This is a genomic window from Kitasatospora purpeofusca (assembly GCF_042691725.1).
GTDB classification, from domain to species: domain Bacteria; phylum Actinomycetota; class Actinomycetes; order Streptomycetales; family Streptomycetaceae; genus Kitasatospora; species Kitasatospora purpeofusca_B.
The window spans coordinates 5,714,389-5,770,102 of sequence record NZ_CP170483.1; the positions used below are offsets into that span (position 1 = coordinate 5,714,389).

The window sequence follows — 55,714 nt, forward strand, 5'->3', positions numbered from 1 at the left end:
GTCGCCTCGGCGCGCAAGCGCCGCAAGGGCTGAGCCGCGACCGCACCTTTTGGGCCGGGCATCCGCTGCCCGGCCCGTGCGCGTCCCGGCCCGTGACCGCCGGCTGCCGGCCCCCGGCCCGGGTCCGGCCGCCCGCATGACCGGGCTGGCGTCACACGCCGCGCCGGGGAGCGGTACCTTCGGGTCGTGAGTACGAACGACGAACCGACCCAGCAGTCCCTCTCCGCCGAGGCCGACTTGCCGCGTCACGACCGGCTGGGCGAGAAGCTGCCGATCAAGATGCTGCACGACCGCGTGCTGGTCAAGACCGAGGCCGGCGAGGGCGAGCGCCGCTCGACCGGCGGCATCCTGATTCCGGCCACCGCGGAGATCTCCAAGCGCTGCGCCTGGGCCGAGGCGGTCGCCGTCGGCCAGAGCGTGCGCTCCGTGGAGCCCGGTGACCGGGTCCTCTACGACCCCGAGGACAAGCTGGAGGTCGAGGTCCGCGGCGCCACCTACGTCCTCCTGCGCGAGCGCGACCTGCACGCCGTGGCCGCGATGCGCTTCGGCGACACCGAGGGCTCGACGGGCCTCTACCTGTAGGCGAAACGGGATCCTCCGGCGGGCCGCCGTGCCGTGGGCGCGGCGGCCCGCCGGCGCTTCCGGGGGCCTGTCGTGGCACGGTGGTAGCGTCGCGGACGGGGACGGGACGGACAGAGCACGACGGGGGGACGGCATGGGTACTTCTCTGATCGACTTCGGTGGGACGGCCTCGGAGGTCCGGGGGCTGGACGTGCGGTGGATCCACGGGTCGGAGTCGGCGAAGCACAACACCGATCCGGACATCCAGGTCCATGAGTACGACGAGCACACCTTCGTGCTGCGGCAGAACATGGCGGTGAACTACGAGGCGCCGTTCCTGTTCCTGCTGTTCGGCAACGAGCGGGCGGTGCTGATCGACACCGGGGCCACCGCGTCGGCGCAGTACTTCCCGCTGCGGGAGACGGTGGACGGGCTCGTCGGGGGCTGGCTGGAGCGGAACCCGAGGGACGGGTACGAGCTGCTGGTGCTGCACACCCACGGGCACGGCGACCATGTCGCGGGGGACGGGCAGTTCGCCGCCCGGCCGGACACCCGGCTGGTGCCGGCGGACCGGGACGCGGCCTGGGCGTTCTTCGGGTTCGACGAGGATCCGGACGCGGTGGCGCGGGTCGATCTCGGGGGCCGGGTGCTGGAGTGCCTGGCCACGCCGGGGCACCACGCGGCGGCGGTCACCTTCCACGACCCGTGGACCGGCTTCCTGCTCACCGGGGACACGGTCTACCCGGGGCGGCTGTACATCCAGGACTGGGCGGCGTTCGCGCGTTCGATCGGGCGGCTGGTGGACTTCTGCGAGGGCCGGGCGGTCACCCATGTGCTCGGGTGCCACATCGAGATGAGCGTGAAGCCGGGGGTCGACTACCCGATCCGCTACACCTACCAGCCGCACGAGGTCCCGCTGCAGCTGACCGTCGACCACCTGCGGGAGATCCGCGCGGCGATGGCGGAGATGGGGGACGTGCCCCGGCGGCGGGTGTTCCCGCTCTTCATCCTGTCGCCCGACGTCTGACGGACCGGGCTCCCGGCGGGCACGGTCGGACACGCCCTAGGATCCGCCCATGGGGATCAACGGGGCGGTTTCGATCGACGACGGGCAGCGGCGGGCGCGACTGGGGCGGCGGTTGCTGCTGGCGGCCGACGGGCGGGCGGCGCGGGTGGAGGAGGTGGCCGACGCGGTCGTCGGGCTGCACGCCTCCGACCCCGCGACGGTGTACCTGTCGGCGTGCGCGCGGCTGGGCGACCCGTCGGCGGCCGAGGTGGAGCGGGCGCTGTACGACGAGGTCTCGCTGGTGAAGCTGCTGTCGATGCGGCGGACGATCTTCGCGGTGACCGAGGAGTTCGCGCCGTACGTGAGCGCGGCGGCGGCGCGGCAGATCGCGGCCAAGGAGCGGGCGACGCTGCTGAAGCACCTCGCGGAGTTCGCCGAGGGGTGGAGCGAGGCGCGGCTGGCAGAGACCGAGCGGGCGGTGCTGGCGGTGCGCGGCGAGGCGACCACGGCCGAGTTGGGCGCGGACGTGCCGGCGCTGCGCGAGACGATGCTGATGTCGGCGGGCAAGCCGTACGAGGCGAAGCAGAGCGTGGGGAGCCGGCTGCTGCGGCTGCTGGCCTCGGACGGGCACGTGCGGCGCTGCCGGCCGCGCGGGTCCTGGCTGAGCAGCAGCTATCCGTGGGCGCCGGTGGCGCCGTGGCCGGACGTGCCGGTGCGGGAGGCCAAGGCGGAGGTGGTGCGGCGCTGGCTGGCGCGGTACGGGCCGGGCACCGTCGAGGACGTGAAGTGGTGGACCGGCTGGACGCTGGGGGACGTCCGCCGGGCGCTGGCCGACGTTGGCGCGGTGGAGGTGGCGCTGGACGGCGGTGCGGCGGGTCTGGTGCTGCCGGGGGACGAGGGGCCGGTGGCGGAGCCGGAGCCGTGGGCGGCGCTGCTGCCGTCGCTGGATCCGGCGGTGATGGGCTGGCGGGGCCGGGACTGGTACCTGCGGCCCGAGGACGTGCCGGCGCTGTTCGACCGGGCGGGGAACGCGGGGCCGACGGTGTGGTGGTGCGGCCGGGTGGTCGGCGGCTGGGCGCAGCGGGCGGACGGCGAGGTGGTGTGGCGGCTGTTCGAGGACGCCGGGGCCGAGGCGGAGGCGGCGGTCGCGGCGGAGGCGCGGCGGTTGGCGCTCTGGCTGGGGGCGGTCCGGGTGACGCCGCGGTTCCGTACGCCGCTGGAGCGCGGGCTGGTGGCCTGAGGGGCGTACCGGCTCGGACACGCCTCAGGCCGGGGGCGGGGTGTCGGGCTGGGCGGTGGCCGGGGGGCGGGTGGCGGGCGGCAGGACCGGGGTGCGGGTCGGGTCCGGGGTCCTGCCCGGGGCGGTGGTCGCCGGTCCGGCGGTGGGTTTGCCGGTGGTGGGCCGGGTGCTGGGGGTGGGCTGCGGAGGTGCGGGTTCCTGCGGGGTGGGCGCCGCGGGGGTGGTCGGTTCGGGGGCGGTGGTGGGGCGGTCGGGCTCCGGTGCCGGGACGGTCGGCTGCCGGGGGGTGGCCGGGGCGGCGGGGGCGGCCGGTGCCGCCGGGGCCTGGACGGTGCCGCCGTGGCCGCCGGTGCCGTCCGGGGCGGGTGAGGGGGCGGTGGGGGTGGTGGTCGCGGAGGCCGGAGCGGTGGTGGCCGGGGTGCCGGTCGGGCCGTTGTCGGCGGGTCGGCCGTTGCCTTCGGCGGGTTCGAGGTCGAAGGGCTGGACGGCGGTGCCCGCCAGGGCGTCGCCCATGTAGGCGGTCCAGATCCGGGTGGGGAAGGCGCCGCCGTTGATCCGGGCGTAGCCGGCGGTGCCGGCCAGTGGTTCCTTGGCGTGGGTCTTCGGGTTCTCCCGGAAGAGGCCGACGGTGGTCGCGAGCTCGGGGGTGTAGCCGGCGAACCAGGCGGAGAGGTTGGCGTCGGTGGTGCCGGTCTTGCCGGCGGCGGGCCGGCCGAGGCCGAGGGCGGCGGCGCCGGTGCCGCGGGTGCTGATGACCTCGCGCAGGACGTCGGTGACGGCGTCGGCGGTGCCCCGGTCGAGGGCGGTGGCGGTCTCGTGGCCGGGCAGGTCCGGTGCGTCGACGGGGCCGGTGCCGGGGGTGATGCGTTCGAGTTCGGCCACCGACCAGGGCCGGTGGGCCTCGCCGTGGTTGGCGAGGGCGGCGTAGACGGCGGCGAGGTCGAGGGCGCTGGGGGTGGCGGTGCCGAGGGTCATCGAGGTGTTGGCCGGGTCCATGCCGGAGACGTCGGCGGGGATGCCGAGCCGGATGGCGGTCTCCCGGACGTGGTCGAGCCCGGCGTCGACGCCGAGTTGCGCGTACACCGAGTTGACGGACTTGACCATGGCCTGGCGCAGGGTGACGGAGCCGTAGTCGAGGTCGTCCTCGTTGGGCGGTGCGTACGGGGTGGGGCCGTCGGTGACGGGGCGTTCGCTGGTGCCGTCGTAGCGGGTCTCGGTGCTGATCGGGCGGCCGTCGCCGCTGCTGTGGTGGGAGGTGAGGCCGGCGGCGAGGTCGATGGGTTTGAAGGTGGAGCCGATCTGGTTGTCCTGGCGCAGCGCGTCGTTGTAGGGCTGGGTGGCGTAGTCGGGGCCGCCGTGGACGGCGACGACGCGGCCGGTGGCGGGTTCGACGGAGGCGCCGGCGACCCGGACGTCGGTGTCGGTGTCGGGCCGGGCGGCGGGGTCGAGTTCCTCGGTGAGCTCGTCGTGGACGGCGCGGCTGAAGGCCTCCTGCTTCTGCTGGTCGAAGGTGGTGGTGATGCGCCAGCCGCCGGCCTTGAGGGTGGCGCTGTCGAGGATGCCGCTGCCGACCAGGTAGTCGTCGGCGACGCCGACCAGGTAGCCGGCCTGTCCGGCCAGGCCGGTGGTGGGCTGCGGGTCGATCGGGTCGGGGAAGGCGAGGGTGGCGCGTTCGGTGGCGCTGAGGAAGCCGAGCTGGACCATGCCGTCGAGGGTGTAGTGCCAGCGGGCGAGGGCCCGTTCGCGGTTGGCGGGGGTGGCGGTCTTCACGTCGTAGGCGCTGGGGGCCTGGAGCAGGGCGGCGAGGTAGGCGCTCTGCGGGAGGGTCAGTTCGGCGACGTCGACGTCGTAGTAGGCGCGGGCGGCGCTCTGGATGCCGTAGGCGCCGCGGCCGAAGTAGCTGGTGTTGAGGTAGCCGGCGAGGATCTCGTCCTTGTCGCGCTGCTGGTCGACCTTGAGGGCGATGAGGAGTTCGCGGCCCTTGCGCTCGATGGTCCGGCTCTGGGTGAGGTAGTAGTTCTTGACGTACTGCTGGGTGATGGTGGAGCCGCCCTGCATGCCCTGGCCGGTCAGGGTGTTCCAGCCGGCCCGGGCCATGCCCTTCAGGTCGATGCCGCGGTTCTGGTAGAAGGTGCGGTCCTCGGCGGAGACGACGGCCTGCCGGGTGCTGACCGGAACCTTGTCGATGGTGACGTCGGTGCGGTTGACGGCGCCGGTGCGGGCGATCTCGGTGACGCCGTCGGCGTAGAGGTAGATGTTGTTCTGGGCGACCGCCTGGGCGTTGGGGTCGGGCAGCGGCACGACGACGTAGAGCACGGCGAAGGCGCCGACGGCGAGCAGCAGTGCGGTGAGGGCGGCGCCGAGGGTGATCCGCCAGGTGGGCAGCAGCCGTCGCAGGAGCGGCAGGGCGCGGCGTGCCTCGCGGCGGGCGGCCCGTCTGGCCTGGCGGCTGGTGCGCAGGGTCATGCGGAGATTATGTGCTATTTGACTGTCGATCAGGGTCGTGGTGGCTCCGATCGGGTGGTGGAAAACCGGGTGCGGGCGGGGTTTCGCCGCAGTACGGTGAAAGGTGCAAACCAGATAGCGCAGCCACTTCGGGTTCCGGCCCGGTTGAGCTCCGCCCGCCCGGCCCGGGACCCCCGGGGCGGGAGCGGTCGGGGCCGGTCCGGCGTGCGCGGTCGCGGACAGGGGTCTCCCTGTGCCGCCATTTGTCGATAAGGAGACAATATGCAGAAGCTTGAGCCATTGCAGGCCGGGCTCCGTCCTCCCGATCCCGGCGGCGCGCGCGCCGCCCTGGGCCTGTACGCCGCCGTCGTCCGCGGCGCCTTCCGCCGCTTCTCCACCTACCGGGCCGCCACCCTGGCCGGCGCCTTCACCAACACCGTCTTCGGCTTCATCCTCGCCTACACCTTCGTCGCCCTCTGGCAGGCCCGTCCCGGCCTGGGCGGCTACGACGAGAGCGCCGCCGTCACCTACATCTGGGTCAGCCAGGCCCTGCTGATGACGGTGGCCGTGATGGGCGGCGGCTTCCAGGACGACGTCCAGGAGCGGTTCCGCAGCGGCGACATCGCCATCGACCTCTACCGCCCGGTGGACTTCCAGGGCTGGTGGCTGGCCACCGATCTCGGCCGGGCCGCCTTCCACCTGCTCGCCCGGGGCGTGCCGCCGACGCTCGCCGGTGCCCTGGTCTTCCACACCCGGATGCCCGAACATCCGCTGACCTGGGTGTTCTTCCTGCTGACGGTGCTGCTCGCGGTGGTGGTCAGCTTCGGTCTGCGGTTCCTCGTCTCGCTCACCGGCTTCTGGCTGCACGACTCGGAGGGGGTGCAGTCGGTGATGCTGGTGGTGTCGTTGTTCTTCTCCGGGATGCTGCTGCCGATCGCGCTCTTCCCCGGCTGGCTCGGCACCCTCGCCCCGCTGCTGCCCTGGGCGGCCCTGGTGAAGGTGCCCACCGACGTCTTCCTGGAGCGCGCCACCGGCACCGGCCTGCTCGGCGCGCTCGGCTTCCAGCTCGCCTGGGCCGCGGTGCTGCTCGCGGCCGGCCGGCTGCTCCAGCTGCTGGCGACCCGCAAGGTGGTGGTCCAGGGTGGCTGACCACGCCGTCATGGCCCGTGAGCCGCTGACCGGCCCCGACCGTGAGCCGCCGACCGCCCGGGCGGCCTGGGCGGTGCGCTCCTGGTGGCTCGCCGCCGGCATGTGGACCAGGGCGATCATGTCCTACCGGGCGTCGTTCGTGATGATGCTCGGCGCCAACCTCGTCGTCACCTTCCTGGACTTCGTCGTGGTCATCCTGATGTTCCAGCACACCGACACCCTCGGCGGCTGGGCCCTGCCCGAACTCGGCTTCCTCTACGGCACCTCGGCCCTCGCCCTCGGCCTGGCCAACCTCTTCGTCGGCTCGATCGACGCCCTCGGCGAGCGGATCCGCACCGGCACCCTCGACGTCATGCTGGTCCGGCCCGCGCCCGCGCTCGCCCAGCTGTGCGCCGAGCGGTTCTCGCTGCGCCGGCTCGGCCGGCCGCTCCAGGCGGCGGCCGTGCTGGTCTGGGCGCTGGTCGCGCTGGACGCCCGCTGGACCTGGGACCGGGTGCTGCTGGTGCCCGTCCTGGTGGTCTGCGGCACCCTCATCTTCTGCGCGATCTTCATCGGCTTCGCCAGCCTCCAGTTCTGGTGGGGCGAGGCCAAGGAGCTGCAGAACTCCTTCACCTACGGCGGCGCCACCCTGCTGCACTACCCGCCGACCGTGTTCGCCAAGGAGCTGGTCGCCGGCACCGTCTTCGGCGTGCCGCTGGCCTTCGTCAACTGGCTGCCCGCCCTGCGCATCCTCGACAAGCCCGACCCGCTGGGCCTGCCCGCCGCCTTCCAGTTCGCCTCGCCGCTGGCCGCCGCCCTGAGCCTGGCCGCCGCCGGACTGGCCTGGCGGGCCGGCCTGCGCGCCTACCGCGGCGCCGGCAGCTGATTCCTCATCTCGTCCGTTCAAAGGAAGACCCATGGCACTGATCGAACTCGACGACGTCCGCCGCACCTTCACCGTCCGCGCCAAGGCCGGCCGGCTGAAGCGGGAGAAGCGCGAGGTGCGCGCCGTCGACGGACTGACCTTCACCGTTGGGGCCGGTGAGTGCGTCGGCTACATCGGCCCCAACGGCGCCGGCAAGTCCACCACCATCAAGATGCTCACCGGCATCCTCGTCCCCACCTCCGGACGGCTGCGCGTCGCCGGCGTCGACCCGGCCCGTGAACGGGTCGCGCTGGCCCGCCGGATCGGCGTCGTCTTCGGACAGCGCACCACCCTGTGGTGGGACCTCCCGCTGCGCGACTCCTACGAACTCGCCCGCCGGCTCTACCGGATCCCCGACCAGCGATATCGCGCCAACCTGGAACGCTGCGTCGAGCTGCTCGACCTCGGCGCACTGCTCGACACGCCCGTGCGCCAGCTCTCGCTCGGCCAGCGGATGCGCGGCGACCTCGCCGCCGCCCTGCTGCACGACCCGGCCGTGCTGTACCTGGACGAGCCGACCATCGGCCTGGACGTGGTCAGCAAGGCCAAGGTGCGCGACTTCCTGCGCGAGGTCAACCGCGACCGCGGCACCACCGTGCTGCTCACCACGCACGACCTCACCGACATCGAGCAGCTCTGCGGCCGGGTCATGGTGATCGACCACGGCCGGGTGGTCTACGACGGCGGCCTCGAAGGCCTGCACGCGGCCGGTGACAGCGAGCGGACCCTGGTGGTCGACCTGGCCGAGGCCTGCCCGCCGATCGAGGTGCCCGGTGCCCGGGTGGTCCGGGTCGAGGGCCCGCGCCAGTGGCTGGCCTTCCCCGCCCAGCAGAGCGCCGCGCCCGTGGTGGCCTCCGTGGCGGCCCGCTACCCGCTGGTCGACCTCTCGGTGCGCGAACCCGCCATCGAGGACGTGATCGCCAGGATGTACGCGGAGGTCGCCATCGGCTGAGCGTTCGACCGGCGCGCGGGTGTCCGGAGCCGCTCGCTCGTGCGGGTGGCGGACGTGACCCCGCGCCGCGCCGCCTAGTTGACCGTTGCATCGCCCGGCGCACGCCGCCCGCCCCGTTCCGCGGGCGGTGTGCGCCGGGCACCGTCCTGGCGGACCCGCGCACCGGAGGGCAGCGCCCGATGACCGTACCCGACGTGACCGTGGTGATCGCGGTCTACAACACCATGCCGTACCTGACCGCCTGCCTGGACTCGCTCGTCCGGCAGAGCATCGGGCACGCGCGCATGGAGGTGGTCGCGGTCGACGACGGCTCCATGGACGGCGGCGGCGCGCTGCTGGACACCTACGCGGCCCGCCACCCCGGGCTGTTCCAGGTGGTCCACCAGGCCAACTCCGGCGGTCCGGCCGCCCCGACCAACCGCGGCCTGGCACTGGCCCGCGGCCGGTTCGTGTTCTTCCTCGGCGCCGACGACTGGCTCGGCGACGAGGCGCTGGAGCGGATGGTGGCCTCCGCCGACGCCTGGGACTCGGACGTGCTGATCCCCAAGCAGGTCGGGGTGAACGGGCGGCTGGTCCCGCAGGGCATCTTCGACGCCACCGCCGCCTCGGTCGGCTTCGAGGACTCCGCGCTGGCCTGGGCGCTCGCCGACACCAAGCTGTTCCGGCTGGACCTCGTCCGGCGGCACAACCTGGCCCGCAAGGAGGAGCTGAAGGTCTACTCCGACCAGCCCTTCACCCTCGCGGCCTGCCTGCGGGCCCGCCGGATCTCCGTGCTCGCCGACTACGACCACTACTTCCTGGTGCTGCGCGAGGACCGCGGCAACGTCACCCAGCGGGCCGGGGCGCTGGACCGGATCCGGGGCGTCGCCGCGGTGCAGTGGGTGGCCGCCGAACTGGCCGCGCCCGGGCAGCTGGACGCGATCAAGGCGCGGCACTTCGGCTGGGAGGTGCCGCAACTGCTCCAGGCCGACCTCCTGGCGCTCGACGCGGGGCTGCGCGAGGAGGTCTGCGCCGGGGTCGGCGAACTCGTCCGGCGGTTCGCGGCCCACGAGGTGTACCACCGGCTCGCCGCGGCGGACCGGGTCCGGCTGGAGCTGGCGGCCACCGGGAAGTACGGCGCGCTGTGCGAGCTGATCGCCCACGAGGCGGAGCACGGCGCGCCGCCGGTGGTGACCGAGGACGGGGCGGACGGGGTGCGGCGGCGGTACGCGGGCTACCCGGCGTTCCGGGACGGCGCGGTGGGGCTGGCGGACGAGCTGTTCCTGCTGGGGGAGGAGGCGGTGGCGTCCTCGGGGGAACCGGGCGCGCCGCCGCCGACGCTGGTGCAGCAGCTGTGGCGCGGGGCGGTGCCCGTCCGGGTGCGCCGCCGGCTGCGCCGCTACCCGGCCTGGCGCCGGCTGGCGAACGCGGTGGCCGGCTCCGGCTCCGGCTCCGGTCCCGCCGCGAACGGGGGCCGCCGGTGAACCCGCTCGCCGTCCGGCCGCCCGCGGACCGCCCGCTCGACATCTGCGTGGTGGGCCTCGGCAAGCTCGGCCTGCCGCTCGCCGTCCAGTTCGCCGCCAAGGGCCACCGGGTGACCGGCGCCGACGTCGCCCCGCCGGTCGTCGAGACCGTCAACCGGGGCCGGCCGCCGTTCCCCCGGGAGGCGGGTCTGGACGAGGCGCTCAAGCGGGTGGTCGCCGACGGGCGGCTGCGCGCCACCACCGACACCGCGGCGGCCGTCGCCGGGGCCGAGGCCGTCGTGCTGGTCGTCCCGCTGGTCACCACCGCCGCCGGCGCGCCCGACTTCACCCTGCTCGACGCCGCCACCGACGCCGTCGCGGCCGGGCTGCGCCGGGGCGCGCTGGTCAGCTACGAGACCACCCTGCCGGTCGGGGTCACCCGGGGCCGCTGGGCGCCGCGGCTGGCGGCCGGCTCCGGGCTCGTCCCCGGGCGGGACTTCGCGCTGGTCTTCAGCCCCGAGCGGGTCCGCACCGGCCGGGTCTTCGCCGACCTGCGCCGCTACCCCAAGCTGGTCGGCGGGACCGACCCGGCGGCCACCCGGCGCGGCGCCGAGTTCTACCGGGCCGTGCTGGACTTCGACCCGCGCCCGGAGCTGGACGCGCTGGGCCGGCCCAACGGCGTCTGGGAGCTGGAGTCCGCCGAGGCCGCCGAGTTCGCCAAGCTCGCCGAGACCACCTACCGGGACGTCAACATCGCGCTGGCCAACCAGTTCGCCCGGTACGCGGACCGGATCGGGGTGGACTTCGCGGCCGTCGCGGACGCCTGCAACTCGCAGCCGTTCAGCCATCTGCACCGGCCGGGCATCGCGGTCGGCGGCCACTGCATCCCGGTCTACCCGCGGCTCTACCTGTGGAACGACCCCTCGGCGACGGTGGTCCGCGCGGCGCGGGCGGCCAACCTGGAGATGCCGGCGTACGCGGTCGGGGTGCTGGACGGCGCGCTGGACGGCGGGCTCGCCGGGCAGGGCGTGCTGGTGCTCGGGGCCGCGTACCGGGGCGGGGTCAAGGAGACCGCCTACTCGGGGGTGTTCCCGCTGGTCGAGGCGCTGCGGACGGCCGGGGCGCGGCCGTACGTGGCCGACCCGCTCTACCTGGCCGGGGAACTGACGGCCCTGGGCCTGCCCGGGTACGCCGGCGAGCCGGTGGCGGCGGCGGTGCTCCAGGCGGACCACCCGGAGTACCGGGAGCTGGCACCCGCCGACCTGCCGGGCGTCCGGGTGCTGCTGGACGGGCGGCGGTGCACCGACCCGGCCCGGTGGGCGGGCGTGGACGGGGTGCGCCGGATCGTGCTCGGGGGCGCGTGACATCGCGTCCGCGTGGGTTCCTCCGGTGCCGGGAGGCTTCGCGCGGGCAGGCGTGGCGGCCGCCCGGCGCGCGACAACCGGGCGCGCCGTCCGTTCGCGCCGGGCAGCGGGCAGACTGGCGGGGTGAGCGACGAAGCCTTCAGCGGGACCGGCCCCGGGATGCGGTTCACCGCGGCCGACGAGGAGAAGAGACGCGGCGTCCGCCGGATGAAGACCATCGCGACCGGCCTGCTGGCCTTCGCGACCCTGGTCTTCGCCCTGGCGACCTGGGCGAAGGCGGCCGGCGCCGGCGCCTGGGCGGGCTATCTGGCCGCCGCCGCCGAGGCGGGCATGGTCGGCGCGCTGGCCGACTGGTTCGCGGTGACCGCGCTGTTCCGCCGCCCCTTCGGCCTGCCCATCCCGCACACCGCGATCATCCCCACCAAGAAGGACGCCTTCGGCCGCTCGCTCGGCGACTTCGTCGGCGAGAACTTCCTCTCCGGCCAGGTGGTGCGCGGCCGGCTCGCCGCGCTCGGCATCGCCCGGCGGCTCGGCGAGTGGCTGGCCGCGCCCGGCAGCGCCGAGCGGGTCACCAAGGAGGCCTCGGCGGCGCTGCGCGGGGTGCTCGCCGTGCTGCGCGACGACGACGTGCAGGCGGTGGTCGCCGAGGCGGTCACCCGCCGGGCCGCCGCCACCTCGGTCGCCGAGCCGGCCGGCCGGATGCTCGGCAAGGTGGTCGCGGACGGCGGCCACCACGGGGTGGTCGACCTGATCACCGTCCGGGCGCACGACTGGCTCACCGAGAACCACGCCGAGGTGGTCCAGCGGGTCACCCAGAAAACCCCCGGCTGGACCCCGAAGTTCATCGACCACCAGGTCGGCGAGCGGGTCTACAAGGAGCTGATGCGGTTCGTCACCGACATACGGGACGACCGGCAGCACCCGGCGCGCGGCGCGATCGACAAGTTCCTCGCCGACTTCGCCACCGAGCTGCAGACCGATCCGGAGACCATCGCGCGGGTCGAGCGGGCCAAGGGCGAGCTGCTCGCCCGGCCCGAGGTGCAGGACCTCATCGCCTCCACCTGGGCCGCCGTCCGCTCGCTGGTGCTGAACGCCGCCGAGGACGAGGAGAGCGAGCTGCGCCGGCGCATCCGCGAGGGCGTGCGCAGCTTCGGTACGCGCCTGGCCACCGACGCCAAGCTCCAGGCCAAGGTGGACGGCTGGCTCCAGGACGCCGCCCAGTACCTGGTCGACACCTACCGGGCCGAGATCACCTCGCTGATCTCCGAGACGGTGGCGGGCTGGGACGCCGAGGACGCCTCGCGCAAGATCGAGGCCAACGTCGGCCGGGACCTCCAGTTCATCCGGATCAACGGCACGGTGGTCGGCGCGCTGGCCGGGCTGCTGATCCATACCGCGGCGGTCGCCCTCGGCGGCTGAGCCCGGTCTGCTTATCCTTGCCAGCACCGCTCAAACGCGCGTAGAACCCAGAGAAGGGCACCACCGTGGTCCAGCCGGACGGAAGTCGGAACGGAACCCCCAGCGCCAGCACCCCCGCGGCCCCCGCGGACCGCTCCATCGAGGCGTTCATCGCCGCGATGCCCAAGGCGGAACTGCACGTCCACCACGTCGGGTCGGCCTCGCCGCGCGTGGTGGCCGAGCTGGCCGCCCGCCACCGGGGCCGGGCCAAGGTGCCCGCCGACCCGCTGGCCCTCGCCGAGTACTTCACGTTCACCGACTTCGCGCACTTCATCGAGGTCTACCTGAGCGTCGTGGACCTGATCCGCGACGCCGAGGACGTCCGCGCCCTGACCTACGGCGTCGCCGAGGACATGGCCCGGCAGAACATCCGCTACGCCGAGCTGACCGTCACCCCGTACTCCTCGGTCAGCCGGGGCATCCCCGACGTGGCCTTCATGGAGGCCATCGAGGACGCCCGGGTGCGCGCCGAGAAGGACCTCGGGGTGGTGCTCCGCTGGTGCTTCGACATCCCCGGCGAGGCCGGTCTGGCGGCCGCCGAGGAGACCGCCCGGCTCGCCGTCGACCTCGCGCCCGAGGGCCTGGTCAGCTTCGGCCTCGGCGGACCGGAGATCGGCGTGCCGCGCCCGCAGTTCAAGCCCTACTTCGACCGGGCGCGGGCGGCGGGCCTGCGCAGCGTCCCGCACGCGGGCGAGACCACCGGGCCGCAGACGGTCTGGGACGCGCTGCGGGTGCTCGGCGCCGAGCGCATCGGCCACGGCACCCGGGCGGTCGACGACCCGGCGCTGCTCGACCACCTGGGCGAGCACCGGATCCCGCTGGAGGTCTGCCCGACCTCCAACATCGCCACCCGCGCGGTGGAGCGGATCGAGGACCACCCGATCAAGCGGATGGTCGACGCCGGGCTGCTGGTGACCGTCAACAGCGACGACCCGCCGATGTTCGGCACCGACCTCAACACCGAGTACGCGGTGGCGGCCCGGCTGCTCGGCCTGGACGAGGCCGGGGTGGCCGCGCTGGCGAAGAACGCGGTGGAGGCGTCCTTCCTCGACGCGCCGGGCAAGGCCCGGCTGGCGGGCGGGATCGACGCCCACCTGGCGCGGTGGCGCCAGGCCTGACCTGCGGATTACCGCTCTCCGGGGCCCCGTCGGCAACAGCCGGCGGGGCCCTTGGTCTCGATGGCGCCGCTCACTCGTTCGAGTGGCGCCATGAGGTGGCGCCAAAAAGGCTCGACATGGCGCCACTGGTGTGCCATTCTCTAGCCATGGATCTCACGCCGTACGTCGACAACCTCCGGCACGAGCTCGCGGTGGCCGCGGGCGCGGGCGGGGACGAAGCGCGCGCCCTGGCCGAGCGCCTGACCCTGCCGCTGGAATCGGCCGTCAGACTCATGCTGCTGAACGCGCTCTCCGACGCCATGGGGGAGGTGACGCGGGAGCTGGCGCCGGGTTCGGTGGACGTCCGGCTGCGCGGGTTGGACCCGGAGTTCGTGGTCGCGGCGCCGCCGGGCGGCGATGCGTTCCACGACAGCGAGCCGGCCGGCGCCGGGCTGGTGCCACCGGTGCCACCGCTGGCGCCATCCATGGCGCCCTCCGTCCCGGCCGGCGGTCCGGGCGAGGCGGCCGACGACGGCAACACCGCCCGGATCAACTTCCGGCTCCCCGCCCACCTCAAGGCCCGGGTCGAGGAGGCCGCCGGGCAGGAGGGGCTCTCCGTCAACGCCTGGCTGGTCCGGGCCGTCGCCGCCGCGCTGGACCCGGGCGCCCCCGTGCGGCCCGAGCCGCGGACCAGGCGTGCCGTCGGCCAGGGCTTCACCGGCTGGGTCCGCTGATCCGCCCACGCGTTTCCACCCGCCCACCCACTACTCCACCCTTTCCACCTGCGAAGACGCAGGGCAGAGCCACGAGGACGGGACAGTCATGCCTTCTTTCGACACCCCCAACCCGATCAGCGTCACCCTGGAGTTCGACATCGGCTCGGCGCGGATCACCGCGGCCAAGCGCACCGACACGGTTGTGGAGGTCCGCCCGGCCGACCCGGCCTCCGAGGTGGACGTCCGGATCGCCGAGCAGACCAAGGTCACCTGCGTCGACGGCGCGCTGGTCCTCAAGGCCCCGAAGAAGCGGTCGATCTTCGGCCGGGCGGGATCGATCGACGTCGAGATCGAGGTGCCGGCCGGCTCCGAGATCCGCGGCGACGTCCCGATGGGCGACTTCCTGTTGGAGGGCGTCTTCGGCGACTGCCGGCTGAAGACCTCGGTCGGCCGGATCCAGGTCGACGAGGCGGCCGCCGTCCACCTGCGCAGCGACCACGGGGAGGTCCGGCTGCGGCGGGCCGACGGGGACGCCGAGGTGCTGTCCTCCGGGCGGATCGAGCTCACCAGCGTCGCGGGTTCCCTGACGGTCAAGAACCTCAACGGCGAGACGGTCGTCGGGCAGGTCGGCGGCGAGCTGCGGGCCAACTCCTCCAACGGCGCCATCACCGTCGGCACCGCGCTGGCCGGGGTGGACGCCAAGTCCGCCCACGGCACCATCCGGATCGGCGAGGTGGTCCGCGGCCGCACCGTGCTGCAGACCTCCATCGGGGACTTGGAGATCGGCATCCGGGAGGGCACCGCGGCCTGGCTCGACGTGCACACCAAGGTCGGCGGCGTCCGCAACGAGCTGGAGTCCTCGGACACGCCGGGCGAGGCCCTGGAGACCCTCGAGGTGCGGGCCCGTACCCAGCTCGGCGACGTCGTCATCCGGCGCGCCTGACCGCCGCCGGCCGATCACAGAACAGGGGGAGTGACCGACATGACCATCACCAGCACGCTCGGGCCGGGCACGGCGATCTCCGCCGTCGGGCTGACCAAGGCCTACGACGGGCGGACCGTGCTCGACGGCATCGACCTGAGGGTCCCCGAGGGCACCGTGTTCGCGCTGCTCGGGCCGAACGGCGCGGGCAAGACCACCGCCGTGGAGATCCTTTCCACGCTCGTCCCGGCCGACGCGGGGGCCGTCCGGGTGGCCGGCCACGACGTGGTCCGCGAGGCCGACCGGGTGCGCGCCGCGATCGGCGTCACCGGGCAGTTCTCGGCGGTGGACGACCTGCTCACGGCCGAGGAGAACCTCCTGCTGATGGCGGACCTGCACCACCTCGCCCGCCGGGAGGGGCGGCGGCGGGCGGCGGAGCTGCTGCGGCGCTTCGACCTGACCGGGTTCGCCGCCAAGTCCGCGAGCACCTTCTCCGGCGGGATGCGGCGCAAGCTGGACCTCGCGATGACCCTGGTCGGCGACCCCCGGGTGATCTTCCTCGACGAGCCGACCACCGGGCTGGACCCGCGCAGCCGGCGCACCATGTGGGAGCTGATCGAGGGCCTGGTCCAGGAGCAGGGCGTCACCGTCTTCCTGACCACCCAGTACCTGGAGGAGGCCGACCACCTGGCCGACCGGATCGCCCTGCTGGACGGCGGCCGGATCGTCGCCGAGGGCACGGCCGAGGAGCTCAAGCGGCGCATCCCCGGCGGTCACCTCCGGCTCCGCTTCGCCCGCCCCGCCGACCTCGCCGCGGCCACCGCCCTGTTCGACTACGCCGGCGCGGACGCCGAGGCGCTCACCCTGTCGATCCCCGGCGACAACTCGATCGTCACGGTGAAGGCCGTCCTCGACGCCCTCGACAACGCGGCCGTCCGGGCCGAGTCGCTCACCGTCCACACACCCGACCTCGACGACGTCTTCCTGACCCTGACCGCGGAGGGGGCCGCCCGATGAGCACCGTGTCCTATGCCGTCACCGACTCGCTGACGATGCTGCGGCGCAACCTCAAGCACGCCCAGCGCTATCCGGCCATGACCTTCTCGGTCGTGCTGATGCCGGTGATGATCCTGCTGCTCTTCAACTACGCCTACGGCGACGCCCTGGGCGCGGGCATCGGGGGCGGCGACTACATCGACTACGTGACGCCCGGCATCGTGCTGATGGCGGCGACCGCCGGGTCGCTGGTGACGGCGGTCGGGGTCTGCGTCGACATGACCGAGGGCATCGTCAACCGGTTCCGGACCATGGCGATCGCGCGCTCGGCCTTCCTGGCGGGGCACGTGCTCGGCAGTGTCCTCCAGACCATGCTGGGCCTGCTGATCGTCGTCGCGGCCGCCTTCGCGATGGGCTTCCGCCCCGACGCCGGTCCGCTGGAGTGGTTGGCGGCGGCCGGGCTGCTGCTCTTCCTGACGCTCGCGCTGACCTGGGTGTCGGCCGGCATCGGCCTGGTCGCCAGGACGCCGGAGAGTGCGAGCAACCTGCCGCTGCCGCTGCAGTTCCTGCCCTTCGTCGGCAGTGCGATCGTGCCGCCGGAGTCGATGCCCACCGCTCTGCGCTGGTTCGCGGAGTACCAGCCGTTCACGCCGCTCATAGAAACCCTGCGGGGGCTGCTGATGGGCACGGCCATCGGGTCGAGCGCGCTCGTCTCCCTGGGCTGGTGCACCGCCCTCACCGTCGGCGGCTACCTCTGGGCCCGCGCCACCTTCCGCCGTCCGGCCAAGCGCTGACGGCAGGTGGGCGCGGGGTCCGCGGCCGCCGCAGGGACGGGCGGCGGCCGCGGGCCTGAACAACCGGACGGCGCGCCGGGCTACCCCTGGCGGGGGAGCCGGAGGGCCAGGCCGTCGAGGATGACGTTCAGGCCGTAGGCGAACTTGGCGTTCCGCAGGCCGGCCGGGTCCGTGACGGCGCCGGCCGCGGCCTCGGCGAAGGCCTCGGCCAGGAACTCGTGCCCGGCCACCGCCTCCTGGGCGGAGGGCATGAGGCGGGCGATGAACTCGACCTCGGTCTGGCCGCTCCGGATGACCGTGGTCAGGAAGGCGGCCTCGGTGGTGCTCATCCCGAGGACGTAGGAGAGCACGGTGTCGATGGCCCGTGACGGCTCCGGGAAGCCGGCGGCCGAGAACAGCGCGGCCATCCGCTCGGAGAGGGTGACCAGGTTGGGGCCCAGGTAGACGAGCCCGGCCTGGCCGATGACGGACCCCAGCCAGCGGTGGCGCAGCGTGGTGGCCCGGAAGGCCTCGCAGGTCGCGATGACATCGGCCCGCCAGTCGGAGGCGCGGGGGTCGGGGACGGGGATCTCGCCGAAGACCTCGTCCAGCGCGAGTTCGATCAGTTCGTCCTTGGTGGCGACGTGCCGGTAGAGGGAGGTCGCGCCGGCGTTGAGGCGGGCACCGAGCTTGCGCATCGAGAGCGCCTCGACCCCGTCGGCGTCGAGCATGGCGATCGCCTCGCGGACGATCACGCCCCGGCTGAGCGCGGGTGGTTCGGGCTCGCGCTGCCGGCGGGCCCACACGGACGGGATCGGGTTCGTCTCGGCGGCCATCGGCCGGTCCTCCCTTGCTGGAAGCAGTCTCAGAACAGAAGCAGTCTCAGAACATCCATGCGTACATCGTTCGCAGGAAGCGTACAGGAAACAGGATTGCGCACACTGTTCCTCACTGCGTACAGTGTGCGCATCAGCGGAACATCGTACGCACCGTCGTACTTCGGAGGGGAAGAAATCATGGAAGGCCGTAATCCGCGGCGCTGGTGGATCCTGGTCGTGCTGTGCCTCAGCACGCTCGTCCTGGTGGTCGACGGCATGGCGCTGACCGTGGCGGTGCCGTCGATGACCGAGGACCTGAAGGCCACCGCACAGGACACGCAGTGGATCCTCGACTCCTACATCCTGGTCTTCGCCGGCCTGCTGCTGACCTCCGGAAGCCTCGGCGACCGGTTCGGCCGACGGAAGATCATGATCATCGGCCTGCTGCTCTTCGGGGTGGCCTCACTGGCGGCGACGGTCTGCACCAACCCCGGTGAGGTCATCGCGAGCCGGGTGGCGATGGGCGTCGGCGGAGCGCTGATCATGCCCTCGACCCTGTCGATCCTCATCACCGTCTTCGAGGAGGACGAGCGGGGCAAGGCCATGGCGGCCTGGGGCTCGGTCTCGATGCTCGGCCTGGTCGGCAGCCCGGTGCTCGGCGGTGTGCTGATCGACCACTTCTCCTGGCACTCGATCTTCTTCATCAACGTGCCGGTGGTGGTGCTGGCGATCACCGCCGCGCTGGTCCTGATGCCCGAGTCCAGGGGGCCTTGGCAGAAGCCGGACCCGCTGGGCGCGGTCCTCTCGGCGGTCGGCATGACGGCGCTGATCTGGTGGATCATCGAGATCCCGAAGCACGGCGCGTTCGGCGGCAACTCGCTGATCTCCCTGACGGTGGCGGTCGTGGCCCTCGGCGGCTTCGTGGTCTGGCAGAACGTGGCGGCGGAGCCGATGGTGCCGCTGGCGCTGTTCAAGAAGCGCAACTTCAGCGGCGGTTCGCTCTCGCTGACCCTGGTCCAGATCGGCAACGGCGGCCTGCTGCTCGTGCTCACCCAGTACCTGCAGTTCGTGCTGGACTACTCGCCGGTCAAGGCGGGCCTGGCCTTCGTGCCGATGGCGGTCGCCGCGCTGATCGGCAACGGCGCCGGCGCGGGCCTGACGGCCAAGATCGGCTTCCGGCCGCTGGTCCTGGTCGGCATGGCGATGATGGCCGGCTCGTTCGTCCTGCTCAGCACGGTCGACGCGGACACCGGCTTCACCGTCCCGGCGGTGGCGCTGGCCCTGCTCGGCCTGGGCGCCGGCCTCGCGATGCCGGCCGCCGTCGGCGCGCTGATGGGGGAGATCCCGCCGGAGAAGGCGGGCGTCGGCTCGGCCCTGAACGACACCATCCAGCAGGCGGGCACCGCGCTCGGCATCGCGATCCTCGGCTCGCTGCTGGCCAGTGGCTACGCCGACAAGATGCCGGCGGGCTCCTCCGAGCAGGCCAGGCAGTCGATCCTCGGCGCGCTGACCGAGGCCGGGGCCCAGGGTGACGCGGGCCTGGCCCACGCGGCCCGGGAGGCGTTCACCTCGGCGATGTCCACCACCCTCACGGTGAGCGCGGCGGGCGTCCTGGCGGCGGCCCTGCTGGCGGCGGTGGTGCTGCGGAACAAGAAGGTGGGCGCCGCGGAGGCCCCGCAGGAGGACCTCGCCGAACTGGCGGTGTGACGCCGGCGGGCGAACGCGGCGAGGGCCGGCACCCCGGGGAGGGGGCCGGCCTTCGCCGCGTCGGCGCAGCCGGGGGCTACAGGACGATGTAGTCCGCCTTGTCGTTCCAGTTGCCGCCGTACGGGTAGCTCAGGCTCGTGAAGTCGTAGCAGTTGCCGTTCCACAGGTAGACCGAGGGGTCCGGCTGCAGGGTGCGGTCGTCGTAGACCGTCATGTCGCCGCTGGAGCGGAACACGCAGGCGGAGCTGGCCATGTCGCGGAACGACCAGTCGGAGAGGTACTTGGTGCCCGGCTGCGACCAGCGCAGCAGGGAGCCGGAGAAGTTGGAGTGCTCCCAGAGGCAGGCCCAGCCGGAGCCGCAGTCGGAGGTCGCCTGCGGCGACAGCACGATGCCGGCGGCTGCGGCCGGTGCGGCCTTCGTGGCCTGGGCGAGCGCCGGGTCGATGGTGGCGAGGGCCTTGTCGGCCTCGGCGACGCTGTCGTGGCAGTAGACGGCGCCGCCCGTCACCTCGGTGCAGACGCGGGCGCCGTCCCAGCCCTTGGCCAGGTCGATCTGCCGGCCCTTGTAGGTGGCGATCACCGGCTTGGACGGTGTTGCCTTCGTCGAACCGGCGGACTGCTGGGCGTCGGCGGACGGGGCCGCCGGCGCGGGTGTCGCCGTGGCCGCCGGGGCCGCCAGCGCGAGCGCGCCGGCGGCTGCGGTGACGACGGCGAGCATGCGGAAGGAACGCACGGTCAACTTCTCCCCTGATGAGTCGTGGCAGGACTGTGCTGCCACGACCCAACGCCGGATCCGCCGTTCGCACAATAGTTCCGACGAGGACCGGTCAATGGCTGGCCGAATTGGCTCAGTGGCTTGATTCCGCAGCCTCCACGCGAGTCGCCTGGCCGAGGGTGTTGACGATGCCCTGGGCGAGGACGGCGGTGGACTCCACCTCGTCCCCGGCCTTGCCCCACACGCTGTCCTGCACCAGGACGGTCCGGGTGCCGAGCAGCCGCAGGGTCGCCCGGTCGAAGATCCACTCGAAGCGCCGGCCGTCGTTCACCCGGGCCACCGCCACCCCGCGCCGCCCGGTGGCGTCGACCGCGTCGTCCACGGCCACCACCCCGGGGATGCGCGCGGCGGCGCGGTAGAGCGCCGAGCCCACCTGGGGAGGGAGGACCGAGTCGCGCAGGAGGTCGCCGATGGTGATGAAGGCCTCGTGGTCCGCTCCGGCGGTCGATGCCGAACCGGAGCCGTGGTTCGGCCGGGCGTCGGCGTAGACCAGCTTCAGCAGGGCGTCGGGGTCGGTCGGCAGGGTGGACAGCAGGCGGTAGGTCGGGGAGTACAGCGAGCCGTGGTCGACGGCGGGGAGCTTGGCATCGGCGCCGTCGCGGCGCTGGAGGCCGGCGCGGCTGCCGTCCACGGCGGTCCAGCGCTCGGTGGTGGCCGTGGTGGCGGTGGGCGCCATGGTGCCGTCGGGGGCCTCGGACAGCGTGGTGGTGTGGGCGACCGTCCTGAGGTAGGTGAACTGGTTGTCCTGGGCGGGGGACTGCGGCTGGCCGTAGGCGACCTTGGCGATCCGGTCGAGGAGTTCGACGGAGGCGGCGGTGGCGGGTGGGGCCGGGTCCTGCGAGGAGGAGGTGTCGGGGGCGAGGGTGACGGCGGTGATGGCGGCGGCGCTGGCGACGGCGGCCACGACGACCAGGCCGCGCCAGCGGGTGGTGAGGGCGGAGAAGGGGCGGGGCCGGTCGAACTCGGCGAGCAGCATGTCGCGGCGGGTGGCCAGTTGGGAGGGGGAGGGTTCCGGGTGGGGCGGCGGGGGGAGCAACCGGGCGAGTTCACGGCGCTCGCTGTGTTCGTTCCACTCGGAGTGGTCGGTGCGTGTGTTGCTCATGGCCGCCTTTCCTGGTGGTGGCCCACGGACTGATGGCTGATGGCGAGGCCGGCGGGAGCCGAGGAGGTGCAGGGGGCCCGGCGTGGTGCGGGCGGATCCTCGGCGTCGACGATCCGGCGGAGCTTGTCCCGGACGCGCGAGAGCCGGGAGCGGACGGTGCCGACGGGTATGCCGAGGGCCTGGGCGGCCTCGGCGTAGCCGAGCCCGGACCAGACGACGAGCGTGAACACCTCCCGCTCCGGGCCGCCGAGCTGGTCGAGCGCGCGGACGGCGGCCGCGGCCGTGCTGGCGTCGGTGATCCGGCTGACCACTTCGTCGGCGAAGTCGGGGATCGGATCGCGCCGGGGGAGCCGGGACATCGCGTCCCGGTGCCGGCGCGCGGTGCGAGCGGTGTTGCGGAGCACATTGGTGGCGATGGCCAGCAGCCAGGCGCGGGGGTGGAGGACCTCGTCGCGGAGCTTCCTGCGGAGCCGCCAGGCTTCGAGGAAGGTGAGGGAGACGATGTCGTCCGCGAGGTCGCGGTCCCCGGTGGATCTGTACGCGTGCGCGAAGACCGTGCGAGCGTGCTGATCGTAGAGCTCGGCGAAGAGCTGCCGCTCGCCGGCCTGCGTCTGCTTACTGGACAAGGAGGACTCCACGCAGAACTGGTGTCCGCAAGGCGGGGGTGGTTCCAAAGAAGTTTGAGGAGGTGCGGGAGAGGAAGAGGAGAAGGCCGACGTTGAGGGTGGGATGATATTCGGTCATAAGGTTTGCCCGATGCGGGGAGTTGGGGGTGGCGCGGGTGCGCCGGTGGATGTGGTGGACCGTGGCCGCGGTCTGCGCGGCGGCCGGGATCGGCCTGGCGGCGGTCGCGGTGCTGGGGGACCTGGAGAACGCGGACAAGATCGCGAGCGTGACCGGTGCCGTCGTCGCGCTGGCCGGTGTTCCGCTGACCCTGCTCGGACTGCGGCGGCCTGCCGGGCCTGCGGTCCCGGACGGGAACGTGCGGGAGGTGCGGGTGCAGGCCGCGCAGGGCGGCATCGCCGCGGCCGGCAGCATCACCGCCGCTGATGCCGCTCCCGGGGGCGGCGCCGCGGACGGGGTCGACAAGCGCGACGTGCGCGCCACCGGTCCCGGTTCGATCGCCGCCGGCGGCGACATCGTCGGCATCGACCTGAACGGGCGGCGCTCGTGACCCGTGGCCTGCCTTGGAAGAAACCGCGCACGGGGCAGTCGGTCGCCGAACTGGCGGTGCCGAGGCCGTCCTCCTCGCGGGAGGTCGCGGCCTCCGGCGAGGGCGCGGTCGGTGCCGGAGGTGACATAGCCCATGCCGCACTCGGTGAGCAGAGCAGTGTCGAGCACACCGAGATGCGGGCCGACAGCACCGGCAGCCGCGGAAGGATCCACCAGGCCGGCAGGGACATCCACCACCACGAGCACCACCACGCGCCGCCGCCCGCCGCCGCGCAGTCGTCGCTGGCGGCGTTGGCTCCTCCTCCGGCTGTCCCGGCGGGTTTCACCGGCCGGACCGAGGAGATGGACGACCTACTCGACCTGCTGCATCCCGCTGCCGGCTCCGAGGGCGCGTCGGCGGAGCCCGTGGTGGTGGCGTCGGTGCTGGGGATGGGTGGGATGGGCAAGACCACCTTGGCCCTCGCCGTCGCCCACGAGGCGATCGGGCGGGGCCTGTTCACCGGCGTGCTGTTCCTGGACCTGCACGGCTACGACGACACCACCCTCGACGCTGACCAGGCGCTCGATACCGCCCTGCGCGCCGTGGGAACCGATCCCGAGCGGATTCCGCCGGGGGCCGACCAGCGTGCCGCCCTCTACCGCGCCCAACTGGCCGTGCGGGCGCAGTCCGGGGAACGCGTCCTCGTCCTCGCCGACAACGCGAACGCCGCCGAACAGGTCCAGCACCTCGTCCCTGGTAGCGGTCCCCACCGGCTGCTGGTGACCTCCCGCGACGACTTTGCCGCCGCCCTCGGCGCCCGGCTGGTGGATCTGGATGTCCTCGATCCCGAGCAGTCCGTCGCTCTCATGACCACCGCCCTGCGCCGCACCCTGCCCAAGGACCGGCGGATCGCCGACGACCCCGACGGAGTCGCCCGGGTCGCCCAGCTGTGCGGCTACCTGCCCCTCGCCTTGCAGATCGCTGCCGCTCAGTTGGTCGCCGAGCGGGGGCTGAAGCCGAGTCGGCTTGCCGAATACCTGCAGGACCTGGGCGAGCGCCTCGACGTACTGGAGGACGGGCCGCGGGCCGTACGCACCGTGCTGGAACGCTCCTACCAGCGGCTGGCCCTGCCCCACGCCGAGTTGTTCCGCCTCCTCGCGGTCAACCCGGGACCTGACCTGTCCACCGAGACCGCCGCCGCGGTCACCAACATCTCCAAGCTCAGGGACGTCCGGGCCCGGCTCGTTGCACTCTCCAAAGCCAGCCTGATCCGCCAGGACCCCGACACCGAGCGCTGGCACATGCACGACCTGGTGCGCGCCTACGCCGGCGAACAAGCAGCTCGACACTCCGCCCACACCGCCTCAGCTCTGAAACGCCTCCTGGACCACTACGCCCTCGTCGCCCACGAGGCGGAGGCCAGTATTAATCCGGTGGAGCACAGAATCGGCATGGGACAGCAGTTCAGCGGCCGGGCAGAGGCACTGGCATGGTTGGACGCCGAGCGGGCCAATCTCGTCGCCACCGTCCACGCTGCCCACGCCACAGGTCACTACAAAACCGCCCGGCACCTCACTTCCCACCTCGGCTCCTATCTCAACCTGCGCCGCCGCCTCGAAGACCACCTGGACATCGCCAGAATCGCCCTGGCCGCAGCACGCGACAACCACAATCCTCACGGGGAAGCCGGCGCCTGGAACGAGATCGGCGGCGCGCTGCAGGCTTTGCGGAGGTTCGAAGAAGCCGAAGCAGCCCACCGCACCGCCCTCACTCAGTACCAGATTCTTGGCGATCACCATCGGGAAGCCACCGTGCGGAGCAACCTTGGCAACGTACTTCTGGCCTTGCGGCGGTTCGACGAATCTGAAGTAGCCCACCGCTCCGCCCTCACCCAATACCAGGAGCTCGGCGACCGCCATGGCGAAGCTACGGCCTGGAACGACCTTGGCAACGTGCTGCAGGCCTTGCGGCGGTTCGACGAATCTGAAGTAGCCCACCGCTCCGCCCTCACCCAATACCAGGAGCTCGGCGACCACCGCGGCGAAGCCATGGCCTGGAACAACCTTGGCAACGTGCTGCAGGCTTTGCGGCGGTTCGAAGAAGCCGAAGCAGCCCACCGCTCCGCCCTCACCCGGCACCAGGAGCTCGGCGACCACCACAGCGAAGCCATCGCCTGGAACAACCTCGGCACCACACTGCGAAGTCGGGGGGAGACGGTGGAGGCGGTGGACGCTGGTGAGCGGGCCATCGGCTTGTTCGAGAGTCTGGACGACCGACACCGGCTGGGGGCGGCATCTGACGAGCTCGCCGACACCCTGCTCGCCGCCCACCGACCCGCCGCCGAGGTGCGGGCCATGCGAGAGGCCTCGGCAGCGGCATATCGGGCATGCGGCGCCGTGGAGGAAGCCGAGGAGGCGCTGAGCAAGGTGGACAAGTAATCGCCCCGGTCCGAGCAGTTCAAGGGGCTGGGCCGAATCGGCGCACACCGGAGGTCGAGAGGCGTCGGTGACGGGAGCGAGGACCACCGCGACCGCTCAGCAGCGGCGGCCAGAGCATGCTGACTGAATCTGGCCCGCGCCCTTCGCTGTCCAGCGAAGGGCGCGGCTGAAGGAATCGCGTCAGGCGTTGAATTCGCCGTTCTGGATGCCGGCCGCGAGGTCGCGCCATTCCGTGATGGTCAGCCGGGCTATGGACGAGGGCTGGAGGCTGCTCCGGATGTAGACGGCGTCATCGGTGACGGCCACCTCCGGGCAGTTGTTGGCGTTCGCGCACGACGATGGTCGTGCCCACGAGAGTTCCTCCATCAGAGCTCCTTCTTGATCTTTGAAATCAGGTCGCGAGAACCGTCCACGGAGAGCGACCGCTCTGTCATCACCTTCATGAGTCCGCGGTACCTCTCCAGATGTTCGGTCGTGTGCAGGAACGTCGGACCTTCGACAGTGTCGTACTGGACGGTGTCGAGGCGCGGAACCGGGCCGTTCATGTAGATCAGGGCTTGCCCGGATCCCTTGAAGCCCCCGGCGTCGAAGCTGATGACGCGAAGCGTGATGTGCGAACGTTCCGACAGTTCCAGCATCCAGTTCAGCTGTTCCCGTAGTACCTCGCGTCCGCCGAACTGCATGCGGAGCGCAGCCTCGTGCACGATCGCGGCGTAGGGCGCCGCGCCTTCCGACATCAGGATCTCGGCCCGGCGCATGCGATGCTCAACGCGCGTTTCGACTATGCGCGGAGTCAGCGGTGGCTGGGCATCCCGGAAGATTGCTCTGCTGTACCGCTCGGATTGCATGGGGCCCGGCGGATGACAGATCTGATAGGACTGCGTCGCCTTTGCGTAGTACTCGTGCTCGGCAAGATCGAGGAATCCGAGTGGTACGGCTCCCCGGTATTCCTCCCACCACCCCTTGGAGCGATCACCCGCCATCGTCGCGAGTGCCGAGACGAACGCATCGTCGGTCTCGCCGTACTTGCGGGCAAGCGCGGCGACTCTATCCGGTGTCACCGCATAGAGGGCCTGCTCGATCAGCGTGATCTTCGTGCGGTCCACGCCGAGGACCGTGGAGGCCTCGGCGGTGGTCGTGCCGGCGGCATCTCGCATCTTCCGTAGCTCGATGCCGACCCGCTGCCTTCGTGCACTTGGGGTAGGTGGCATGCGCCCAAGCATCCACCGTGAGCGTTGCACGAGTCCAGCCGCGATTGGCGGTACAGATATCGACATCGGTGGTATATGTACCGCTCGATGCTCTACAGTCTGTGATGCACCGCTCACCGGACGGATTGTCATCAACGTCCCTCAGTCGGGCAGTTGGCACCCTCATGCCTCCATCCGGTGCGCCCCATCTACACCGCTGGGAGCCCCCATGTGTAACCGCAACACCCCCTCCCTCACCGTCGCCCGCGAGACTCTCCGCTCCTCCATGGACCTCGCCGGCTTCCTCCCCGACGCCATCGCGGACGCCGAACTCGCCCTCGTCGAGCTCATCGTCAACGCGTGGCACCACGGCCGAACGGCCGCGCCCGTCGTCGTCGTCCTCATCCTCGACCGGACGCTCCGCGTCTCGGTCGGCGACAACTCCTCCGCCCTCCCCGCCCCCTGCACCCCGGCCGAACTCGCCGAGTCCGGCCGGGGCCTCCAGCTCGTCCAGGGCCTCACCCACCGCTGGGGCGCCGACCCCCAGAAGCGCGGCAAGCTGGTCTGGTTCGAACTCGACGCCGCCGCGTGACCACGCTCGGTCTCCTGGCCCTCGTCATCACGGCGGCCGTCGTCGGCGCCGTCTGCCGGCTCCGCTCGGACTCCCTCCACGATCGCCACCGCGACCGTGACCACCGCATACCCGAGTAGCCCCCGCCCGGGAGTGTGCGCGCCCGACCTGGCCGGCTGCCCGGTCGGCCAGGTCGGACGCCGATGCCGTGGACGTTGCCCCGCCATCGTCGCCGCAGGGGTGGGCAGGGATGGCGACGACCCCGGCCCGATCATCGTCCCGGTGGCGAACTGCCCACGTCCATCTGCCGATCGGCGGGTCGTCGCTCCTCCTGTGAGCGCAGCGAATGGCCCCGAGAATCACCGCCACGCTGCTACCGTCCCGCTGTGGAGAAAGCCGCCAAGTATGCGATCCCGGCCGTCGCCCTGTCGTTCCTCCTGGTACTCGCGGCCTTCCTCGTACTCCCGCCCCTCCTCACCTCCGACCCGCCGCCGAGCGTGGCCGGTCAGTGGGTGGCGAGCGAGGGGCCGGCCGGTACCCGCCTGGAACTGGTGGACGGCGGACGACTCGGGCCGTCCGTCGTACCGGCCTTCGCCTGTCGGGAGACTTCGACCTCCCCGGTGACCGACGAGGTGTGGGAGCTCGCGGACGGAATCTGGGAGGCCTCCTGGGAGACGGACGCCGGATACCAGGTGCACATCGACTTCACCGGTCCGAAGAAGTGTCATCTCACGCTGGGGAACCAGGTGGTGAAGGGCGGAGCACACACCCTCTCGCGCGGCTGGTCCGCCACCGAGTGGACCCTAGTGCGCCCCTGACCCACCGTCCGGCACCCAGTTGCCGTGCAGGCCGAGCGGCACCCGGGCCGGCAGGTGGATGCGGGCGATGGGTTCGCCGGTGAAGTCCTGGGCGGCGAGGATCACCAGGTCGGCGGCGCCGCGCTCCGGATTGTGGACGTAGGCCATCACATAGCCGTCGTCCTCCGCGACCGGGTTCTCGGCGGCCACGAACACCCCCTCGCCGACGGCCCCGTAGCGCCCGAACTCGTGCGCCTCGGTGGTGCCGCGCAGCAGGTCGTGCTTCAGCAGCGCACTGCTGAAGCCCTCGTCGGGCCGGTGGTCGTCGGGCCCGGCGGGCGGCGCGTACAGCTCGACGGCGGCGGCGTAGCCGTACCGGTACGGCCGTCCGGTGTGCCGGGGGTTGAGCCGGGGGAACTCCTGGATGCGGTCGTCCAGGCGCTCCTCCCGCACCCGGCCGGCCGCGAGGTCGACCGTCCAGCGGTCGAGGGTGGGGCGGCTGGTGCCGAAGTCCCGGATCGCGAAGCCCTCGGGGTGGCGGACGAGGTCGACGACGATCTCCGTGCCGCTCTGGTGGGCGTTGAGCGTGTGGCCGACGAGGCTCGGCGCGACCTCGAACCAGCGCACCTCGCCGCCCTCCCGGGGCATCACGCCCACCCGGGCCTGGTGGCTGTCGTCCCACACGAACGGCACGCCGGTGCCGAGGTGGGCGGCGCTGAAGACCACGGGCGCGTCGTAGAGGACGACGTAGTCGTCGGTCAGCGCGAAGTCGTGCATGTACGGGCTGCCCGGCGTGGGGACGGTCGTGACGCGCCGGACAGCACCGGTCTCGTCCATCACGATGTGCTGGACGGCCTCGGCGCCGTAGCGGAAGGCCACCGAGTGCAGTTCGCGGCTTCGCGGGTCGAACACGGAGTGCGCGTTGGCGGTGCAGCCCTCGGGCGTCCCGCCGAGGTCGCAGGGGCCCAGCGTGTCCAGCTCGTACGTCAGCTCGTACGGCTTCAGTCCGCCCTCGATGAGTGCGAAGGTGCGGCCGTCCAACCCGGCGACCTGCACGTTCGGCGCGAAGTCCATGCGTTCGTCGACCGGCCCGCCACGGCGCGGTTCGCCGAGCCGGTCGGTGACGGAGGCGGAGCGGACCCAGCGGTTGCGGTACCACTCGGCGCGGCCGTCGCGGATGCGGACGCCGTGCACCATGCCCTCGCCGAGGGTCCAGATGTGCGCGGCCGGGTCCTCGACGCCGAGCGGGTTGGGGCCGATGCGCAGGTAGCGGCCGTTGAGGTGGGCGGGTATCCGGCCGGTGACGGGGAGGTCGTGGGCGGTGACCTCCTCGGTGACGGGGGCGAAGCTGCCCGCCAGGTAGCGGTTGGTGCGTGCGGGGGCGGTCATGCGGTCGGTCCTCCGTCCGGCTGGTGATCATCGGCGAGGAAGGCCTGGCCGACCGCCGCCATCAGCGCCGCGAAGCGACGGGCCGCCGTGTCGGGAGGGAAGTGACCGGCGAGTTCGAGGCTGACCGCGCCGTGCGCGGCGGCCCAGAGCAGCTTGGAGATCTCGTGCGGATCGCCGGGACGGAAGACGCCGGTGGCGATGCACGTTTCGACGGCGGCCACGGACGCGTCGAAGGCGGTCTCGGCGGAGGCGAGGGATTCGGCGTTCGGCCGGTAGCCGGGGATGGCCTGTTCGAACATGACGCGGTAGTAGGCGGGTTCGGCCAGGGCGTGCTGCCGGTAGGCGGCGCCGAGGTCGTTGAGGCGGGCCAGCGGGTCGGTGGTGAACGGGGTGCGTTCCTGGGCGCGGCGCAGTCGGGCGAACCCCTCCCGGTACAGGGCGTCGGCGAGCCCTTCCTTGGCACCGAACATGGTGTAGAGCACCTTCGTCGACGCGCCGATCTCGGTGGCGACCCGCCGCATGGTCAGTGCGGCGGGGCCGTCGGCGATGAGCAGGCCGATCGCGCAGTCGAGGACGGCCGCGCGGGCCGACTCCTGGCCGCGTTGTAACGCGTCCTGGTAGATCGTATTCATGGGTAACAGCGTAACCCGATGGAAACGCTGTTACCACCTGTCCGTGAAAAGGGAACTGACGCACAGTCGGCCGGAGGGCCGGGGTCGGCGCGAGTCCGGCGCCGACCCCGGTGGTGATCAGTGCGTGGCGCCCGCCGCGCTCGCACCCCGCAGGGTCGACAGTCCGGCCGCCGCGTCCGCGACCGCCCCCGCCGGGGCCGCCGCGCCGCCGCACAGGGTCTTGATCGCCACGTTGACGACCGCCGCGTCGAGGCCCGACTGGTCGGTGCCCTCGTACGGGTTGTACGACAGCGCCACCTGCCGCTTCCCGTCCGCCGTGCCGAACAGCAGGGTGCCCCAGCCCGGCAGGCCGCCGTCGTGGCCCCACAGTGGGCCGCAGCCGAAGTCGGCCTGGGCGACGCCGAGTCCGTAGGACGAGTGGCCCGAGCCGGTCGGCACCGTCCGCGTCAGCTCCGCCTGCTCGGCCGGCCGCAGCAGCTTGCCGCCGAACAGGGCGGCGTGGAAGCGGTTGAGGTCGGCAGGGGTGGAGATGCCGTTGCCCGCCGCGTCGGCGACGGTCATGTTGAGCCGGGTGATGTCCGCCGGGCCCTCCTGCAGCTTGGCGTACGCGTGGGCGTGCGGGCCGCGCACGCCGGTCTCGGAGCGCGGGAACACCGTGTCGTCGAGGTGCAGCGGCTTGACGATCCGCCGCTCGACCTCGCGCTGCCAGCTGTTCCCGGTCAGCTTCCCGATCAGCATCCCGGCGAGGACGTAGTTGGTGTTCGAGTACTTCCAGCCCTGGCCCGGCGCGAAGTACGGCGCGTGCGCGACGCCGATCGCGACCAGCTGCTCGGGCCGGTAGTCCTGCCGGCGACTCGGCCCGTAGACGTACTCGCGCAGGCTCGCCTCGTCCCGGTAGAAGAACCGCGGGTCCTCCAGATAGTCGTACAACCCGCTGGTGTGGTTGAGCAGTTGCCGCACGCTGATCGCGCCGCCGTTCGGCACGACGCCCGGCAGATACCGCTCCACCGGCTCGTCCAGTCGCAGCTTGCCCTCGGCGACCAGCTGGAGCGCGACCGTGGACACGAAGGTCTTGGTGACGCTGCCGATCCGGAACCGGCCGTCCGGCCTGACCGGCTGCCCGGTGGTCAGGTCGGACGTGCCGGCCGCGCCCCGCCAGATCCGCCGGCCGTTCTGCCGGACCTCGGCGAACGCGGCCGTCGAGGAGCCGTCGGCGATGAACGCCTGCAGTTCCGCCTGGGCGTCGACGCCGCCCGCGCGGGCCTCGGCCCCTGATGTCCCTGATATCCCGGAGGCCCCGGCAGTCCCGGCGGGCGCGGCGGCCATCGCCGCCGCCGGGGCGAGCGTGACGACCGTCGCCCCGGCCAACGCGACGGCGGCCAGCCGGATCCCCAACCGGCCGCGCCCGCGCAGTGCGTGAGTCTGAGTGAACGTCATGGTGGATTACCCTCCCCGGCCCGGACCTCGGGCCCTCCTCGCTCAGACTCGCACCCGTTCCACCCGCCCCGCGTCGTCCTCCGGATCGGCCTCGGCGGCCCCCGGCGGTCCATCGGCGGTATCTCGGGACCCGGCCGAACGGCGGGGGTGGCGCTGCGGCCGATCGGCATCAGCGGGCTTGACACCGTGCCCTCCCCGGCCGTCCGGCCGGTCGCTCAACGCAGCAGCCTGAAGGGCGAGTTCGTCGCAGCTTCCTTGGCAGCGGCCGTGCCGGGACCGCACGACGCCTTCTCGATGAAGGCGTTCAGCGTGGTGAAGGTGTCCTCGGTCTCGGCGCCCTCCGAGAGGTTGAAGGAGAGCGAGAACTGCCGCGCACCGTCCTTCGATCCGAGCCACACCGTGTTGTACCCCGGTATCCCGCCGGTGTGGCCCCAGACCTCGCCGCAGGGCAGGTCGTACCGGATCAGGCCCAGCCCGTAGTGCGCGCCGATCATCGGCGCCGGGACGGCCGTCGTCATCTCCGCGAGCCGGGCGGCCGACAGCAGCCGACCGCCGAAGAGGGCGGCGTGGAAGCGGTTGAGGTCGGCGGTGGTGGAGATGCCGTTGCCGGCCGCGTCGCCGAAACTCGGATTGATCAGCGTGACGTCCGCCGGGCCCTCCGGCAGCTGGACGTACCCGTGCGCGTGCGGCCCGGGGATGCCCGGCCGGGCACCCGGGAACGTGGTCTCGTCCAGGTGCAGCGGCCTGACGATCCGCCGGTCCACCTCGCTCTGCCAGTTGCGTCCGGTGACCTTGCGGATCACCTCGCCGATGAGGATGTAGTTGGTGTTCGAGTAGTGCCAGCCCTGCCCGGGCGGGAAGTACGGGGTCCCCTTGACGCCCGCATCGATCAGCTCGGCCGGGCTCCAGGTGGTCCAGCGGCCCTGGGCGAGGAACGCGCGCAGGCTCGCCTCGTCCTGGTAGAGGAAGCGCGGGTCCTGCAGGTAGTCGTACAAGCCGCTGGTGTGGTTGAGCAGCTGCCGCAGGGTGATCGCACCGCCGTTCGGCACGACACCCGGCAGGTAGCGCTCCACCGGTTCGTCCAGCCGGAGCTTGCCCTCGTCGACGAGTTGCAGCACGACGGTGGACACGAAGGTCTTGGTGACGCTGCCGATCCGGAACCGGCCGTCGGCGCGTGCGGGGCGCCGCGAGTCGAGGTCGGTGACGCCGGCGGCGTCGCGCCAGACCCGGCGCCCGTTCTCGCGCGCCTCGCCGAGCGCGGCCGTCGACGAGCCGCGCTCGACGATGGCCCGCAGCTCGGGGCCCAGGTCGGCCCGCGCGGCGGCGTCGGCCGACACGGAGGCGGGGCCGCCCCGCCGTCGGCCGCCACGGCCGCCGTCGGGGCGAGCGCGACGACGGTGGCGCCGGCCAGCGCGACGGCGGCCAGCCGCACGGCGGGCCGGCCGGAACGGCCGCCGGAAGTGGTGCGAACGACGTTCATGGTGATCCCTCCCCGGGCCCGAACTCCGGGCCCCTGGAGCCACGTTCGCATTCGCTCCGCCCCGCCCGCGTCAGCCTCCGGACCGGCCCGGGTGGCCTCCCGCGGTATGGCGCGACCCGGCCGAACGGCGGGGGTGGGCCGCCGGTGAAATCGGCGTCAGCGGGGTTGACGCCGGGCGCTCCCGCTGTTCGCCGGTGTGATCAACGCTTCGGCTCCGCAGACGAGTTCGCCCCGCTCTCCGCGGCCTCGGTACCGGCGTTCTCGGCGCGCTCCACGCCGTTGCAGGAGAGCGCGAAACGATGGGAGCCTCCTACGACCCGAACCACACCGTGGTGTGTCCCGGGATGCACCGGTGTGGCCCCAGACCTCGCCGCACGACACCGCGGGGCGGTCGACGGCGCGCCGCCCCGCAGGTCGGCGCGCCGTCCGGCGAGGCCCGGCGTCAGGCGGGCGCCCGCTCAGCGCAGCCGCGAGGAGGACAGGATCGACGCCAGGTGCGCGACCACCATCCCCCAGGTGATCACGGTGATCGCGGCGACCGTCGCCTGCGTCGGGTCGGTGGTGCCGACCGCCGCGTCCACGACCGCCGCCGCCAGCAGCACCAGCGAGGCCTCGATCCCGTTGGTCACCCGGTGGATCTTGAACACGGACGCCAGCCGTCGCGCCGTCGCGATGCCCTGCGACCGCGGCTGTGTCGACTCCTCGTCCGCCGGCGCCATCCCGCTGCGCGCCCGCGCCACGTCCACCAGGTCGGTCGACGCCTTCAGCAGCACCACGCCCAGCGCGGCCGCCAGGCCCACCGACACCCACAGCTCCGAGCCGCCCCGGGCCGCCCGGACACCCGCGCCGATCATCAGCGCGGCGTCCGCCAGGTACGCGCCGAGCCGGTCGACGTACACCCCGGCCATGCTGAACTGCCGCTTCCAGCGGGCCACCTCGCCGTCCACGCAGTCGAACAGCAGGAAGCCCTGCATCAGCACCACCGCCAGCAGCGCGCCCGGCAGCCCCGGGATCAGCAGCGCCGCCCCGGCGCCCACCCCGCAGACCACCATCACCCAGGTCAGCGTGTTGGGCGACACCGAGGTGCGCACCAGCTGCCGGGTGACCCGCAGCGACACCGCGCGCATGTAGAGCCGACCCGCCCAATGCTCCCCGTTGCGGCTCGCCAGCTTCGCCTGCGGCTGGCAGACCTCCCGCAACTCGGCCAACGCCGGAGCAGCGACCGCCATGATCCGACCCTTCCCTTCACCTGTGTGGTCTCACCTGTGTGAGCGTCCGGCCGACCGGCCCAAACGATCACACAGGCTAGAGGAGGCCCGCGACTTCCTCCGCGCCGGGCGTCACACCAGCGCCACCCCCGCCGGCTCCGGGGCGCCGTCCCGGTACAGCCAGGCCCGCTCGACGGCGGTCCAGGTGGTGGTGGTCAGCAGGTAGACCCCGGCCGCGAGCGGCACGAGGGCGGCGAACAGCACCGTGCCGAAGGACAGGTACGGCAGGAACGCCGACCCCGGCTGAGGCGGGGTGCCGCCCGGGGTCGCCTGCGCGGCCTGCGCGCGTCGGGCCCGCCGGAACCCGGCGTACGCCACCGCCGCCAGGCCCGCGTACAGCACGGCGAACACCGCCCACTGCCCCGCGCCCTGGGCCTGGCCCACGTGCAGGCCGAGCGGGGCGCCGAACAGGGTGTGGCCGAGCAGGTCGTTCGGCGTGGTGAACAGCCGGTACATCACCGAGAAGAACGGGATCTGCACCAGCATCGGCAGGCACCCCGCGAACGGCGAGGCCTTCTCCTCCCGGTACAGCTCGGCGAGCGCGGCCCGGAGCTTCTCCGGACGGCCCCGGTGGGTGCGGTTCAGCTCGGCGACCCGTGGCGCCAGCCGGGCGCGCGACTTCTCGCCGCGCGCCGCCGCCCGTGCCAGCGGGTGCAGCGCCAGCCGGACGCAGACGGTGAACAGGACGATCGCGAGTGCGGTCGGGACGAGGTGCGCGAGCGCGGCGACGACGTCGTGGGCCAGGCCGACGGCCGGGTCGAGGACAGCGAAAACGGACATGACGGGGCGAGCCCTCCGGGGTCTCGGGGTACGAGTGGTCGGCGGAGGACGGCCGCGCCGGGCGGCGTTCCGGGAAGGGACCGCTGCCGGGACTACGCGGCCGCCGGGGCCGCTCCCGGGGCCCTCGGACGTCGGCGGCCCCGGGCGTCGGGGTCACGCTGCGGCAGGAACGCCGTCCGGAACGCGCGCCTGCGCAGCATCCCGTCCCGCACGTTCGCGGGGGCCCGCGCCCCCAGCAGCCGCGCGACGACCAGCGCCCCCGCGACCGCCCCGGCCACCAGCAGTACGGCGGCCGCAGCCGCCACGGACGTCAGCGACCCGCCGCCCTCGGCGAGCCACTCCCCGCTCAGCACCCGGAGCACCCCGAGCAGCATCGCGACCACCGCCACGTCCCTGCCCTCCCGCCGTGCTCCGGATCCGTGCGTCAGCCCTGTCAGGGCGGAAGACGACCGGGCCCCGGCAGAGGTTCCCGCGTCAGGGGGTGTGCATGGCGCTGATCCACAGTTGGTTCGTCCCGTCCGCCTGCCCGGCGAAGCACACCGAGGTGCCGATCCGCTTGGCGGGGCCCGGCGAGTAGAAGCTCCCGCAGGCCAGGGGGAAGACGTGCGAAGGGTCGGGTGCGCCGGCGTGGAGGAAGCCGCTGAGGACGCCGTTGTCGCTGTACTTTCGCTCCGCCCACCCGGTGACCGGGAGGCTCCCCCGGAAATCGTCCAGCTCGGCCTGGGGCAGCCGGAACGCGAGGACGGCGAAGTCGTCCTGGAAGCCGTTCCGGTAGGCCCACCGGACGTCGGCCGCCGCCGTCGGCACCGCCACGTGCGCGAACCGGGACACCTCCTCCGAACCGACGGTCATCCACGCCCCCGGCCGCCCGCTGTCGGGCTTCGGATGGCGGAACTCGTAGTCCAGCCGGTAGAGCCCGGCCACCCCGGCGGCCGACAGCACGAAGAACGCCGCGAGCACACCGATGAGCAGCCGTCGGCGGGAACGCGGGGCCGTCGACGACGGGCGGGTCGTGGTGGTCACCGGGCCTCCCTCCCGAGGTCGGTACGTCCGCCCTCCTGGTCGCTGGACCGCTCACCCGTGCCCGCCGGTACGAGGGGCTCACCCTCACCGACCGTCCGGTTCGAGGGAGTGCTACTGCCGCCCAGGTCGTACTCCCGGGCCAGGCCCGTCTGGTGGAGTCCCTGCATGTCCGAGTCCGCGACGTTCACGCCGGCGATGTTCGTGCTCTTGCCGGTGTCCCAGTTGTACCGGTCCCACACATTGACCTGGTACTGCATCGATACGACAGGGTCGCCGCCGGGCCCGGGCCGCACCGTGACCACACCCGACACCACGCAGGCCTGACTGCCCACGGCGGTGAACCAGTTCGGCTGGCCGCCGGCCGGAAACGAGTAGTCGTTGTCGTCGTCGCGCGGAGTCTCCACCGGGACGGCGACCGGAGCGCCTCCCGACGTCCGGTAGGCGGCCAGGGCCGTCTCCCGCCACCGGGCGTCGTTCGCGGCGAGCAGGGTGTCCACGTGGCCGCGGAACCCCGGGTCGTCGCGCAGCATGCGGTCCACGTCCACGGCCAGCGGCTCACCGGTCGCGTCGAGGAAGTGCTGCAGATGACGGACCGCGTCCGTGTGGCCCGCGACGGTGCCACCGGCGAGGAGCAGGCCGGCGAACGCGCGGAACGATCGTTCGCCGGCCCCGGGCTCGCGGGTGTGGAACGGGCCCGCGCCGCTGTCCGGCGCCGACCACCGATAGGTCGGGTCCAGGACTCCGGCCTCGACGAGGCGGCCCGGTGCCAGCTCCATCAGCTGCGCGCGGACGGCGGGGTCCACCGTCGCCCACCAGGCCGGGACGTCCTCGCGGTCCTTCGGCATGCCGACCGCACCCATGACATCGGCCCTGGCGTTGTCCACGGCCCCCGGCCGGGTCGCCGGGTCGGCCTCGGCGGGGTCGAGGGCGCGGAGGGCGGCCGCGGCGGCGGTGTCGGCCTCGGTGGCGGCGGACACCGCTTTGCCGATGGCCTCGACGTACTGCTGGAGTTCGTCCCACCTCCGCCGCCGGTACGCCGTCGCATCGGGGTCGTTGCGGTCCTCGGGCGGCAGCGGCGGCAGCGTCACGGTGCCGTCGGCGGACACGGTGGCGCCGAGGGCCTCGGCGTCGCCGACGGCACGCAGCAGGTTCCGCCGGGCCCGCGCGAACGCCGATCCGGCGCGGCGCAGGGCGGCGGTGACGGCGAGCGCCTCGTAGTGGAAGACAGTGAGCCCGTCGGCGAGCAGGCCGATCTCACGGGTGGCCTCGTCGGCCGCGGCGCCGGTCCAGGCGCGGCTCCCGCCGGGGGCGAGGGAGCCGGGCGCGGCCCCGGTGAGCGGTTGCAGGACGCCGGAGCGTACCTGGCCGGCGATCTGCGCGGCGTGTCCGGCGACGCCGTTCCAGGTGTCGCCGGCCTTGTCCAAGGACTCGAACGAGGCGTGACGGAGCTGCGCGAAGGTCACCATGGCTCACGGCGCCCTGAACGCGACGGCGGAGGACGCGTCGGTCGACCGGTAGGCGGCGGCGGTGGCCTCCAGTCGGTCCGCGGTCATGCCGAGGCGGTCGTCGAGACTGCTCCACCGCGCCTTCCACCGGGCGAGCACCTGGGTGAGCGCGGCGCCGGAGTCGAAACCGTCGGCGGCCAGGGCCCGGGCGGCCGCGGCGGTGTCCGGTTCGGCGCGGCCGACGGCGGACCGCAACTCGCCCTGGAGACGGCGCGACGCCCCGGCCGCCCGGCGGAGCGCGGACGGCTCGACCCGGACCGGGACGCCGGCCGAGGGACCGTTCGCCCAGGGACCGGGGCCGCCGGCGGGACGCGGTACCCCGGCGGGCGGGCCGTCCCGGCCGCCGTACAGCCACGGATTCCGCTGTGCCTCGGTGGTGTCGGTCAAGATCAGAACCCCCAGCGTGATTGGCCGTGTTCGTACGGTAACCAAGGGGGCGGCTCCCGCGCGACCGATTTAAGGGGATCGGCGAGGGTGTAGCCGCCGGTGCTACACGGGGCTACCTTGGGAGGATGAAGACGATTACCCAGCGGGAGTTCCGGAACAACTCCGCCGCGGTGATGGACGCCGTGGAGGCGGGGGAGACCTTCCACATCACCAGGAACGGGGTCGAGGTCGCCGAGCTGCGGCCGGTCGCGGGGCGGCGCCGGCTCACGGCGGAGGAACTGGTGGCGCGGCACGTGAAGCTGCCGCGGGTGGACTACCAGCAGCTGCGCAAGGAGGCCGAGGAGTACTTCGGGCCGGAGGAGCTGGTCGGGGACGAGGACGGCGACCCGTTCGAGCGGCCGCGTGGCTGAGCGGCGACGGGCCTCCCGGCGGCGGCCGGCCGGGGTGCTGGACACCTGCGTCTACATCGACCTCGCCCTGCTCAGCCCGGCCGACCTGCCGGCCGTGCCGGAGCTGACCGCGATCACCTTCGCCGAGTTGCAGCAGGGCGTCTCGATGGCGCGCGACCCGGTCAGCCGGGCGGCCCGGATGGAGGTGCTGGGCGCGGCGATGGCGGACTTCGAACCGCTGCCGTTCGACGCGGCCGCCGCCGCCCGCTACGGCACCCTGGTGACCCTGACCATCGCCGCCGGCCGCCAGCCGCGCCCGCGCCGGATCGACCTGATGATCGCCGCGATCGCCTCCGCGCACGGCCTGCCGCTGTACACGCGCAACGTCGCGGACTTCAAGGGGCTGGGCTCGGCCGTCGAGGTCATCGGCGTCTGACCGGGTCAGGCTCCGCCCGTTCCTTCGAGGCCCGCCGCGCCGTCGCGTTCGATGCGGTCGGCGAGGGCGGCCGCGGCGAACGCGGCGGGCGGCTCGTCGCGCTCGCGCAGCACGACCACGTGCTTCCCGCCCGGCCCCACGGCGGCGACGACGGCCCAGCGAGGTCCGTCGGAGAGCCGGAGGAGCAGGCGACGGACGACGTGGTGGAGCCCCAGCACGAGGGCGACGGCGGCGACGATCACGAAGCCCAGCCCGTCGCTGACCGACCCGTGGGTGATGCTCCCGCGAAACGCTCTGCGCACGGCCCGGTACCTGCCGAGCCAGACCACCGCGATCCGCACCGGCTCCCCGCCGTCCGGGCCGACGACCTCCACGAACGTGTGCCGCTCACCCCGCTCGCCGCGCGCCCAGCACGCCCGCAGGGCCGCCGCCGACTCGGCCCGCGCGCGCTCCGCCCGCGCCGCGTCGGTCGCCGCCGCCCGCCGCTCGAACTCGGCTGTCCACTCCCGCTCCCGGCGCCGTTGCTCCTCCCGGGCGGCGCGCTCGTCGATGGCGTCGGTCATCGGCTGCTCCCCGGGGTGGTGAGGGCGGCGGTGCCGTCGCGTTCGATGCGGTCGGCGAGGGTGGCCGCGGCGATCAGGGCCTGCTTGCGGCGCCGGGTGCGTTGGACGGCGGGGACGCCGTCGGCGGTGGCCAGGACGGCGTAGTGCGGGCGGCCGGTCAGCTCGATGAACAGCCAGCGGCCGGTGACGAGCAGCAGAAAGCCGAGCCCGACGGCCATCGCGAGTACGGCGCCGAGCCCCGAGGCGTCGGAGGCGAGGGCCGAGGCGTCGGGGCCCGGCCTGCGGCGGCGCTTCGGCTCGGCCGTGGGCCGCGCGGGCTTCGGTTTCGGGACGGCGCCGGGGACGTCGAGCCGGACGACGGAGAGGTGGACGGCCGTGCGGTCCGGCCCGGCCACCTCGACGTAGCCGGTGTAGGGGACGTTCTCGCCCCGGGCCCAGCTGCGGCGTTGCAGGGTCATCATGCGGGACCCGGGACGCCCGGCCTGCCCGGCACCGCCGGTCATCGCTTGCTCGCGGTGGCCGGTGCTGGGATGTAGAGGGCGGCGGTGCCGTCGCGTTCGATGCGGTCGGCGAGGGCGGCCGCGGCGATCAGGGCCTGCTTGCGCCGCCGGGTGCGTTGGACGGCGACGGGGACGCCGTCGGCGGTGGCCAGGACGGCGTAGTGCGGGCGGCCGGTCAGCTCGATGAACAGCCAGCGGAGGGCGAGGGCCAGGAGCAGCAGGGCGCCGCCGATCTCCGACAGCACGGTGAGGAGCCCGAGGAGGCCGACGACGAAGCGATTGCGGGACTCGCGCTTGTCGAGCTCCCCGTCGGCGGGCAGGCCGGCGCCGACCCAGACGACCCGCAGGCCCACCGGCCGGCCGTCCGGGGTGGTCACCGTGACGGGGGTCCAGTGGATGTTCTCGCCCCGGGCCCAGCTGCGGCGCTGCCGGGCGACGGCGCCGGCCCGGGCCCGCCGCTCGTGCTCCGCACTGTCCGTCAGGCCCTGCTGGTACCGCTCCCCCCAGGTCTGCATGGGGTGCAGCGTAGACGAACGGGGGCGCGGGGCGGCAGGGCGGCGGGCCGAGTTCAGCGGAGTTCAGCGGCGGGCCGGGCCGGCGGGCCGGGGTCGGCCGGGGGTCAGCCGAGGCGGACGGTCGTGCCGGTGGCGGCGGAGGCGCGGGCGGCCTCCAGGACGTCGAGGGTGGCGACGGCGTCGCGCGGGTCGACCGGGGGCGGGGTGCCGGGGGCGGCCAGGGCGGCGGCGACTCCGGCGTAGAAGGCGGGGTAGTCGCCGGGGTCGGTGGGCACGGTGACCGTCGACTCGTCGGTGCCGAGCACGCCGTCGCGGGCCGGGTCCTCGGCGCCCCAGGGGGTCGCGGCGTCGGGGCGCAGGCCGGACCGCAGGGCGGCCTCCTGCGGGTCCATGCCGGACTTGACGTACCCGGCGGTGTCGCCGAGGACCCGCAGGTGCGGGCCGACGAGCGGGGCGAGGGCACTGGTCCACAGGTGGGAGCGGGTGCCGTTGGCGTGGGTGAGGGCGAGGAAGGCGTCGTCGTCGACCACCGCGCCGTCGCGCCGGACGTCGATCTCGGCGTACACCGTCTCGACCGGCCCGAAGAGCGTGAGCGCCTGGTCGACGAGGTGGCTGCCCAGGTCGTAGAGGGTGCCGCCGACCTCGGCCGGGTCGGCGAGCTCGCGCCAGCCGGGCTTGGGCTTGGGGCGGAAGCGCTCGAAGCGGGACTCGAAGCGGTGCACCCGGCCGAGCGCGCCCTCGCGGACCAGCCGGGCGGCGGTGAGGAAGTCGCCGTCCCAGCGGCGGTTCTGGAAGACCGTGAGCAGGGTGCCGCTCGCCTCGGCGAGCGCGCAGAGCGCGGCCGCCTCGGCGGCGGTGCCGGCCAGCGGCTTGTCGACCACGGTGGCCAGCCCGGCGGCCAGCGCGGCGCGGGTGAGCGGGGCGTGGGTGCGGTTGGGGGAGGCGATGACGACCAGGTCGAGCGCCTCCGGGTCGGCGAGCAGCTGCTCGGGCGTGTCGACGGCGCGCGCCCCGGGGTGCTCGCGCCGCAGCTGCTCCCGGCGCTCCGGGTTGGCGGTGACCACGGCGTCCAGCCGGAGTCCGGGGGTGGTGGCGATGAGCGGGGCGTGGAAGGCGGAACCGGCCAGGCCGTAGCCGATCAGACCGACGCGGAACGGCGGGCGGGTACCGGAGGGGGTGGCCGGCGGGACGGGGCGCGCGGAGGTCGTCATGCGCCCTACTCAACCACGGCGCGCCCGCTCTGCCCCGGTTTCGGCGCCGCCGCGGGGGCGGGTCCTCGGCCGGGGCGCGCGGGGCCGGATGCGTGCCGCCGCCGCGGTGGGGGACGCGGCGGCGTGGCGTTCACGGTAGCCGGGCCGGGCGGTGCTGCCGAGGGGCGGCACCGCTGTTAGGGGCGCCTTAAGGAGCCCTTGAGGAGGCCATGACGACCGGCTGCGTCGGGCCCGGGGGTTCCTCCCCGCACGGAGGACCCCCGGTGCGCTCAGACCAGGTCGACCAGGTCGGCGATCGACTCGACGACCCGGGTCGGCCGGTAGGGGAAGCGCTCCACGTCCTCCGCCTGGGTCAGACCGGTGAGGACGAGGAAGGTCGACATGCCCGCCTCCATGCCGGAGACGATGTCGGTATCCATGCGGTCGCCGATCATCGCGCTGTTCTCGGAGTGGGCGCCGATGGCGTTCAGCCCGGCCCGCATCATCAGCGGGTTGGGCTTGCCGACGAAGTACGGCTCCACCCCGGTGGCCTTGGTGATGAGGGCGGCCACCGCCCCGGTGGCCGGGAGCGCGCCCTCGGCGGACGGCCCGGTCTCGTCGGGGTTGGTGGCGATGAAGCGGGCGCCCGCGTCGATGAGCCGGACGGCCTTGGTCATCGCCTCGAAGGAGTAGGTCCGCGTCTCGCCGAGGATCACGAAGTCGGGGTCCGTGTCGGTGAGGACGTAGCCGACGTCGTGGAGCGCCGTGGTCAGGCCGGCCTCGCCGATGACGTAGGCGGTGCCGCCGGGCCGCTGGTCCTCCAGGAACTTGGCGGTCGCCAGCGCCGAGGTCCAGATGTGCTCGACGGGGACGTCGAGACCCATCCGGGCCAGCCGGGCGTGCAGGTCGCGCTGGGTGTAGATCGAGTTGTTCGTGAGGACCAGGAACGGCTTGCCGGAGTCGCGCAGCCGCTTCAGGAAGGTGTCGGCCCCGGGGATCGGCACGCCCTCGTGGATGAGGACGCCGTCCATGTCGGTCAGCCAGGAATCGATCGGCTTGCGCTCTCGCTCTGCCACGTGGGTGTCTCCTACGTCTTGCGATGGTTCTGAACGATCTCGTGCATCGCTCCGGACCGGACACCGGTGGCCGGCCGGGCGCCGCTCGGCTGCCCCAACGTGGACCAGCGTAGTCGTCCCTCCCCGCGCCTCCCAGAGCCCGCCCACAGCGCGGACCGGCCCGGCCCGGGGCCGGGGCGCCGGCGTCGCCGGTGGCCCGTCAGGGACCGGTCGGGTGGTGGCCCGGCGCCGGCGCGACCATGCCGGCGGGGGCGGCCGCCGGGTCGTCGACGCCGAAGTCGGAGGCCGGGTCGGCCGGGGTCCCGTCGCCCCCGGAGCTCCCGCTTCTGCTCGGCGTAGGGAGATCGTCGCGGGCCCCGTCCGGTTGCTCTAGCCTCGGGGCTGCTGTTGCGGGCCCTTTCCTGGCCGTCGGCCGGGAACAGGGCCCGTTCGCTGTGGGCGTCGGGGAGGACGGATGGGCAGCGCGGGGGAGTCGGCGGGGGAGCCGGGGGAGAAGCGGGTCACCTGGGCGGAGTTGTACTTCGACCTGGTGTTCGTGTTCGCGATCACGCAGGTGTCGGGACTGCTGCACCACCACCACGACTGGGCGGGGATCGGCCGGGCGCTGGTGGTGTTCGTGCCGGTGTACTGGTGCTGGGTGGGGACGACCGTGCAGGCGAACATCCGGGACGTGGACACCGCGCGGGACCGGCTCGGGATCCTCGCGGTCGGGCTGACCGGGCTGGTCATGGCGCTCGCCGTGCCCGGGGCGTACGAGGGGCGTGGGGTGCTGCTCGGGGCCGGGTACTGGGCGGCCAGGATCGTGCTGCTGCTCCTGCTGGTGCGGATCCCGGGGGTGTGGCGCGGGCCGTACGGGGTGGGGGTGCTGGTCAGCGGGCCGCTGCTGGTGGCGGGCGGGCTGCTGCCGGAGGGGGCGCGAGTGTGGCTCTGGGCGCTGGCGGCGCTCTGTGACCTGTCCGCGCCGGTGGTGTTCCGCCGCAAGCTGGCGAACGTCGCGTACCACCCGGCGCACATGCCGGAACGGTTCGCCCTGTTCCTGCTGGTCGCGCTCGGCGAGTCGATCGTCGGGATCGGCGCCACCGCGGCGGCGGCCCGCCTCGACGCGGCCGAACTCATCGCCGTCACCGCCGCGTTCACCATCTCGGCGGGGCTCTGGTGGCAGTACTTCGTCTACGCGGCCGACGCCATGAGCTACGCCGTCGCCGTCGCCGACTCGCGCCGGGACGTCGTGCGCCGGGTGTTCCAGTACGGGCACCTGGCGCTGGCCGCAGCCGTGATCGCGGTGGCGGTCGGCTTCGGCGAGACGGTGGCGGATCCGCGCCGGGCGCTCGGCGCGGGCTCGGTGGCGCTGCTGTACGGGGGCTGCGGACTGTACCTGCTGACCTTCGGCTACACCCGCTGGATGATGTTCCGCTCGGTGGCGACGACCCGGATCGGGGCGGCGGCGGTGGTGCTGGCGCTCGCGCCGCTGATGGTGCGGTGGCCGGCGATCACCGCGCTGGTCTCGCTCGCGGTGGTGCTGGTCGCGCTGAACGTGGTCGAGCACCTGCGGGTGGCGCGGACGGCGGCCCGCGAGGTGGTCGGGGAGCCGGTTGTCGGTGGGTCTGTGTAGCGTTCGGGATGAAAGAGGGCGTACGGCGCGAGGGGCGCGATACGTCCGCGGGTCGGGGCGGTGCCGCGGTGAGCGGCCGCCCGGTGGGAGGTAGAGGTCGTCGTGACGGACACGGTCGAGGCGGGGACGGTCGAGGCGAACGTGGGCGAGGTGGAAGCGGGCGCCGGCCTGGAACTGCCGGAGTCCTGGCGGGAGGTGCTGGGCGCCGAGACGGAGAAGCCGTACTTCGCCGAGCTGGCGGCCTTCGTGGCGGCCCAGCGCGCGGAGCACCAGGTCTTCCCGCCGAGCGGGCAGGAGTTCTCCGCGCTGGAGGCGACGCCGTACGAGAAGGTCCGGGTGCTCGTCCTCGGGCAGGACCCGTACCACGACGACGGCCAGGCGCACGGCATGAGCTTCTCGGTGCTGCCGGGCACCAAGACGCCGCCGTCGCTGCGCAACATCTTCAAGGAGCTGGACGCCGACCTCGGTGTCCCGGCGCCGGACAACGGCTACCTGATGCACTGGGCCGAGCAGGGCGTGCTGCTGCTCAACGCGGTGCTCACGGTGCGCGCGCACGAGGCCAACTCGCACAAGGCCAAGGGCTGGGAGAAGTTCACCGACGCGGTGATCAAGGCGGTGAGCGCGCGCGAGGAGCCGGTGGTCTTCGTGCTCTGGGGCAACTACGCCAAGAAGAAGCTGCCGCTGATCGACACCGGGAAGCACGTGGTGGTCCAGGGCGCGCACCCGTCGCCGCTGTCCGCCAAGCTGTTCTTCGGCAGCCGGCCGTTCTCGCAGATCAACACCGCGCTGGACGGCTTCGGCGTCGACCCGATCGACTGGCGGATCCCGGACCTCAAGCAGGCCTGAGCCGCGTCGTCCCCCCACCCGGCCTGACGGAGCGTCTGCCGGGCTGCGAGCGCCCGCCGTTCACTCGGAGATGGACGGCGGGCGGTGCTCCGGTGTGCCAAGCTGGGGGCCGGACCGGGTCGGGGGAGGGGCGTAGGTGCGCCGAGTAGGGCGAGGGGCGGGGTTCCGGCTGGCCGTGGGGGCGGCTCTGCTGGGACTGGTGGCGGGTGTCACGGGGTGCTCGGGGGGAAGCTCCGGGGGGAACACCGGCGGCGCCCAGGGTGCGTCCGGCGGCGGGAGTCCGACGGGGGCGTCGACCGCGCCGGCAGCGCCGGCCGGGGCGGGTGACGGCATGCTGCCGCAGCTCCCCGGCCAGGCCTTCTACGTCTCCGATCAGACCTCCGTCGCCCGCCAGGCGGCCGCCCTGCGCGGCCAGGGCCGTACGGCCGAGGCCGACACCCTGCTGCGGATCGCCGCCCAGCCGTCCTCGCAGTGGCTCGGCGACCAGGAGGCCCGGGGCATCGCCGACCAGGTGAGCCGCCGGGCCGCCGGGGCCGACCGCACGCCGGTCTTCGTCGCCTACAACATCCCGCACCGGGACTGCGGCCTCTACTCGGCCGGCGGCGCGTCCGACGCCGCCGCGTACCGAGCCTGGATCACGGGCGTGGCGGAGGCGATCGGCGACCGCCGGGCCTGGGTGGTGCTGGAGCCGGACGCGATCGCGCACACCCTGGACACCTGCGGGGTCAAGGGCGATGCCGCCGCCGAGCGGTACGGCCTGCTGGCCTTCGCCGTCCAGGAGTTGAAGAAGCGCCCGCAGGTGCGGGTCTACCTGGACGCGGGCAACCCCGGGTGGACGCCGGACCCGTCCACGCTGGCCGAGGCGCTGCGCAGGTCGGGGATCGCGGCGGCCGACGGCTTCGCGGTGAACGTCTCCAACTTCTTCACCACCGAACGCAACGCGACGTACGGGGCGCAGCTGTCCGCGCTGCTGGACGGCAAGCACTTCGTCGTCGACACCAGCCGCAACGGCAACGGCCCGCTGGACGCCGAGGCGTGGTGCAACCCGCCCGGCCGCGCGCTCGGGGCGCCGCCCACGACCGAGACCGGGCGGCCCGGCGTCGACGCCTACCTGTGGATCAAGAACCCGGGCGAGTCGGACGGCGAGTGCGGCCGCGGCGAGCCGCGGGCCGGCGAGTTCTGGCTCCCGTACGCGCTGGGGCTGGCGACGGCCGGCGGCACCGGTACCGCGGGCTGACGGGCTTCGCCGCTCAGGTGCTCAGGGGGTGACCTGGATCCAGCGGGCCTCCGAAGGGGTGCCGGCGGTGTCCGTGACGAAGAGCAGGTACCAGCCCGGCGGCAGCAGGTTCGCATTGGCGGGCAGGGTGAGCGCGAGGCCGTCCGCCGTGCGCGCGGTGATGTCCAGGGCCACCGAGCGCTGCTCGACGTCGGTGGCGTGGGTGACCGAACTCGGCCGGACCAGTTTGGCGGTGGCGATGCCGTCCGGGGCCGGAGCGGTCACCTGGACGGTGCTGCCGAGCTTGGCGGCGGCCGGGGCGCCGGTCAGCCGCGGCCGCTCGCCGTGGAACAGGTAGGGCGGGCTGTAGATCTCGATCCGCTGCTCGAAGGTGCCCGGTTCGGTGCCCGCCTTGTCGTTGAAGAGCGGGTCGGAGCCGAGCACCGCCACCCGGCCGTCGGGCAGCAGCAGGGCCTCGGAGTGGTAGTTCCGGCCGACGGTCGGCTCGGCGGCGGTGGTGAAGGTGTTGGTGTCCGGGTGATAGGTCTGCGCCTTGAGCAGGTCGCTGCGGTGCTTGCCCCGGTAGTCGCGTGAGCCGCCGGTGGTGAAGACGGTGTCGTCGGGCAGGATCACGCTGTTGAGGTACCGGGTGCCGCCGGCCGGCAGGTCGGGGCCGGGGGTGAACGCGGGCTGCGCGGCGGTGAGGTCGGCGATGTCCGTGCGGGCCGTGGAGAGCGGGGACTCGCCGACGCCCCCGCCGCCGAGCACCATCACCTTCTGCGCCTGCGCGGGCGGCAGCAGGACGGAGGAGGACGTCTCGGTGAGCTCCGGGTCGCGCAGGCCGGGGACGGGGTGGAAGCTGTTGTCGGCGAGGTCCCAGAGCCCGGGCTCGCGGCCCTTGTCGGCGGGGCCGTAGCCGGCGTTCGAGCCGGAGTAGAAGAGCCTGCCGGACGCGGTGAGGAAGATCGACGGGTAGGTCGGGAAGTAGCGGTCGGGCGCCTTGGACCAGGTCTTGCGCGCCGGGTCGTAGATCTCGTTGTCGTTGCCGCTGAGGATCTGGCCGGTGTCGTCCAGCCCGGAGACGGTGACCACCCGGCCGTCGCCCAGGCCGGTCAGCGTCGGGTACCAGCGGGCGTAGGCCATGTCGGTGACCTGCTCGTACAGCTCGGTGTCCGGGTTGAACTCGAAGGCGGCGCGGATGCCCTGGTAGTCCTGCTTCTCCAGGGTCATCCGGTCGGCCATGCCGTAGACGTTCCGGGCGTCGGCGCCGGTCAGGCCCTTGATCGTGTACTGGGCGGGGGAGTCCAGCACCGAGTCCGGGCCGGGGGCCACCGCCTCGGCGAACACCCTCGTCTCGCCGGCCTTGACGACGGTCGCGGTGCCCGCGCCGGTCTTGGTCGCGGCGGGGACGGTGACATCGGCGGTGGAGACGTACTCGCGGCCGTCGGGCGCGCGGAAGACGGTGCCCCGGGGGAGGCTGCGGGCGGCGTCCGGGTCCTCGTTGCGGATCCGCATGGTGCCGGCGGCCTTCTTCACCGCGCCGTCCAGCGCCTCGTAGCGGCGGGTGCCGCCGGCCACCAGCATCCGGCCGTCGGGCAGCGCGGTGTGGCCGCCGCAGAACATGTCGGCGGGGGTGGGGACGTTCTTGTAGGTGTTGGCGACCGGGTCCCAGAGCAGGCTCCTGAAGGTGCCGGCGTCGAAGTTCTTCTGGTTGTTGCCGGAGCCGGCGATGATCAGGACCTTGCCGGTGCGCAGCAGGGCGGCGTGGATGGCGTTGATCCGGAACTCGGCGGGGAGGACCAGGGTCTGCCAGTGGCCGTACTCCGCCTTGTAGGCGGGGCGGTTGATCGCGTAGTGGTGGTACTGGTCGGTGGCGAAGCCGAGGACGGCGGGTGCGTTCATCCCGGCCACGGTGAGGGCGACGGTGCTGCCGAGGGCGAAGCGCCGGGTGCGGCCGGTGTGGCGGATCTTCACGTGGTTCGTCATCCCCTCGTGGCGGGTGTGGCTTCGGGCTCGGATGCGGAGGTGGCCCCGGGCTCGGCCCCTGGCTCGGATGCGGGCTCGGACGTGGGAGCCGGGGTGGCGGTCGCTCCGGCCGGGGTGAGGGTGAGGGTGGAGACGGGCCGGGCCCGGCGGCGGCGCACGGCGTCCGCGGCGAGCAGCAGCATCGGCAGCAGGCTGAGGAAGAGGGCCAGACAGGCCCAGGTACGCATGGCGACGTGGTCGTGGCCGGTGCGGAAGGAAGCCGCGACGGCGCCGCCGAACACCAGCGCCCAGAACAGGTGCAGCCGGAAGGTGGCCGGCCCGTCGGGACTCGTCGACGCGCCCTTCGGTGTCACCACGAACCGGCTGGGGATGCGCAGGAGGGTCTGCAGAAACGATGCTGCGTAGATCGGACCGCACAGCGCCGACATCACCATGCCCGCCACACCCGAGGAACCCGCCGGCTCGTGCGGGCTCACGTTGTGCTTGCGGTTCCAGGTGTAGAGCAGCATCTGCAGCGCGGCCGCGTCGCTGTAGAGCGCCATCCAGAGCTCCGACGACACATGGACGCCCGATGCGCCGAACCCCAGGTAGAGCACGCTGGACACCCCGCCGAGCAGCCAGGTCAGCGCCGCCATCGGGTAGAAGGAGACCAGCAGCGTGTAGTTCAGCAGCCGCCCCGGCGACAGCCCCCATGCCACCCGCCAGTACTGGGTCAGCAGGGTCTCGTAGGTGCCCCGGCTCCAGCGCAGCTGCTGGGAGAAGAAGTCCGTCCAGGAGGACGGCCCCTCGCCGATGGCCAGCACGTCCGGCGTGTAGACCGACTTCCACCGCGCGCCGGTGGCCGGGTTGCGGCGCCGGTGGAACTCCAGGCCGGTGGCCATGTCCTCGGTGACCGAGTCGTACAGCCCGCCGATCGAGCGCAGCGCCTCCAGCCGGACGGCGTTGTTGGTGCCGACGAACATCGGTGCGCCGTAGCGGTTGCCGGCCCGCTGGACCAGGGCGTGGAAGAGGTACTGCTGGCTCTCCGAGAACTTGGTGACCACCGAGCCCGAGCTGCGGTAGTTCCCGTACACCTGCGGGCCGACCACGAAGGCCACATCGGGGTCGCGGAAGTAGCCGAGCATGCGCTCGCAGAACTCGGGCAGCGGCACGTGGTCGGTGTCCACCGAGATCCAGAAGTCGTAGTCGGCGCCGTACGCCTGGAGCCAGCTGTTGTAGTTGCCGTGCTTGGTCCGGGCGCGGAACCGGCCCTTGGGCGTGTTCCACTGCGGGATGTCGTCCCGGCTGAAGTGGCGCACGCCCAGCTGATCGCAGAGCTCGCGCATGTCGGGATCGTTCCCCTCGTCCAACAGCCAGACCTGGTAGGGGCCGTCGTGCCGGACGGCCAGCGCGGCGGTGAGCGTGGCGCGCACCATCTCGGGCGGTTCCTTGCCCGGAACGAAGGTGGTGAGGAACGCGACCCGGGTGCCGCGTTCGGGCGTCACCGGGACAGGGTCACGGGCGGTGAGCGTCGCATGGGCGTTGGAGACGACGTTGACCAGCCGGAACGCCTCGACCACGGCGATGATCCCGATCATCACCTTGTCGCCGACCAGCAGCCAGGTGTCGGTCTCGCCGGGCCGGGCCGGCCAGTGGCCCGGTTGGAGCAGCCAGACCAGCAGGACGCCCTCGACCAGCGGCGCGGCCAGTAGGAGCAGCGCGGCCCGGATCCGGTGCGGTTCGCGGCTCAGCAGGCTTCGGTACCGCACCCGGTACGGCTCGTCCGGCGCGGGGTCCTCGACCTCGCGGCCGGCGAGGCGGCTGAAGTAGGCGTAGTCGTAGGGGGCTTCGGGAACGGCGATCGGTTCCTGCGCGGCGCCCGGAGCGGGTGGTTCCGCGTCCTTCGCCCGACGCGAGAACGGCCCGGCCATGTGCGCTCCCCCCGTGGCCGGCCGCGCGGACCCGCCTTTCGTGCGTGCTCCGACCAGGGGTGTGCGACCTGGTGCGCCGCACAGGTGCACGGCGGCGGACCGGTCCCCCGGAGCCCTGCCTCCGATGCCGGGCCGCTGTCCGGCGAACCGCTCCGATTCCGGTACTTCGGCGCGTCCGGTGATGTCGGACCGTCAATCGTCGGAATGTGCACGATCGATGGTGGTGCGTGGTGGTGGAACGGCGTCGAAAGCGGGATCCCCGTAGCAGCCCCGGACTCCCTTCCGGGGCGCCGGGATCCCCGGGCTTCCCCCACTGTCGCGGAGGGGCCGCCCGATTGCAACCGGTCCGAAGGGCGATCGGTGTGGAGGCCGGTGAATCCGGTGAATCCCGGCCAATCGCGGGCGTGTCGGTGCTATAGGGGGTGAATCGCGTTTCGGCGCCTCCGGATTGTTCGAATGTGCGTGTGGTTCAACGGGCGGACCGAGCCGGCGGCAGCAGGGCGGCCCCGGTTGCCGCCCGCACCTCGTCGACGGTGACTCCGGGTGCCGTCTCGACCAGCCGCAACCCCTCCGGCGTCACGTCGATCACCGCGAGGTCGGTGACGATCCGGTCCACAACGCCCCGGCCGGTGGCGGGAAGTGAGAGCCGCTCGACGATCTTCGGCGAACCGTCCCGCGCCGTGTGCTCCATCACGACGATCAGCCGCCGGGCGCCGTGCACCAGGTCCATGGCGCCGCCCATGCCCTTGACGGTCTTGCCCGGGATCATCCAGTTGGCGAGGTCCCCGGTGGCCGAGACCTGCATCGCGCCGAGAACCGAGACGTCGATCCGACCGGCCCGGACCATGCCGAAGGAGAACGCGGAGTCGAAGGACGAGGCCCCGGCCGCGAGTGTCACGGTCTCCTTCCCGGCGTTGATCAGGTCGGGGTGCTCGTCCCCGTCCGCCGGGTACGGGCCGACGCCCAGGAGACCGTTCTCGGAGTGCAGCACCACGTGGACGCCGGAAGGGAGGTGATCGGGGATCAGCGTGGGCAGGCCGATGCCCAGGTTGACGTACTGGCCGTCGCGCAGTTCGCGCGCCGCCCGGGCCGCGAGTGCGTTGCGCGCGTCGAGCGCGCGGGTGTCCGCGGGTCCGTAGGTGGCTGCGGCGCGGTCGGAGCGGTCGGCGTGGTCGGCGCGGCGGGTGTGGACGGTGCGGACGGTGCGCCGCTCGATCCGCCGGTCCCGCGGGTCGGCGGAGACGACCCGGTCGACGTACACCCCCGGCAGGTGGACGGCGTCCGGGTCCAACGTGCCAGGCTCGACGATCCGGTCCGCCTCGACCACGGTGATCCGCCCGGCCGTCGCGCAGAGCGGATTGAAGTTCCGGGCCGCGGTGTGGAACACGCAGTTGCCGTGCCGGTCCGCGACCTCCGCGCGGACCAGCGCGAAGTCCGCGGTGATGGCCTCCTCCAGCAGATAGCGCCGGCCGCCGAACTCCCGGACCGCCTTCGGCGGCGAAGCCACCGCGACCGATCCGTCCGCCGCGTACCGCCACGGCAGTCCGCCCTCCTCGACCTGGGTGCCGATCCCGGCGGGAGTGAAGAACGCGGGGATCCCCGCGCCACCGGCCCGCAGCCGCTCGGCGAGCGTGCCCTGCGGCGTCAGCTCCACCTCCAGCTCGCCGGAGAGGTACTGCCGTGCGAACTCCTTGTTCTCGCCGACGTAGGAGGAGGTCATCCGGGCGATCCGCCCGGCCCGCAGGAGCAGCCCCAGCCCCCAGTCGTCCACCCCGCAGTTGTTCGACACCACCCGCAGCCCGGTGGTGTCGGTGGCCGCGAGCGCGCCGATCAGCGTGCTGGGGATGCCGCAGAGGCCGAAGCCGCCGACCGCGAGCACCGCGCCGTCGGGGATGTCGCCGACCGCGTCGGCGGCGGAGTCCAGGACCTTGTCCAAGGTGTCACCTCGTGAGGGAGATCGGGAGTGGGAGAGGGAGGGCGGCGGTGGGGAGCGGTGGGGAGAGGCGCGGTGGGGGACGGCCTGCGCCGGACCGGGCTCCGCCGCACCAACCGTCACGTCGGGCGGCCGTGCGCGACCATGGCGGCCGCCGCCACGCCCCGCCGGGGGCTCATGGCGCGCGACCACACCGGGGCGCCGCCGGGCCGTCGTCCGGCGGGCGGTATGGAGCCGACCGCCACAGCTACGCGGGCTGATGCGTCGGCCGGGCACATGTCGCTGCCCGTACGCCCCACCTACGGTTCCGGCAACCACCCCCGCAGCACCCCCAGGAGCCGGTCATCATGCGCAGCTCGACAGTCCCCACCACGACCCGCTCCGGCGTCCGCTCAGGAGCCCGTCCCGCGCGAGGGCTCGCCGCGGCCGCGGCCTGCGTCCTCCTCGCGGCCGGCTGCGCCAAGGCCGGCACCGCGGGCACCGGCGCGGCCGACGGCGGTGGCAAGAGCCCGGTCAAGGTCGGCCTGGTGTACTCCAAGACCGGCCCGCTCGCCGCGTACGGCAAGCAGTACCTCGAGGGCTTCAAGGCGGGGCTGAACTACGCGACCAAGGGCACCGGCGCCGTCGACGGCCACCGCATCGAGTTCGAGGAGCAGGACGACGCGGGTGACCCGGCCAAGGCGGTGTCGGCCGCCAAGGACCTCATCGGCAAGGGGCACAAGATCCTGGCCGGCTCCACCGCCTCCGGTGTCGCCCTGCAGGTCGGCCCGATCGCCGCCCAGAACAAGGTGCTCTTCATCAGCGGCCCGGCCGCCGCCGACAAGGTCACCGGACTCAACACCTACACCTTCCGTTCCGGCCGCCAGTCCTACCAGGACATCCGGACAGCGGCCTCGTTCATCGGTGACGCCAAGGGCAGGAAGGTCACCGTGCTCGCCCAGGACAACGCCTTCGGCCAGGCCAACGTGGCCGCCGTCAAGGGTGTGCTGGGCGCCCAGGGCGCCACGGTCGACGCCGTGCTCGCCCCGCCGAGCGCGACCGATCTGACCCCCTTCGCCACCCAGGCCAAGAGCGCCAAGCCGGACCTGCTGTTCGTGGCCTGGGCCGGCGACACCTCGGCGGCCCTCTGGACGGCGCTCAACCAGCAGGACGCCTTCGCCGACACCAAGGTCGTCACCGGGCTCGACCTCGCCGCCTCCTACCCGCTCTTCGGTCCGGCCGGCGAGAAGATCTCCTTTCTGAACCACTACTTCGGCGGGGCCGCCGGCACCCCGGTGGAGAAGGCCATGGACGAGGCCGTGACCGCGGCCGGCGGCAAGTCCGACATCTTCACCCCGGACGGCTTCACCGCCGCCCAGATGATCGTGCACGCCGTCGAGGCCAACCACGGCTCGGCCGACGACACCTCCGCCCTGGTGAAGGCCCTCGAAGGCTGGAGCTTCGACGGGGTCAAGGGCAGGACCACGGTGCGGGCCGAGGACCACGCCCTCCTCCAGCCGATGTTCCAGGTCCGGCTCACCGGCACCGGCACGGCCGCCAAGCCCTCGGTCGAGAAGACGCTGACCGCCGACGAGGCGGCGCCCCCGGTCACCCCGATGGCGGGCTGATCGCCGTGTCCCGACCCTCCTTCTCTCCTGCCGTGTCCACCCGGGCCCCTGAGGGCGGCTCCTCGGCCGCCGGGACCGCCCCGGTGCTGCGGGCGACCGGCCTGGGCTGGTCCGTGCGCGGTGTACCGATCGTCGAGGACGTCTCCTTCGCTGTCACGGAGGGCGAGTTCATCGCCTTCATCGGCCCCAACGGAGCGGGCAAGACCTCCCTGTTCAACCTGATCTCCGGCCTCTGCCCGGCGAGCCACGGCCGACTCGAACTCGACGGCGCCGACATCACCGCCGAACCCGTCCACGCCCGTGCGCGCCGCGGCCTCGGCCGGACCTTCCAGACCTCCTCCCTGTGGCCCGGGATGACGGTGGCGGACCACGTCCGGCTCGCCGCGCAGGCCGCCGCCGGCCCCCGGGCCTCGTACCGGCTCTGGCGTCGCGCCGGCCGCTACCCGGAGCAGGTGGCCGAGACCCTGGAGCGCACCGAACTCGCCCACCGTGCCGACACCCTGGCCAGCGCGCTCTCCCACGGTGAGAAGCGCAAACTCGAACTCGCCGTCCTGCTGGTCTCCGACCCGCGGCTCATCCTGCTGGACGAACCGATGGCCGGGGTCAGCGCGGAGGAGGTGCCGGCCCTCACCGCCCTGATCCGCTCCGTCCACCGCGACCTCGGCCGCACCGTACTGATGGTGGAGCACCACATGGACGTCCTGCTCGACCTGGCCGACCGGCTGGCCGTGATGCACCACGGCACGCTGCTCGCCCTGGACGCGCCGGACGCGGTGATGGCCGACGCCACCGTGCAACAGGCCTACCTGGGGGAGGCATTGTGACCGGGTCCGACTCCTCTGCTGCCGACCGCTCCCTCCTTTCCGTCCGCGATCTCCGGGTGGTCATCGACGGGCTGCACATCCTGCACGGCGTCGACTTCGACGTCGCGCCGACCGGCGTGACGGCTCTGCTGGGCCGCAACGGCGCCGGCAAGACCACCACGGTCAAGGCCGTGATGGGCCTGGTGCCGCGCACCGGCAGCATCCGCTTCGCCGGCTCCGAACTCGCCTCCCTTCCCACTCATCTGGTGGTCCGCCAGGGCATCGGCTACGCCCCGGAGGACCGCGGGATCTTCGCAGGCCTGACGGTCGCCGAGAACCTCCGCCTCGCCGAACGGGGCGGGGACGGTGAGCCCGACTACCGGCTGGTCCACGAGCTGTTCCCCGAACTCGAGCGACGATCCGGCCAGTTGGCCGGGACGCTCTCCGGCGGGCAGCAGCAGATGGTGGCCATCGGCCGGACCCTGCTCAACCGGAACCGGCTGATCATCGCCGACGAGCCCACCAAGGGCCTGGCACCGAAGATCGTCGCCGAGGTGGCCGACGTCCTGGCCCGCGCGGCGCAGGCCGTGCCGGTCCTGCTCGTCGAGCAGAACCTCGCCCTGGTCCGACGGCTGGCCGGGACGTGTGCCGTCCTGGCCGACGGCCGCACCGCCCACCGGGGCGACACCGCCGAACTGTTGGCCGACGAGGACGCCGCCCGCCGGCTGCTCGGCGTCGGCGGCCGACGCCCCGGCGCCGCCGCCCCCGCAATCACGGAGGTGAACCTCTGATGGACACCGTCGTCCTCCTCTCCTGTACCGGATTGGGCCTGGGAGCGCTGTACTTCCTGGTCGCCTCCGGCCTGTCGCTGATCTTCGGTCTGATGGACGTGCTCAACTTCGCCCACGGCGCCCTGCTCTCGATCGGCGCCTACGCCACCTGGTGGGCCGGGGCCGAGGCCGGTCTCTCCTTCTGGCTCGCGGTGCCCTTCGGCACCCTGGTCGGAACGGTCGCCGCCGTCCTGCTGGAACTCGCTCTGATCCGGCCGCTCTACAGCCGCCCGCGCGACCAGATCCTCGCCACCGTCGGCGTCGGGCTGGCCGTACCCGCGCTGCTGATGGGGATCTGGGGCGCCGACGCCCGCCCCTTCCCACAGCCGGCGCTGCTCTCCGGCACGTGGCACGTGCTCGGTGCGACCGTCCCGGTGAACCGCTTCGTGCTCGTGGCCGCGGCCGTGCTGCTCCTGCTCGCTCTGAAGGTGTTCCTCGCCCGGACCCGCTACGGGCTGATCGTCCGGGCCGGCGTCGAGGACCGGGCGATGGTCGCCGCGCTCGGCATCGACGTCCGCAAGGCGTTCACTCTCGTCTTCGCCATCGGGGGAGCCGCCGCCTCGCTCGGCGGCGCCCTCGGCGGCCTCTACTTCGGTTCGGTCAATCCCGGCCAGGGCACCGGCCTGCTCGTCTTCGCCTTCGTCGTCGTCGTGATGGGCGGCATGGGCTCCGTCACCGGAGCCGCCGTCGCCTCGGTGTGCGTGGGCCTGGTGCAGCAGTTCGCCAACTACTACACCGCCGCCGGCCTCGGCGACCTCTCGGTCGTCGTCCTGCTGGCCGTCCTGCTCCTGGTCCGGCCCCGCGGACTCACCGGGAGGCTCGCGT

54 protein-coding genes (2 of these 54 running past the window's edge) are annotated in these 55,714 nt (G+C 73.2%); 29 read left to right on the plus strand and 25 right to left on the minus strand.

Features of this window, described 5'->3' with window-relative positions; genetic code table 11:
* The 4 genes from ACFCLZ_RS24680 to ACFCLZ_RS24695 form a co-directional block, all read left to right on the plus strand.
* Positions 1–33 carry the 3' end of a DUF3618 domain-containing protein gene (locus ACFCLZ_RS24680; RefSeq protein ID WP_380279337.1) on the plus strand. Its footprint begins 318 nt before the window's first position, so the window shows 33 of its 351 coding nt (coding positions 319–351); its start codon lies beyond the left edge, outside the window; the stop codon is at positions 31–33.
* Between the two features lie 246 nt (positions 34–279).
* A complete protein-coding gene (locus tag ACFCLZ_RS24685; RefSeq protein ID WP_078881937.1) occupies positions 280–582 on the plus strand; it encodes a co-chaperone GroES in 303 nt (100 codons plus the stop codon).
* A 133-nt stretch (positions 583–715) separates the two neighbouring features.
* On the plus strand, positions 716–1,588 hold the full coding sequence (locus ACFCLZ_RS24690) for an MBL fold metallo-hydrolase (RefSeq protein WP_380279339.1): 873 nt from the start codon (positions 716–718) through the stop codon (positions 1,586–1,588).
* A 49-nt stretch (positions 1,589–1,637) separates the two neighbouring features.
* Positions 1,638–2,807, plus strand: coding sequence for a winged helix DNA-binding domain-containing protein (locus ACFCLZ_RS24695; RefSeq protein ID WP_380279340.1), 1,170 nt, complete (start codon positions 1,638–1,640; stop codon positions 2,805–2,807).
* A 24-nt stretch (positions 2,808–2,831) separates the two neighbouring features.
* Here ACFCLZ_RS24695 and ACFCLZ_RS24700 read toward each other — a convergent pair whose 3' ends face one another.
* A complete protein-coding gene (locus tag ACFCLZ_RS24700; RefSeq protein ID WP_380279342.1) occupies positions 2,832–5,273 on the minus strand; it encodes a transglycosylase domain-containing protein in 2,442 nt (813 codons plus the stop codon).
* A gap of 327 nt (positions 5,274–5,600) precedes the next feature.
* Here ACFCLZ_RS24700 and ACFCLZ_RS24705 point away from each other — a divergent pair, with 327 nt between their 5' ends.
* The 11 genes from ACFCLZ_RS24705 (at position 5,601) to ACFCLZ_RS24755 (ending at position 17,046) form a co-directional block, all read left to right on the plus strand.
* Positions 5,601–6,401, plus strand: a complete 801-nt coding sequence (locus tag ACFCLZ_RS24705; protein WP_380286265.1) for an ABC transporter permease — start codon at positions 5,601–5,603, stop codon at positions 6,399–6,401.
* A 100-nt stretch (positions 6,402–6,501) separates the two neighbouring features.
* Entirely contained in the window at positions 6,502–7,266 is a 765-nt protein-coding gene (locus tag ACFCLZ_RS24710; RefSeq protein WP_380286266.1) for an ABC transporter permease, read from the plus strand.
* Between the two features lie 31 nt (positions 7,267–7,297).
* Positions 7,298–8,257, plus strand: coding sequence for an ATP-binding cassette domain-containing protein (locus tag ACFCLZ_RS24715; RefSeq protein WP_380279344.1), 960 nt, complete (start codon positions 7,298–7,300; stop codon positions 8,255–8,257).
* Positions 8,258–8,436: 179 nt separating this feature from the next.
* Positions 8,437–9,720: a glycosyltransferase family 2 protein gene (locus ACFCLZ_RS24720; protein WP_380279346.1), complete on the plus strand. Its 1,284-nt coding sequence runs from the start codon at positions 8,437–8,439 to the stop codon at positions 9,718–9,720.
* Positions 9,717–11,063 (plus strand): nucleotide sugar dehydrogenase, encoded by a 1,347-nt coding sequence (locus ACFCLZ_RS24725; protein WP_380279347.1) that lies wholly within the window; start codon positions 9,717–9,719, stop codon positions 11,061–11,063. The genes ACFCLZ_RS24720 and ACFCLZ_RS24725 overlap by 4 nt, the downstream gene beginning before the upstream one ends.
* 159 nt (positions 11,064–11,222) lie before the next feature.
* Positions 11,223–12,482: a DUF445 domain-containing protein gene (locus ACFCLZ_RS24730; RefSeq protein WP_380286267.1), complete on the plus strand. Its 1,260-nt coding sequence runs from the start codon at positions 11,223–11,225 to the stop codon at positions 12,480–12,482.
* A 137-nt stretch (positions 12,483–12,619) separates the two neighbouring features.
* Positions 12,620–13,639, plus strand: coding sequence for an adenosine deaminase (locus tag ACFCLZ_RS24735; RefSeq protein ID WP_380286269.1), 1,020 nt, complete (start codon positions 12,620–12,622; stop codon positions 13,637–13,639).
* Positions 13,640–13,785: 146 nt separating this feature from the next.
* A complete protein-coding gene (locus ACFCLZ_RS24740; RefSeq protein WP_380279349.1) occupies positions 13,786–14,352 on the plus strand; it encodes a hypothetical protein in 567 nt (188 codons plus the stop codon).
* An 88-nt stretch (positions 14,353–14,440) separates the two neighbouring features.
* Positions 14,441–15,277, plus strand: a complete 837-nt coding sequence (locus ACFCLZ_RS24745; protein ID WP_380279351.1) for a DUF4097 domain-containing protein — start codon at positions 14,441–14,443, stop codon at positions 15,275–15,277.
* 39 nt (positions 15,278–15,316) lie between these two features.
* Positions 15,317–16,273, plus strand: a complete 957-nt coding sequence (locus tag ACFCLZ_RS24750; RefSeq protein ID WP_380279353.1) for an ATP-binding cassette domain-containing protein — start codon at positions 15,317–15,319, stop codon at positions 16,271–16,273.
* Entirely contained in the window at positions 16,270–17,046 is a 777-nt protein-coding gene (locus ACFCLZ_RS24755; RefSeq protein ID WP_380279354.1) for an ABC transporter permease, read from the plus strand. The genes ACFCLZ_RS24750 and ACFCLZ_RS24755 overlap by 4 nt, the downstream gene beginning before the upstream one ends.
* A gap of 80 nt (positions 17,047–17,126) precedes the next feature.
* Here ACFCLZ_RS24755 and ACFCLZ_RS24760 read toward each other — a convergent pair whose 3' ends face one another.
* Entirely contained in the window at positions 17,127–17,861 is a 735-nt protein-coding gene (locus ACFCLZ_RS24760; RefSeq protein ID WP_380279356.1) for a TetR/AcrR family transcriptional regulator, read from the minus strand.
* 180 nt (positions 17,862–18,041) lie between these two features.
* Between ACFCLZ_RS24760 and ACFCLZ_RS24765 the strand changes: the two genes are divergently transcribed.
* The gene (locus ACFCLZ_RS24765; protein ID WP_380279358.1) at positions 18,042–19,550 is read left to right on the plus strand and encodes an MFS transporter; all 1,509 of its coding nucleotides are present in this window, start codon (positions 18,042–18,044) and stop codon (positions 19,548–19,550) included.
* A 76-nt stretch (positions 19,551–19,626) separates the two neighbouring features.
* Here ACFCLZ_RS24765 and ACFCLZ_RS24770 read toward each other — a convergent pair whose 3' ends face one another.
* The 3 genes from ACFCLZ_RS24770 to ACFCLZ_RS24780 all read right to left on the minus strand — a co-directional run bounded on the left by ACFCLZ_RS24770 (position 19,627) and on the right by ACFCLZ_RS24780 (position 22,053).
* Positions 19,627–20,283, minus strand: a complete 657-nt coding sequence (locus ACFCLZ_RS24770) for a peptidase inhibitor family I36 protein (protein ID WP_380279359.1) — start codon at positions 20,281–20,283, stop codon at positions 19,627–19,629.
* A gap of 115 nt (positions 20,284–20,398) precedes the next feature.
* The gene (locus tag ACFCLZ_RS24775) at positions 20,399–21,427 is read right to left on the minus strand and encodes a CU044_5270 family protein (protein ID WP_380279361.1); all 1,029 of its coding nucleotides are present in this window, start codon (positions 21,425–21,427) and stop codon (positions 20,399–20,401) included.
* On the minus strand, positions 21,424–22,053 hold the full coding sequence (locus tag ACFCLZ_RS24780) for an RNA polymerase sigma factor (protein WP_380279362.1): 630 nt from the start codon (positions 22,051–22,053) through the stop codon (positions 21,424–21,426). Before ACFCLZ_RS24780 ends, ACFCLZ_RS24775 begins: the two co-directional genes overlap by 4 nt.
* A 146-nt stretch (positions 22,054–22,199) precedes the next feature.
* Here ACFCLZ_RS24780 and ACFCLZ_RS24785 point away from each other — a divergent pair, with 146 nt between their 5' ends.
* Complete coding sequence (locus ACFCLZ_RS24785) at positions 22,200–22,601, plus strand: hypothetical protein (protein WP_380279364.1); 402 nt, start codon at positions 22,200–22,202, stop codon at positions 22,599–22,601.
* A complete protein-coding gene (locus ACFCLZ_RS24790) occupies positions 22,598–25,018 on the plus strand; it encodes an ATP-binding protein (RefSeq protein ID WP_380279366.1) in 2,421 nt (806 codons plus the stop codon). The genes ACFCLZ_RS24785 and ACFCLZ_RS24790 overlap by 4 nt, the downstream gene beginning before the upstream one ends.
* A gap of 180 nt (positions 25,019–25,198) precedes the next feature.
* Here ACFCLZ_RS24790 and ACFCLZ_RS24795 read toward each other — a convergent pair whose 3' ends face one another.
* Complete coding sequence (locus tag ACFCLZ_RS24795) at positions 25,199–25,384, minus strand: DUF397 domain-containing protein (protein ID WP_380279368.1); 186 nt, start codon at positions 25,382–25,384, stop codon at positions 25,199–25,201.
* Positions 25,384–26,361 carry a helix-turn-helix domain-containing protein gene (locus ACFCLZ_RS24800; RefSeq protein WP_380279370.1) on the minus strand — a complete coding sequence of 326 codons (978 nt, stop codon included), beginning with the start codon at positions 26,359–26,361 and terminating at the stop codon, positions 25,384–25,386. The genes ACFCLZ_RS24795 and ACFCLZ_RS24800 overlap by 1 nt, the downstream gene beginning before the upstream one ends.
* A 76-nt stretch (positions 26,362–26,437) precedes the next feature.
* On the opposite strand from ACFCLZ_RS24800, the gene ACFCLZ_RS24805 reads away from it, so the two are divergent.
* Both ACFCLZ_RS24805 and ACFCLZ_RS24810 read left to right on the plus strand, forming a co-directional pair.
* A complete protein-coding gene (locus ACFCLZ_RS24805) occupies positions 26,438–26,800 on the plus strand; it encodes an ATP-binding protein (RefSeq protein WP_380279372.1) in 363 nt (120 codons plus the stop codon).
* A gap of 365 nt (positions 26,801–27,165) precedes the next feature.
* Positions 27,166–27,597: a hypothetical protein gene (locus tag ACFCLZ_RS24810; protein WP_380279374.1), complete on the plus strand. Its 432-nt coding sequence runs from the start codon at positions 27,166–27,168 to the stop codon at positions 27,595–27,597.
* Here ACFCLZ_RS24810 and ACFCLZ_RS24815 read toward each other — a convergent pair.
* The 10 genes from ACFCLZ_RS24815 to ACFCLZ_RS24860 form a co-directional block, all read right to left on the minus strand.
* Complete coding sequence (locus ACFCLZ_RS24815) at positions 27,583–28,965, minus strand: carotenoid oxygenase family protein (protein WP_380279376.1); 1,383 nt, start codon at positions 28,963–28,965, stop codon at positions 27,583–27,585. The genes ACFCLZ_RS24810 and ACFCLZ_RS24815 overlap by 15 nt on opposite strands.
* Positions 28,962–29,597: a TetR/AcrR family transcriptional regulator gene (locus ACFCLZ_RS24820; protein ID WP_380279378.1), complete on the minus strand. Its 636-nt coding sequence runs from the start codon at positions 29,595–29,597 to the stop codon at positions 28,962–28,964. Before ACFCLZ_RS24820 ends, ACFCLZ_RS24815 begins: the two co-directional genes overlap by 4 nt.
* A gap of 117 nt (positions 29,598–29,714) precedes the next feature.
* Positions 29,715–31,034, minus strand: coding sequence for a serine hydrolase domain-containing protein (locus tag ACFCLZ_RS24825; RefSeq protein ID WP_380279380.1), 1,320 nt, complete (start codon positions 31,032–31,034; stop codon positions 29,715–29,717).
* Between the two features lie 215 nt (positions 31,035–31,249).
* On the minus strand, positions 31,250–32,371 hold the full coding sequence (locus ACFCLZ_RS24830) for a serine hydrolase domain-containing protein (protein ID WP_380279382.1): 1,122 nt from the start codon (positions 32,369–32,371) through the stop codon (positions 31,250–31,252).
* A gap of 601 nt (positions 32,372–32,972) precedes the next feature.
* A complete protein-coding gene (locus ACFCLZ_RS24835) occupies positions 32,973–33,743 on the minus strand; it encodes a CDP-alcohol phosphatidyltransferase family protein (protein ID WP_380279383.1) in 771 nt (256 codons plus the stop codon).
* Between the two features lie 111 nt (positions 33,744–33,854).
* Positions 33,855–34,562, minus strand: coding sequence for a YidC/Oxa1 family membrane protein insertase (locus tag ACFCLZ_RS24840; protein ID WP_380279384.1), 708 nt, complete (start codon positions 34,560–34,562; stop codon positions 33,855–33,857).
* 92 nt (positions 34,563–34,654) lie between these two features.
* A complete protein-coding gene (locus ACFCLZ_RS24845; protein WP_380279385.1) occupies positions 34,655–34,951 on the minus strand; it encodes a DUF6412 domain-containing protein in 297 nt (98 codons plus the stop codon).
* Between the two features lie 85 nt (positions 34,952–35,036).
* The gene (locus tag ACFCLZ_RS24850) at positions 35,037–35,585 is read right to left on the minus strand and encodes a hypothetical protein (protein ID WP_380279386.1); all 549 of its coding nucleotides are present in this window, start codon (positions 35,583–35,585) and stop codon (positions 35,037–35,039) included.
* Positions 35,582–37,051, minus strand: coding sequence for a hypothetical protein (locus ACFCLZ_RS24855; RefSeq protein ID WP_380279388.1), 1,470 nt, complete (start codon positions 37,049–37,051; stop codon positions 35,582–35,584). Before ACFCLZ_RS24855 ends, ACFCLZ_RS24850 begins: the two co-directional genes overlap by 4 nt.
* 3 nt (positions 37,052–37,054) lie before the next feature.
* Positions 37,055–37,477 (minus strand): hypothetical protein, encoded by a 423-nt coding sequence (locus tag ACFCLZ_RS24860; protein WP_380279390.1) that lies wholly within the window; start codon positions 37,475–37,477, stop codon positions 37,055–37,057.
* A gap of 125 nt (positions 37,478–37,602) precedes the next feature.
* On the opposite strand from ACFCLZ_RS24860, the gene ACFCLZ_RS24865 reads away from it, so the two are divergent.
* Together ACFCLZ_RS24865 and ACFCLZ_RS24870 are read left to right on the plus strand one after the other, a co-directional pair.
* Entirely contained in the window at positions 37,603–37,887 is a 285-nt protein-coding gene (locus tag ACFCLZ_RS24865; protein WP_380279392.1) for a type II toxin-antitoxin system Phd/YefM family antitoxin, read from the plus strand.
* Positions 37,880–38,302 carry a type II toxin-antitoxin system VapC family toxin gene (locus tag ACFCLZ_RS24870; RefSeq protein WP_350544914.1) on the plus strand — a complete coding sequence of 141 codons (423 nt, stop codon included), beginning with the start codon at positions 37,880–37,882 and terminating at the stop codon, positions 38,300–38,302. The genes ACFCLZ_RS24865 and ACFCLZ_RS24870 overlap by 8 nt, the downstream gene beginning before the upstream one ends.
* A gap of 5 nt (positions 38,303–38,307) precedes the next feature.
* Here ACFCLZ_RS24870 and ACFCLZ_RS24875 read toward each other — a convergent pair whose 3' ends face one another.
* The 5 genes from ACFCLZ_RS24875 to ACFCLZ_RS24895 form a co-directional block, all read right to left on the minus strand.
* Positions 38,308–38,865, minus strand: a complete 558-nt coding sequence (locus ACFCLZ_RS24875) for a hypothetical protein (protein WP_380279394.1) — start codon at positions 38,863–38,865, stop codon at positions 38,308–38,310.
* A complete protein-coding gene (locus ACFCLZ_RS24880) occupies positions 38,862–39,323 on the minus strand; it encodes a hypothetical protein (RefSeq protein WP_380279396.1) in 462 nt (153 codons plus the stop codon). Before ACFCLZ_RS24880 ends, ACFCLZ_RS24875 begins: the two co-directional genes overlap by 4 nt.
* A 41-nt stretch (positions 39,324–39,364) precedes the next feature.
* Positions 39,365–39,880 carry a hypothetical protein gene (locus ACFCLZ_RS24885; RefSeq protein WP_380279398.1) on the minus strand — a complete coding sequence of 172 codons (516 nt, stop codon included), beginning with the start codon at positions 39,878–39,880 and terminating at the stop codon, positions 39,365–39,367.
* A gap of 104 nt (positions 39,881–39,984) precedes the next feature.
* The gene (locus tag ACFCLZ_RS24890) at positions 39,985–41,091 is read right to left on the minus strand and encodes a Gfo/Idh/MocA family oxidoreductase (protein WP_380279400.1); all 1,107 of its coding nucleotides are present in this window, start codon (positions 41,089–41,091) and stop codon (positions 39,985–39,987) included.
* A gap of 269 nt (positions 41,092–41,360) precedes the next feature.
* Entirely contained in the window at positions 41,361–42,101 is a 741-nt protein-coding gene (locus ACFCLZ_RS24895) for an HAD-IIA family hydrolase (RefSeq protein WP_380286271.1), read from the minus strand.
* A gap of 499 nt (positions 42,102–42,600) precedes the next feature.
* On the opposite strand from ACFCLZ_RS24895, the gene ACFCLZ_RS24900 reads away from it, so the two are divergent.
* The 3 genes from ACFCLZ_RS24900 to ACFCLZ_RS24910 all read left to right on the plus strand — a co-directional run bounded on the left by ACFCLZ_RS24900 (position 42,601) and on the right by ACFCLZ_RS24910 (position 45,841).
* Complete coding sequence (locus tag ACFCLZ_RS24900) at positions 42,601–43,758, plus strand: low temperature requirement protein A (protein ID WP_380279402.1); 1,158 nt, start codon at positions 42,601–42,603, stop codon at positions 43,756–43,758.
* 168 nt (positions 43,759–43,926) lie between these two features.
* Positions 43,927–44,604: a uracil-DNA glycosylase gene (locus ACFCLZ_RS24905; protein ID WP_380286272.1), complete on the plus strand. Its 678-nt coding sequence runs from the start codon at positions 43,927–43,929 to the stop codon at positions 44,602–44,604.
* A gap of 331 nt (positions 44,605–44,935) precedes the next feature.
* Entirely contained in the window at positions 44,936–45,841 is a 906-nt protein-coding gene (locus tag ACFCLZ_RS24910) for a glycoside hydrolase family 6 protein (protein ID WP_380279404.1), read from the plus strand.
* Positions 45,842–45,862: 21 nt separating this feature from the next.
* Here the strand turns inward: ACFCLZ_RS24910 and ACFCLZ_RS24915 are convergent, their stop codons facing one another.
* The 3 genes from ACFCLZ_RS24915 to ACFCLZ_RS24925 form a co-directional block, all read right to left on the minus strand.
* Positions 45,863–47,794: a galactose oxidase-like domain-containing protein gene (locus ACFCLZ_RS24915; RefSeq protein WP_380286273.1), complete on the minus strand. Its 1,932-nt coding sequence runs from the start codon at positions 47,792–47,794 to the stop codon at positions 45,863–45,865.
* Positions 47,795–47,802: 8 nt separating this feature from the next.
* Positions 47,803–49,716 (minus strand): glycosyltransferase family 2 protein, encoded by a 1,914-nt coding sequence (locus ACFCLZ_RS24920; protein WP_380279405.1) that lies wholly within the window; start codon positions 49,714–49,716, stop codon positions 47,803–47,805.
* Positions 49,717–50,185: 469 nt separating this feature from the next.
* Complete coding sequence (locus tag ACFCLZ_RS24925; RefSeq protein WP_380279407.1) at positions 50,186–51,652, minus strand: 3-oxoacid CoA-transferase; 1,467 nt, start codon at positions 51,650–51,652, stop codon at positions 50,186–50,188.
* Between the two features lie 344 nt (positions 51,653–51,996).
* Between ACFCLZ_RS24925 and ACFCLZ_RS24930 the strand changes: the two genes are divergently transcribed.
* The 4 genes in view from ACFCLZ_RS24930 to ACFCLZ_RS24945 are tightly spaced (at most 32 nt apart) and all read left to right on the plus strand, a layout consistent with a single transcriptional unit that may run on beyond the window.
* Positions 51,997–53,256, plus strand: a complete 1,260-nt coding sequence (locus tag ACFCLZ_RS24930; protein ID WP_380279409.1) for a substrate-binding domain-containing protein — start codon at positions 51,997–51,999, stop codon at positions 53,254–53,256.
* Between the two features lie 32 nt (positions 53,257–53,288).
* Positions 53,289–54,080 carry an ABC transporter ATP-binding protein gene (locus ACFCLZ_RS24935; protein WP_380279410.1) on the plus strand — a complete coding sequence of 264 codons (792 nt, stop codon included), beginning with the start codon at positions 53,289–53,291 and terminating at the stop codon, positions 54,078–54,080.
* Positions 54,077–54,850 carry an ABC transporter ATP-binding protein gene (locus tag ACFCLZ_RS24940; RefSeq protein WP_380279412.1) on the plus strand — a complete coding sequence of 258 codons (774 nt, stop codon included), beginning with the start codon at positions 54,077–54,079 and terminating at the stop codon, positions 54,848–54,850. The genes ACFCLZ_RS24935 and ACFCLZ_RS24940 overlap by 4 nt, the downstream gene beginning before the upstream one ends.
* On the plus strand, positions 54,850–55,714 hold the 5' portion of the coding sequence (locus ACFCLZ_RS24945) for a branched-chain amino acid ABC transporter permease (RefSeq protein WP_380279414.1). 2 nt of this gene lie beyond the right edge of the window; only the first 865 of its 867 coding nucleotides appear in the window; it begins with the start codon at positions 54,850–54,852; its stop codon straddles the right edge of the window (only 1 of its three bases is visible, at position 55,714). The genes ACFCLZ_RS24940 and ACFCLZ_RS24945 overlap by 1 nt, the downstream gene beginning before the upstream one ends.

Excerpts from the sequence above, each read along its gene's own strand:
- ACFCLZ_RS24895 (WP_380286271.1), bottom strand. The coding sequence starts at position 42,101 with ATGGACGGCGTCCTCATCCACGAGGGCGTGCCGATCCCCGGGGCCGAC.
- ACFCLZ_RS24700 (WP_380279342.1), bottom strand. The coding sequence starts at position 5,273 with ATGACCCTGCGCACCAGCCGCCAGGCCAGACGGGCCGCCCGCCGCGAG.
- ACFCLZ_RS24920 (WP_380279405.1), bottom strand. The coding sequence starts at position 49,716 with ATGGCCGGGCCGTTCTCGCGTCGGGCGAAGGACGCGGAACCACCCGCT.
- ACFCLZ_RS24840 (WP_380279384.1), bottom strand. The coding sequence starts at position 34,562 with ATGTCCGTTTTCGCTGTCCTCGACCCGGCCGTCGGCCTGGCCCACGAC.
- ACFCLZ_RS24720 (WP_380279346.1), top strand. The coding sequence starts at position 8,437 with ATGACCGTACCCGACGTGACCGTGGTGATCGCGGTCTACAACACCATG.
- ACFCLZ_RS24820 (WP_380279378.1), bottom strand. The coding sequence starts at position 29,597 with ATGAATACGATCTACCAGGACGCGTTACAACGCGGCCAGGAGTCGGCC.
- ACFCLZ_RS24885 (WP_380279398.1), bottom strand. The coding sequence starts at position 39,880 with ATGCAGACCTGGGGGGAGCGGTACCAGCAGGGCCTGACGGACAGTGCG.
- ACFCLZ_RS24690 (WP_380279339.1), top strand. The coding sequence starts at position 716 with ATGGGTACTTCTCTGATCGACTTCGGTGGGACGGCCTCGGAGGTCCGG.
- ACFCLZ_RS24710 (WP_380286266.1), top strand. The coding sequence starts at position 6,502 with ATGTGGACCAGGGCGATCATGTCCTACCGGGCGTCGTTCGTGATGATG.
- ACFCLZ_RS24775 (WP_380279361.1), bottom strand. The coding sequence starts at position 21,427 with ATGAGCAACACACGCACCGACCACTCCGAGTGGAACGAACACAGCGAG.
- ACFCLZ_RS24715 (WP_380279344.1), top strand. The coding sequence starts at position 7,298 with ATGGCACTGATCGAACTCGACGACGTCCGCCGCACCTTCACCGTCCGC.
- ACFCLZ_RS24910 (WP_380279404.1), top strand. The coding sequence starts at position 44,936 with ATGCTGCCGCAGCTCCCCGGCCAGGCCTTCTACGTCTCCGATCAGACC.
- ACFCLZ_RS24805 (WP_380279372.1), top strand. The coding sequence starts at position 26,438 with ATGTGTAACCGCAACACCCCCTCCCTCACCGTCGCCCGCGAGACTCTC.
- ACFCLZ_RS24730 (WP_380286267.1), top strand. The coding sequence starts at position 11,223 with ATGCGGTTCACCGCGGCCGACGAGGAGAAGAGACGCGGCGTCCGCCGG.
- ACFCLZ_RS24685 (WP_078881937.1), top strand. The coding sequence starts at position 280 with ATGCTGCACGACCGCGTGCTGGTCAAGACCGAGGCCGGCGAGGGCGAG.
- ACFCLZ_RS24835 (WP_380279383.1), bottom strand. The coding sequence starts at position 33,743 with ATGGCGGTCGCTGCTCCGGCGTTGGCCGAGTTGCGGGAGGTCTGCCAG.
- ACFCLZ_RS24930 (WP_380279409.1), top strand. The coding sequence starts at position 51,997 with ATGCGCAGCTCGACAGTCCCCACCACGACCCGCTCCGGCGTCCGCTCA.
- ACFCLZ_RS24890 (WP_380279400.1), bottom strand. The coding sequence starts at position 41,091 with ATGACGACCTCCGCGCGCCCCGTCCCGCCGGCCACCCCCTCCGGTACC.
- ACFCLZ_RS24875 (WP_380279394.1), bottom strand. The coding sequence starts at position 38,865 with ATGACCGACGCCATCGACGAGCGCGCCGCCCGGGAGGAGCAACGGCGC.
- ACFCLZ_RS24765 (WP_380279358.1), top strand. The coding sequence starts at position 18,042 with ATGGAAGGCCGTAATCCGCGGCGCTGGTGGATCCTGGTCGTGCTGTGC.
- ACFCLZ_RS24755 (WP_380279354.1), top strand. The coding sequence starts at position 16,270 with ATGAGCACCGTGTCCTATGCCGTCACCGACTCGCTGACGATGCTGCGG.
- ACFCLZ_RS24900 (WP_380279402.1), top strand. The coding sequence starts at position 42,601 with ATGGGCAGCGCGGGGGAGTCGGCGGGGGAGCCGGGGGAGAAGCGGGTC.
- ACFCLZ_RS24855 (WP_380279388.1), bottom strand. The coding sequence starts at position 37,051 with ATGGTGACCTTCGCGCAGCTCCGTCACGCCTCGTTCGAGTCCTTGGAC.
- ACFCLZ_RS24880 (WP_380279396.1), bottom strand. The coding sequence starts at position 39,323 with ATGACCCTGCAACGCCGCAGCTGGGCCCGGGGCGAGAACGTCCCCTAC.
- ACFCLZ_RS24745 (WP_380279351.1), top strand. The coding sequence starts at position 14,441 with ATGCCTTCTTTCGACACCCCCAACCCGATCAGCGTCACCCTGGAGTTC.
- ACFCLZ_RS24795 (WP_380279368.1), bottom strand. The coding sequence starts at position 25,384 with ATGGAGGAACTCTCGTGGGCACGACCATCGTCGTGCGCGAACGCCAAC.
- ACFCLZ_RS24740 (WP_380279349.1), top strand. The coding sequence starts at position 13,786 with ATGGATCTCACGCCGTACGTCGACAACCTCCGGCACGAGCTCGCGGTG.
- ACFCLZ_RS24760 (WP_380279356.1), bottom strand. The coding sequence starts at position 17,861 with ATGGCCGCCGAGACGAACCCGATCCCGTCCGTGTGGGCCCGCCGGCAG.
- ACFCLZ_RS24750 (WP_380279353.1), top strand. The coding sequence starts at position 15,317 with ATGACCATCACCAGCACGCTCGGGCCGGGCACGGCGATCTCCGCCGTC.
- ACFCLZ_RS24865 (WP_380279392.1), top strand. The coding sequence starts at position 37,603 with ATGAAGACGATTACCCAGCGGGAGTTCCGGAACAACTCCGCCGCGGTG.
- ACFCLZ_RS24800 (WP_380279370.1), bottom strand. The coding sequence starts at position 26,361 with ATGACAATCCGTCCGGTGAGCGGTGCATCACAGACTGTAGAGCATCGA.
- ACFCLZ_RS24825 (WP_380279380.1), bottom strand. The coding sequence starts at position 31,034 with ATGACGTTCACTCAGACTCACGCACTGCGCGGGCGCGGCCGGTTGGGG.
- ACFCLZ_RS24815 (WP_380279376.1), bottom strand. The coding sequence starts at position 28,965 with ATGACCGCCCCCGCACGCACCAACCGCTACCTGGCGGGCAGCTTCGCC.
- ACFCLZ_RS24695 (WP_380279340.1), top strand. The coding sequence starts at position 1,638 with ATGGGGATCAACGGGGCGGTTTCGATCGACGACGGGCAGCGGCGGGCG.